49 protein-coding genes and 2 riboswitches (2 of these 51 cut by a window edge) are annotated in these 56,815 nt (G+C 67.3%); of the genes, 33 read left to right on the top strand and 16 right to left on the bottom strand.

The window, feature by feature from the left end; genetic code table 11:
- Positions 1–972, top strand: the 3' portion of a protein-coding gene (locus BM252_RS03535; RefSeq protein WP_093383736.1) for a peptide chain release factor 3. 696 nt of this gene lie to the left of the window's left edge; 972 of the gene's 1,668 nt are visible here — the last part of the coding sequence; its start codon lies beyond the left edge, outside the window; it ends in the stop codon at positions 970–972.
- 195 nt (positions 973–1,167) lie between these two features.
- On the opposite strand, the gene BM252_RS03530 is transcribed toward BM252_RS03535, so the two are convergent.
- Together BM252_RS03530 and BM252_RS03525 are read right to left on the bottom strand one after the other, a co-directional pair.
- Complete coding sequence (locus BM252_RS03530) at positions 1,168–1,581, bottom strand: cupin domain-containing protein (RefSeq protein WP_093383734.1); 414 nt, start codon at positions 1,579–1,581, stop codon at positions 1,168–1,170.
- A 46-nt stretch (positions 1,582–1,627) separates the two neighbouring features.
- On the bottom strand, positions 1,628–1,963 hold the full coding sequence (locus BM252_RS03525; protein ID WP_093383731.1) for a DUF6677 family protein: 336 nt from the start codon (positions 1,961–1,963) through the stop codon (positions 1,628–1,630).
- Between the two features lie 224 nt (positions 1,964–2,187).
- On the opposite strand from BM252_RS03525, the gene BM252_RS03520 reads away from it, so the two are divergent.
- Positions 2,188–2,664 carry a cache domain-containing protein gene (locus tag BM252_RS03520; RefSeq protein ID WP_342742456.1) on the top strand — a complete coding sequence of 159 codons (477 nt, stop codon included), beginning with the start codon at positions 2,188–2,190 and terminating at the stop codon, positions 2,662–2,664.
- A gap of 92 nt (positions 2,665–2,756) precedes the next feature.
- Entirely contained in the window at positions 2,757–4,424 is a 1,668-nt protein-coding gene (locus tag BM252_RS03515) for a methyl-accepting chemotaxis protein (RefSeq protein ID WP_093384215.1), read from the top strand.
- 96 nt (positions 4,425–4,520) lie between these two features.
- Here BM252_RS03515 and gcvP read toward each other — a convergent pair whose 3' ends face one another.
- The 3 genes from gcvP to gcvT form a co-directional block, all read right to left on the bottom strand.
- Positions 4,521–7,412, bottom strand: coding sequence for an aminomethyl-transferring glycine dehydrogenase (gene gcvP, locus BM252_RS03510; protein WP_093383729.1), 2,892 nt, complete (start codon positions 7,410–7,412; stop codon positions 4,521–4,523).
- Positions 7,413–7,519: 107 nt separating this feature from the next.
- Positions 7,520–7,900, bottom strand: a complete 381-nt coding sequence (gene gcvH / locus BM252_RS03505; protein WP_093383726.1) for a glycine cleavage system protein GcvH — start codon at positions 7,898–7,900, stop codon at positions 7,520–7,522.
- 111 nt (positions 7,901–8,011) lie between these two features.
- Complete coding sequence (gene gcvT, locus BM252_RS03500; protein ID WP_093383724.1) at positions 8,012–9,139, bottom strand: glycine cleavage system aminomethyltransferase GcvT; 1,128 nt, start codon at positions 9,137–9,139, stop codon at positions 8,012–8,014.
- Positions 9,140–9,215: 76 nt separating this feature from the next.
- Positions 9,216–9,320, bottom strand: a riboswitch (glycine riboswitch).
- Positions 9,321–9,348: 28 nt separating this feature from the next.
- Positions 9,349–9,435, bottom strand: a riboswitch (glycine riboswitch).
- A 130-nt stretch (positions 9,436–9,565) separates the two neighbouring features.
- Between gcvT and BM252_RS03495 the strand changes: the two genes are divergently transcribed.
- Positions 9,566–10,126 (top strand): ClpP family protease, encoded by a 561-nt coding sequence (locus BM252_RS03495; protein ID WP_093383721.1) that lies wholly within the window; start codon positions 9,566–9,568, stop codon positions 10,124–10,126.
- 343 nt (positions 10,127–10,469) lie between these two features.
- Here the strand turns inward: BM252_RS03495 and BM252_RS03490 are convergent, their stop codons facing one another.
- Together BM252_RS03490 and BM252_RS03485 are read right to left on the bottom strand one after the other, a co-directional pair.
- Positions 10,470–10,688, bottom strand: coding sequence for a hypothetical protein (locus BM252_RS03490; RefSeq protein WP_093383719.1), 219 nt, complete (start codon positions 10,686–10,688; stop codon positions 10,470–10,472).
- An 80-nt stretch (positions 10,689–10,768) separates the two neighbouring features.
- Positions 10,769–12,454 carry a methyl-accepting chemotaxis protein gene (locus tag BM252_RS03485; protein WP_093383716.1) on the bottom strand — a complete coding sequence of 562 codons (1,686 nt, stop codon included), beginning with the start codon at positions 12,452–12,454 and terminating at the stop codon, positions 10,769–10,771.
- 292 nt (positions 12,455–12,746) lie between these two features.
- On the opposite strand from BM252_RS03485, the gene BM252_RS03480 reads away from it, so the two are divergent.
- The 8 genes from BM252_RS03480 (at position 12,747) to BM252_RS03445 (ending at position 25,537) form a co-directional block, all read left to right on the top strand.
- Positions 12,747–15,152 (top strand): DUF1631 family protein, encoded by a 2,406-nt coding sequence (locus BM252_RS03480; RefSeq protein ID WP_093383714.1) that lies wholly within the window; start codon positions 12,747–12,749, stop codon positions 15,150–15,152.
- 180 nt (positions 15,153–15,332) lie between these two features.
- Positions 15,333–15,941: a phosphatase PAP2 family protein gene (locus BM252_RS03475; protein WP_245774068.1), complete on the top strand. Its 609-nt coding sequence runs from the start codon at positions 15,333–15,335 to the stop codon at positions 15,939–15,941.
- 118 nt (positions 15,942–16,059) lie between these two features.
- Entirely contained in the window at positions 16,060–19,587 is a 3,528-nt protein-coding gene (gene smc / locus BM252_RS03470) for a chromosome segregation protein SMC (RefSeq protein ID WP_093383708.1), read from the top strand.
- Positions 19,584–20,705 (top strand): cell division protein ZipA C-terminal FtsZ-binding domain-containing protein, encoded by a 1,122-nt coding sequence (locus BM252_RS03465; RefSeq protein ID WP_093383706.1) that lies wholly within the window; start codon positions 19,584–19,586, stop codon positions 20,703–20,705. The genes smc and BM252_RS03465 overlap by 4 nt, the downstream gene beginning before the upstream one ends.
- Positions 20,706–20,740: 35 nt before the next feature.
- Positions 20,741–23,104: an NAD-dependent DNA ligase LigA gene (gene ligA, locus BM252_RS03460; RefSeq protein ID WP_093383703.1), complete on the top strand. Its 2,364-nt coding sequence runs from the start codon at positions 20,741–20,743 to the stop codon at positions 23,102–23,104.
- 29 nt (positions 23,105–23,133) lie between these two features.
- Positions 23,134–24,030 (top strand): UTP--glucose-1-phosphate uridylyltransferase GalU, encoded by an 897-nt coding sequence (gene galU, locus BM252_RS03455; RefSeq protein ID WP_093383701.1) that lies wholly within the window; start codon positions 23,134–23,136, stop codon positions 24,028–24,030.
- On the top strand, positions 24,027–24,563 hold the full coding sequence (gene def / locus BM252_RS03450; protein WP_093383698.1) for a peptide deformylase: 537 nt from the start codon (positions 24,027–24,029) through the stop codon (positions 24,561–24,563). The genes galU and def overlap by 4 nt, the downstream gene beginning before the upstream one ends.
- A gap of 17 nt (positions 24,564–24,580) precedes the next feature.
- Positions 24,581–25,537 carry an ion channel gene (locus BM252_RS03445; protein WP_093383696.1) on the top strand — a complete coding sequence of 319 codons (957 nt, stop codon included), beginning with the start codon at positions 24,581–24,583 and terminating at the stop codon, positions 25,535–25,537.
- 14 nt (positions 25,538–25,551) lie between these two features.
- Here BM252_RS03445 and BM252_RS03440 read toward each other — a convergent pair whose 3' ends face one another.
- On the bottom strand, positions 25,552–25,974 hold the full coding sequence (locus BM252_RS03440; protein ID WP_093383693.1) for a hypothetical protein: 423 nt from the start codon (positions 25,972–25,974) through the stop codon (positions 25,552–25,554).
- Positions 25,975–26,265: 291 nt separating this feature from the next.
- Between BM252_RS03440 and BM252_RS03435 the strand changes: the two genes are divergently transcribed.
- Together BM252_RS03435 and BM252_RS03430 are read left to right on the top strand one after the other, a co-directional pair.
- Positions 26,266–28,548, top strand: coding sequence for a putative bifunctional diguanylate cyclase/phosphodiesterase (locus tag BM252_RS03435; RefSeq protein ID WP_093383691.1), 2,283 nt, complete (start codon positions 26,266–26,268; stop codon positions 28,546–28,548).
- 17 nt (positions 28,549–28,565) lie between these two features.
- Positions 28,566–29,054 (top strand): cache domain-containing protein, encoded by a 489-nt coding sequence (locus tag BM252_RS03430; protein ID WP_093383688.1) that lies wholly within the window; start codon positions 28,566–28,568, stop codon positions 29,052–29,054.
- A gap of 61 nt (positions 29,055–29,115) precedes the next feature.
- On the opposite strand, the gene BM252_RS03425 is transcribed toward BM252_RS03430, so the two are convergent.
- Both BM252_RS03425 and BM252_RS03420 read right to left on the bottom strand, forming a co-directional pair.
- Positions 29,116–29,658: an FxDxF family PEP-CTERM protein gene (locus tag BM252_RS03425; protein ID WP_093383686.1), complete on the bottom strand. Its 543-nt coding sequence runs from the start codon at positions 29,656–29,658 to the stop codon at positions 29,116–29,118.
- A 53-nt stretch (positions 29,659–29,711) separates the two neighbouring features.
- Positions 29,712–30,272, bottom strand: a complete 561-nt coding sequence (locus BM252_RS03420; protein WP_093383683.1) for an FxDxF family PEP-CTERM protein — start codon at positions 30,270–30,272, stop codon at positions 29,712–29,714.
- 327 nt (positions 30,273–30,599) lie between these two features.
- Between BM252_RS03420 and BM252_RS03415 the strand changes: the two genes are divergently transcribed.
- Positions 30,600–31,028, top strand: a complete 429-nt coding sequence (locus BM252_RS03415; protein WP_093383681.1) for a GFA family protein — start codon at positions 30,600–30,602, stop codon at positions 31,026–31,028.
- Between the two features lie 22 nt (positions 31,029–31,050).
- Here BM252_RS03415 and BM252_RS03410 read toward each other — a convergent pair whose 3' ends face one another.
- From BM252_RS03410 to BM252_RS03390, 5 genes are all read right to left on the bottom strand, one after another.
- Positions 31,051–31,824, bottom strand: coding sequence for a flagellar brake protein (locus BM252_RS03410; RefSeq protein ID WP_342742455.1), 774 nt, complete (start codon positions 31,822–31,824; stop codon positions 31,051–31,053).
- Positions 31,825–31,989: 165 nt separating this feature from the next.
- Positions 31,990–32,739: a pseudouridine synthase gene (locus BM252_RS03405; protein ID WP_093383678.1), complete on the bottom strand. Its 750-nt coding sequence runs from the start codon at positions 32,737–32,739 to the stop codon at positions 31,990–31,992.
- A 59-nt stretch (positions 32,740–32,798) separates the two neighbouring features.
- Entirely contained in the window at positions 32,799–35,366 is a 2,568-nt protein-coding gene (locus tag BM252_RS03400) for a [protein-PII] uridylyltransferase (RefSeq protein WP_093383675.1), read from the bottom strand.
- A 21-nt stretch (positions 35,367–35,387) separates the two neighbouring features.
- Entirely contained in the window at positions 35,388–36,215 is an 828-nt protein-coding gene (gene map, locus BM252_RS03395; RefSeq protein WP_425442253.1) for a type I methionyl aminopeptidase, read from the bottom strand.
- A gap of 183 nt (positions 36,216–36,398) precedes the next feature.
- Entirely contained in the window at positions 36,399–37,178 is a 780-nt protein-coding gene (locus BM252_RS03390) for an MHFG family PEP-CTERM protein (protein ID WP_093383673.1), read from the bottom strand.
- Positions 37,179–37,671: 493 nt separating this feature from the next.
- Here BM252_RS03390 and rpsB point away from each other — a divergent pair, with 493 nt between their 5' ends.
- From rpsB to BM252_RS03305, 17 genes are all read left to right on the top strand, one after another.
- Entirely contained in the window at positions 37,672–38,424 is a 753-nt protein-coding gene (gene rpsB / locus BM252_RS03385; RefSeq protein ID WP_093383670.1) for a 30S ribosomal protein S2, read from the top strand.
- Positions 38,425–38,572: 148 nt separating this feature from the next.
- Positions 38,573–39,484 carry a translation elongation factor Ts gene (gene tsf / locus BM252_RS03380; RefSeq protein ID WP_093383668.1) on the top strand — a complete coding sequence of 304 codons (912 nt, stop codon included), beginning with the start codon at positions 38,573–38,575 and terminating at the stop codon, positions 39,482–39,484.
- Between the two features lie 166 nt (positions 39,485–39,650).
- Positions 39,651–40,367, top strand: coding sequence for a UMP kinase (gene pyrH / locus BM252_RS03375; protein WP_093383665.1), 717 nt, complete (start codon positions 39,651–39,653; stop codon positions 40,365–40,367).
- 45 nt (positions 40,368–40,412) lie between these two features.
- Positions 40,413–40,973: a ribosome recycling factor gene (frr, locus tag BM252_RS03370; RefSeq protein WP_093383663.1), complete on the top strand. Its 561-nt coding sequence runs from the start codon at positions 40,413–40,415 to the stop codon at positions 40,971–40,973.
- 159 nt (positions 40,974–41,132) lie between these two features.
- A complete protein-coding gene (gene uppS, locus BM252_RS03365) occupies positions 41,133–41,885 on the top strand; it encodes a polyprenyl diphosphate synthase (protein ID WP_093383660.1) in 753 nt (250 codons plus the stop codon).
- 12 nt (positions 41,886–41,897) lie between these two features.
- Positions 41,898–42,728 carry a phosphatidate cytidylyltransferase gene (locus BM252_RS03360; RefSeq protein WP_093383658.1) on the top strand — a complete coding sequence of 277 codons (831 nt, stop codon included), beginning with the start codon at positions 41,898–41,900 and terminating at the stop codon, positions 42,726–42,728.
- An 11-nt stretch (positions 42,729–42,739) separates the two neighbouring features.
- Positions 42,740–43,921: a 1-deoxy-D-xylulose-5-phosphate reductoisomerase gene (ispC, locus tag BM252_RS03355; protein ID WP_093383655.1), complete on the top strand. Its 1,182-nt coding sequence runs from the start codon at positions 42,740–42,742 to the stop codon at positions 43,919–43,921.
- On the top strand, positions 43,918–45,273 hold the full coding sequence (gene rseP, locus BM252_RS03350) for an RIP metalloprotease RseP (protein ID WP_093383653.1): 1,356 nt from the start codon (positions 43,918–43,920) through the stop codon (positions 45,271–45,273). Before ispC ends, rseP begins: the two co-directional genes overlap by 4 nt.
- Before the next feature lie 82 nt (positions 45,274–45,355).
- Positions 45,356–47,692 (top strand): outer membrane protein assembly factor BamA, encoded by a 2,337-nt coding sequence (bamA, locus tag BM252_RS03345; RefSeq protein WP_093383650.1) that lies wholly within the window; start codon positions 45,356–45,358, stop codon positions 47,690–47,692.
- Between the two features lie 100 nt (positions 47,693–47,792).
- Positions 47,793–48,251 (top strand): OmpH/Skp family outer membrane protein, encoded by a 459-nt coding sequence (locus BM252_RS03340; RefSeq protein WP_174900415.1) that lies wholly within the window; start codon positions 47,793–47,795, stop codon positions 48,249–48,251.
- Positions 48,252–48,309: 58 nt separating this feature from the next.
- Positions 48,310–49,365 carry a UDP-3-O-(3-hydroxymyristoyl)glucosamine N-acyltransferase gene (gene lpxD / locus BM252_RS03335; protein WP_093383645.1) on the top strand — a complete coding sequence of 352 codons (1,056 nt, stop codon included), beginning with the start codon at positions 48,310–48,312 and terminating at the stop codon, positions 49,363–49,365.
- A complete protein-coding gene (gene fabZ / locus BM252_RS03330; RefSeq protein ID WP_245774066.1) occupies positions 49,362–49,874 on the top strand; it encodes a 3-hydroxyacyl-ACP dehydratase FabZ in 513 nt (170 codons plus the stop codon). The genes lpxD and fabZ overlap by 4 nt, the downstream gene beginning before the upstream one ends.
- A gap of 4 nt (positions 49,875–49,878) precedes the next feature.
- Positions 49,879–50,667, top strand: a complete 789-nt coding sequence (gene lpxA / locus BM252_RS03325; RefSeq protein WP_093383642.1) for an acyl-ACP--UDP-N-acetylglucosamine O-acyltransferase — start codon at positions 49,879–49,881, stop codon at positions 50,665–50,667.
- Entirely contained in the window at positions 50,651–51,817 is a 1,167-nt protein-coding gene (gene lpxB / locus BM252_RS03320) for a lipid-A-disaccharide synthase (RefSeq protein WP_093383640.1), read from the top strand. Before lpxA ends, lpxB begins: the two co-directional genes overlap by 17 nt.
- An 86-nt stretch (positions 51,818–51,903) precedes the next feature.
- Positions 51,904–52,539, top strand: coding sequence for a ribonuclease HII (gene rnhB, locus BM252_RS03315; protein ID WP_093383637.1), 636 nt, complete (start codon positions 51,904–51,906; stop codon positions 52,537–52,539).
- Positions 52,536–53,321, top strand: a complete 786-nt coding sequence (locus tag BM252_RS03310) for a TrmH family RNA methyltransferase (protein WP_093383635.1) — start codon at positions 52,536–52,538, stop codon at positions 53,319–53,321. Before rnhB ends, BM252_RS03310 begins: the two co-directional genes overlap by 4 nt.
- Before the next feature lie 55 nt (positions 53,322–53,376).
- Entirely contained in the window at positions 53,377–54,576 is a 1,200-nt protein-coding gene (locus BM252_RS03305; protein WP_093383632.1) for an EAL domain-containing response regulator, read from the top strand.
- Positions 54,577–54,790: 214 nt separating this feature from the next.
- Here BM252_RS03305 and ppsR read toward each other — a convergent pair whose 3' ends face one another.
- Positions 54,791–55,639 carry a posphoenolpyruvate synthetase regulatory kinase/phosphorylase PpsR gene (gene ppsR / locus BM252_RS03300; RefSeq protein ID WP_093383630.1) on the bottom strand — a complete coding sequence of 283 codons (849 nt, stop codon included), beginning with the start codon at positions 55,637–55,639 and terminating at the stop codon, positions 54,791–54,793.
- Between the two features lie 166 nt (positions 55,640–55,805).
- On the opposite strand from ppsR, the gene ppsA reads away from it, so the two are divergent.
- Positions 55,806–56,815 carry the beginning of a phosphoenolpyruvate synthase gene (gene ppsA / locus BM252_RS03295; RefSeq protein ID WP_093383627.1) on the top strand. The gene runs 1,441 nt beyond the window's last position, so only the first 1,010 of its 2,451 coding nucleotides appear in the window; the start codon lies at positions 55,806–55,808; the stop codon falls past the right edge of the window.

Genomic DNA, 56,815 nt, shown 5'->3' with positions numbered 1-56,815 from the left:
GACAATCCGCGCCTGCAGGAGATGTTCCCGCTGGAGATGGACCAGTTGAAGATGGAGGTGGAGCTGGTGCACGGCGCCTCCCACCCGTTCAATCTGGACGAGTTCCTGTCGGGCGTGCAGACGCCGGTGTTCTTCGGCTCGGCCATCAACAACTTCGGCGTGCGCGAGATCCTTTCGGCGCTGGTCGACTGGGCGCCGGCGCCGCGTCCGCGCGACGCCACGGTGCGTGTGGTCGATCCGGCCGAGCAGCCGTTCACCGGCTTCGTGTTCAAGATCCAGGCCAATATGGACCCGGCCCACCGCGACCGCATCGCCTTCCTGCGCGTGTGCTCGGGACGCTTCGAGCGCGGCATGAAGGTCAAGCACCTGCGTCTGGGCCGCGAGATCAAGGTATCGTCGGTGGTGACCTTCATGGCATCGTCGCGCGAGCAGGTGGAAGAGGCCTACGCCGGCGACATCATCGGCCTGCCGAACCACGGCAACATGCAGATCGGCGACAGCTTCTCCGAGGGCGAGCTGCTCACCTTCACCGGCATCCCGTACTTCGCGCCGGACTTCTTCCGCTCGGTGCGCATCCGCAATCCGCTGAAGATCAAGCAGCTGCATAAGGGCTTGCAGCAGCTCGGCGAGGAGGGCGCGGTGCAGGTCTTCAAGCCGGTGCAGGGCGGCGAGCTGGTGTTGGGCGCGGTCGGCGTGCTGCAGTTCGAGGTGGTGGCCAGCCGGTTGCTCAACGAGTACGGCGTCGACGCCGTCTTCGAGGGCACCAGCATCAGCAGCGCGCGCTGGATCTCCAGCGACGACAAGAAGGCCCTGGCCGACTTCGAGAACGCGCTGGGCCACAACGTCGCCTACGACGCCGCCGGCAACATGGCCTACCTGGCCACCTCCGGCGTCAACCTGCGCCTGACCGAGGAACGCTGGCCCAAGCTGAAGTTCCACGCCACGCGCGAGCACTCGGCCAAGCTGGCCTAAGGGTTCGTCCAGCGCGACACGTCGGCCGCCACGGCCGACAAAAGACCGCCCGGCGCGCAAAGCCCGGGCGTTTTTTTGGGATGGGCCTCAAGGTGCCGGCGGCTTCAAAACCACCCAAAGGCGGAGAGCCAGGGTCAGACCCTAGGGTCTGACCCTTGGTTGTGTCGTTGGGTTTTGCCGGCGTGAAGACGTCGCCTACTTGGCCGGCGTCGCCAGCGGCTTGCCCTTTTCCACCACGTAGACGCCGACCAGGCGCATCACGGCGCTGCCGGTGTTGCGCGCGTCGTGTACCTTGCCGGCCGGGATGACGAAGGCCTCGCCGGCCTTCAAATGGCGCGGCGGCTCGCCGTCGACCAGCAGCTCGCCTTCGCCCTCCAGCACGTAGCTGATCTCGTCGCCGGGATGGGAATGGCGGCCGGCCTGCACGCCGGGGTCGATCTCGACCCGCGCCACCACCGCCTCGCGGCCCTCCACCGACACATCGTTCTTCTGCACCACGCTGCGGCGCAGGCCGGCGTTTTGCGCCAGCGCGGTGCTGGCGCTGGCCAGCAGCAGGATGGCGATCAGGCTACGCTTCAGGGGGCTTGCGGTCACGGCATGTGCGGTCATGGCATTTCCTTTACGTGGGTGGGTGGAAGGGCGTGCGGCCCCGGTGTCAGTGGTGGTGTTGCCGGCCCAGCCATAGCGCGTCGAGCACGCTGCCGAGCCAGCAGACCAGCAGCACCAGCGCGGCCAGGTTGCCGGCCGGGCCGGCGAGGCCGGCGGCCTCGACCCGTTGCGCGATCAGCTCCGGGTCGAACGGCAGGGCGCCGCTGGCGACCTGCTCGGCCAGCGGCATGATCAACTGGGCCATCCGGCGCAACAGGTAGCCGCCCGCCAGCAGCGTCGGCAGTAGGAACAGGCAGCCGCGCCCGGCGCGCCGCAGCAACAGGTGGCCGAGGCCGGGGAACAGCAAGCCGTTGACGAGTGCGGCCTTGAGCGATGGTGTCATGGTGTTCCTGGTGGTCTTGGTGGGCGTTGCGCCGGGCCCTGCGCCGGCCGGCGGTTTGCGCCAGCGCAAGGCCGGCGCGGGGCAAGCGTCGTACAGTACGACATGCGCCTAGGCAAGATTGCGCCTAGGCATATCGTGCCCGCGCGGCGGGTCCGCCGTGCCACCCATCATACCTGCTCAAGCCGGACCATGGCGCGACGGGCCGTCATCGTCAAGGAGAAAACATGAACACTCGGATCGTGCTGTCGTTGCTGCTGGCGCTGGGCGCCTGCGGCCAACTGGTGCTGGCCGCCACGCCGGCGGCGGCCACGCCGGCCATGGCCAACGAAAAGGATGCCATCGCGCTGGCCGAGAAGGGCGCCCAGTTCGTCCGCCAGCACGGCAAGGCCGAAATGGTCAAGCGCATCAACAGCAAGGACCCGGAATTCAACCTGGGCAGCCTGTACCTGGCGATGCGCGATCTGGACGGCATCACCGTGGCCCATCCGACCACCGCGCTGATCGGCAAAAACCTGCTCGACGTGCCCGACGCCGACGGCAAGCCCTTCCGCCAGGAGCTGGTGGCGATGGCCAAGGGCAAGGGCAAGGGCTGGGTCGACTACAAGTTCCGCAACCCGACCACCGGCAAGGTCGAGGCCAAGTCGACCTATGTGCTGCGGGTCGACGACATCGCCCTCGAGGCGGGCATCTACAAGCACTAGCACTGGCGTTAGTCGCGCCGGCCGTCGCGCCGGCGCGGGCGGCATGCGGCGCGCCGCCCATGCGGCCGGCCGCGCACACCTGGTGGGACGATATGCTGAGCAAACTGAGGTTGGGTCCGAAACTGCTGCTGGCGCCCGGCGTGGTGCTGCTGCTGTTGATCGTGCTGTCGGCCGGCGCCTATCTCGGCCTGGTGCGGCAGAACCACTGGCTCGACAACATGGTGCAGCAGCGCGCCGCCCGCATGAAGGCGGCCGACGAGCTGGTGGCCGGCGCCAACCGCGCCCACACCCAAAGCTACCAGCTGCTCACCTGGATCAACGCCAGCTTCTCGCCGTCGCGGGTGGACGCGCTGATCCGCGAGCTGCACGCCCGCCACGCCGTGCTGGACCGCCAGTTCGCCCAGCTCGAGATGGCCATCGAGAGCGACGGCGCCGAGCGCCGCTTCGTCGCCCAGTCGCAGGCGGCCCATGCTCAGTATGTCAAGGCGGTGGCCGACGTGGTCGAGCTGAGCATGGTCGACCCGTCGATGGCGGCCAACGCCATGTCCAAGGCCGAACGCGCCTTCGAGGTGGTGGCGCTGCGCCTGCAGGAGCTGTCCACGCTGGAGCAGCAGCTCAGCGAAACGGCCTACCACCGCGCCGAGGCCGAATTCAAGACCATCTCGATCCTGATGCCGCTGGTGGTGGCCTTGTCGATCGCCCTGTCGCTGCTGGTGACGGTGGCGGTGCGCAAGGCCATGTTGAAGGAGGTCGGCGAGATCGGCGCGGCGGCGCGCGACCTGGCCGAGGGCAATCTGACTGTGCGCGAGCGGGTCTACGGCAGCGACGAGATCGCCGAGACCTCGCGCGCGCTCGACACCAGCATCCGCAACCTGAACACCACGCTGAAGGGCATCCTCGGCTCGGCCCAGGCGATCGACGACGCCTCGCGCGAGATCGCCGAGGGCAACGCCGACCTGTCGAGCCGCACCGGCCAGGCGGCCAGCACGCTGGAGCAAACCAGCAGCTCGATGCAGGACCTCAGCAGCACCGTCAAGCAGACCGCCAGCAAGGCCCGCACGGCGCGCCAGCTGGCCCACTGCGCCAGCGACTTCGCCCAGCGCGGCGGCAACGTGGTGCAGCGCCTGGTGGTGACCATGGCCTCGATCCGCGGCAGCTCGCGCCAGGTCGGCGAGATCGTCGGGGTGATCGACGGCCTGGCCATGCAGAGCAATCTGCTGGCCTTGAACGCGGCGGTGGAGGCGGCGCGCGCCGGGCCGTACGGGCTCGGCTTCGCCGTGGTGGCGGGCGAGGTGCGCGAACTGGCGCAGCGCTCGGCGCTGGCGGCGCGCGAGATCAAGCAGCTGGTCGCCGCCTCGGTGGCGGAGATCGAGCAGGGCAGCCGCGCGGTGGAGGAGGCCGGCAGCAGCATGGCCGACATCGTCAGCTCGGTGCAGCAGGTGGGCGAGTTGATCGGCCAGATCAGCCAGGCCAGCGTGCTGCAGGCGGCCGGCCTGCAAGGCGTGCACGAGGCGATCGTGCAGATGGACCAGGTGACCCAGCAGAACGTGGTGCTGGTGGAGCAGGCCGCCTCGGCGGCGCAGGGCTTGCAGGAGCAGGCCTTGAACCTGTCGCAGGCGGTAGAGCGCTTCAAGCTCGACGATGGCGACGGCCCGGGGGCCGGTCCCGGCGCTGGTGGTCCGGCGCTGGGCGGCGGCGGGACGAAAAAAAACGCAGTCGGCCAGGCGGCGCGGCTGCGTCTTGCTTCCAACCGGAGCTGAGAAGCGGGCAAAACCCAAGGGCGCAAATCCAGGGTCAGACCCTAGGGTCTGACCCTCAAGGGCACCTCCTGCGGTCCGCCTTTGAGTCCTGCCCGCTTACTCGTAGTCGCTCATCGGCGCGCAACCGCACATCAGGTTGCGGTCGCCGTAGACGTTGTCGGCGCGGCCGACCGACGGCCAGTACTTCTGCTTGCGCAGCGACGGCAGCGGGAAGGCCGCCACTTCGCGGCTGTACTTGCGTTCCCACTTGTCGGCGGTGAGCACCTCGGCGGTGTGCGGCGCGTGCTTGAGCGGATTGTCCTCGCGGTCGAATTCACCGTTCTCGACCTTGGCGATCTCCATGCGGATGGCGACCATGGCGTCGATGAAGCGGTCGATCTCGGCCTTCGATTCGCTCTCGGTCGGCTCGATCATCAGCGTGCCCGGCACCGGGAAGCTCATGGTCGGGGCGTGGAAGCCGAAGTCCATCAGGCGCTTGGCGACGTCCTCGTTGCTGATGCCGGTGGCATCGGTCAGCGGACGCAGATCGAGGATGCACTCGTGGGCGACCAGGCCGTCGTGGCCCGAGTACAGCACCGGATAGTGCGGCGACAGGCGGCGGGCGATGTAGTTGGCCGCCAGGATGGCCGTTTCGGTGGCGGCGGTCAAGCCCTCCGCGCCCATCATCGCGATGTACATCCACGAGATCGGCAGGATGCTGGCCGAGCCGTATGGCGCGGCGCTGACCGCGCCGATGCCGGCGACGTCGCGCTGGTAGCCGCTGGAGCGCTGGTTGGGCAGGAACTTGGCCAGGTGGGCGCCAACGCCGATCGGGCCGACGCCGGGGCCGCCGCCGCCGTGCGGGATGCAGAAGGTCTTGTGCAGGTTCAGGTGCGAGACGTCGCCGCCGAAGCTGCCCGGCGCCGCCACGCCGACCAGCGCGTTCATGTTGGCGCCGTCGATGTAGACCTGGCCGCCGTGGCCGTGGATGATCGCGCACAGCTCCTGGATGCCTTCCTCGAACACGCCGTGGGTCGACGGGTAGGTGACCATCACGCAGGCCAGGTTCTTCGAATGCAGCTCGGCCTTGGCCTTCAGATCGGCCAGGTCGACGTTGCCGCGCGCGTCGCAGGCGGTGACCACCACCTGCATGCCGACCATGTTGGCCGAGGCCGGGTTGGTGCCGTGCGCCGACGAGGGGATCAGGCAGATGTTGCGGTGGCCTTCGCCGCGCGACTCGTGGTAGGCCTTGATCACCAGCAGGCCGGCGTACTCGCCCTGCGAACCGGCGTTGGGCTGCAGCGAGACGGCGGCGTAGCCGGTCAGCGCGCACAGCATGTCTTCCAGCTGGACGATCATCTCGCGGTAGCCGACGGTTTGCGCATCGGGCGCGAACGGGTGGATGTTGGAGAACTCGGGCCAGGTGACCGGGATCATCTCGCTGGTGGCGTTCAGCTTCATGGTGCAGGAGCCGAGCGGGATCATGGTGCGGTCCAGCGCCAGGTCCTTGTCGGCCAGGCTGCGCAGGTAGCGCAGCATTTCGGTTTCGGAGTGGTAGCGGTTGAACACCGGGTGGCTCAGGTAGGCGCTGCTGCGCTCCAGCGCGGCCGGGAAGGCCAGCTGGACGCCCGCCTCGACCAGGTCGAAGTCGGCCTTGGCGGCGCCCTTGACGCCGTGGGCGAAGATGGTCCACAGCAGTTCCAGGTCGTCGCGGCTGGTGGTCTCGTCGAGCGAGACGCCGACGTGGTGGGCGTCGACCTTGCGCAGGTTGACGCCGTGGGCGACGGCGGTGGCCAGCAGCGCCTCGGCGTTGTCGGTCTTGACGGTCAGCGTGTCGAAGTAGCTGGCGTTGCTGATCTCGTAGCCGAGCGCGGCCAGGTTGGCGGCCAGGATGCCGGTGTAGCGGTGCACGCGCTGGGCGATCTGTTTCAGGCCGGCCGGGCCGTGGTAGACGGCGTACATCGAGGCGATCACCGCCAGCAGCACCTGCGCGGTGCAGATGTTGGAGGTGGCTTTTTCGCGGCGGATGTGCTGCTCGCGGGTTTGCAGCGCCAGGCGGTAGGCCTTGTTGCCCTGGGCGTCGATGGTGACGCCGACCAGGCGGCCGGACATGCTGCGCTTGAATTCGTCGCGGGTCGACAGGTAGCCGGCGTGCGGGCCGCCGAAACCGAGCGGCACGCCGAAGCGCTGGCTGTTGCCGACGACGACGTCGGCGCCCCATTCGCCCGGCGGGGTCAGCATGGTCAGCGCCAGCAGGTCGGCGGCGACGACCACCATGGCGCCCTTGGCCTTGACGGCGGCGACGCCGCCCTTGTAGTCGCGCACCACGCCGTTTACGCCGGGGTACTGCAGCAGCACGCCGAAGCAGTCGTGCAGCTCGGCCAGTTCGGCCGGGGCGAAGGTGCGCACCTCGATGCCGAGCGGCTCGGCGCGGGTCTGCACCACTTCACGGGTTTGCGGCAGCACGTCGTCGGCGACGTAGAACACCTGCGACTTCGACTTGCCGACGCGCTGGATCAGCGTCATCGCCTCGGCGGCGGCGGTGCCCTCGTCGAGCATGGAGGCGTTGGAGATGCCCATGCCGGTCAGGTCGGTGATGACCTGTTGGAAGTTCAAGATGGCTTCCAGGCGGCCCTGCGAGATCTCCGGCTGGTACGGCGTGTAGGCGGTGTACCAGGCCGGGTTTTCGAAGATGTTGCGCAGGATGACGCCGGGCGTGTGGGTATTGTAGTAGCCCTGGCCGATCAGCGACTTGAGCACCTTGTTCTGCGACGCGATGGCCTTCAGCTTGGCCAGCGCCTCCTGCTCCGGCATCGGCTGCGAGTACTGGCCCAGCGGCAGCGCGCCCTGGTTGCGGATGTTGGCGGGGACGAGGGCGTCGATCAGCGCGGCGCGCGAGGCGTAGCCGAGGGTCGACAGCATCGCCGCTTGTTCTGCTGCGTCGGGGCCGATGTGGCGGGCGATGAAGGCATCGCGGGCTTCAAGTTGGGTCAGGCTGGTGCGGGTCATGATTTGTCAGGGCCAAAAAAGTGCTGCGCCGGCGCGCGCGGGGCGCGCTCGGCAGGGAGGGGGCGTACAGCAAAAAGGCCAGCGCGAAGGCTGGCCTGGTGCGTGGTTTACGCTGCGGTGGTCTTGCCGTAGGCGGCCGCGTCGAGCAGGCCGTCGATGGCGCCGGCGTCGCTCGGCTTGATCTTGAACAGCCAGGCGGCGTAGGCGTCGGCGTTGATCGACTCGGGGGCGCTGACCACGTCCTCGTTGACGGCGATGACTTCGCCGGCGACCGGGGCGTAGATGTCGCTGGCGGCCTTGACCGATTCGACCACGGCGGCGTCGGCGCCGGCGTCGTAGCTGTTGCCGACCTTCGGCAGTTCGACGAAGACGATGTCGCCCAGCGCGTCCTGGGCGAACTCGGTGATGCCGACGGTGACGCTGCCGTCAGCTTCCAGGCGCACCCATTCGTGGGATTCGGTGTACTTCAGGTCTGCAGGGATGTTCATGTGGGGCTCCAGAGGGTAAATGTTGTTGAATACTAATTATTAATTCTATTTATACTTCTACGGCATGACTATGCAGTGTATTTATGCGGCCGCGCGTGGCGGCCGCCTTCCTTAGACGGCGAGGATTTTACCGTTGCGCACGAACGGCAGCTTGACCACCGAGGCGGCCAGCTTCTTGTCGCGGATCTCGACCTGGACGGTGTCGCCGACGGCGACGCCCATCGGCACGCGGGCCAGCGCGATGGCCTGCTGCATGGTCGGGCTGAAGGTGCCGCTGGTGATCTCGCCGACCTGCTCGGAAGCGGCGACGATGACTTTTTGGTGGGCGCGCAGCACGCCGCCTTTTTCACGCAGGATCAGGCCGACGAACTGGGCGTTCTGGCCCTTGGCGACCAAGGCGGCCTTGCCGATGAAGTCGCGCGGCGCCACCAGGTCGATGGTCCAGGCCAGGCCGGCGTCGAGCGGGTTGACGGTTTCGTCCATGTCCTGGCCGTACAGGTTCATGCCGGCTTCCAGGCGCAGCGTGTCGCGCGCGCCCAGGCCGGCCGGCTTGACGCCGACGGCCAGCAGGGCGTTCCACAGCGCCTCGGCCTGGGCCGCCGGGAAGGCCAGCTCGAAGCCGTCCTCGCCGGTGTAGCCGGTGCGCGCCACCATCACTTCGCCGAAGGCGGTGTCTTTGACGATGACGGCGTTGAAGGGTTTGATCTCGGCCGATGCGGCCTGGGTCTCGGGCAGCACCTGCCACACCTTGGCGCGCGCGTTCGGGCCCTGCACGGCGATCAGCGCCATGGTCTCGCCCAGGGCGCCGTCGCGGCGCTGGGTGATGGTCAGGCCGCTGTTGGTGGCGGCGTTTTGCGCGTTGATCCAGGCGAGGTCTTTTTCGGCGGTGCCGGCGTTGACCACCAGGCGGAACCAGCTCTCGTTGATGAAGTAGACGATCAGGTCGTCGATCACGCTGCCCTGTTCGTTCAACATGCAGGAGTACAGCGCCTTGCCGCTGGCTTGCAGCTTGTCGACGTTGTTGGCCAGCAGGCCGCGCAGGAAGGGGCGGACGTTGTCGCCGACCAGGTCGACCACGCACATGTGGGAGACGTCGAACATGCCGACGTCGCCGCGCACGGCGTGGTGTTCCTCGATCTGCGAGCCGTAGTTGACCGGCATGTCCCAGCCGCCGAAGTCGACCATGCGGGCGCCGGCGGCGCGGTGGGCGTTGTTGAGTGGGGTGGCTTTGAGCGTCATAATTCCTCGGTCCAAACGTAGAAGGGGTTAACAGAACATGCAAGGAAGAGCTGAAGCAGCCTTTTCCACAATGATCGCAGACCCCTCTGTCCTTGGTACCTGAGAGATTACGGGACGAATCCCGTGCGCCCCTTCGGTGGGCCGCCGGCGTGTGCCGCGGCCGCTCTCCAGAGTTGAGCCGGATGGCGCATCGCGAACGATGCGCGCCGGTCCCTTGATCGGTCCTTTTGCCTGAGAGTTTTTGGGTAGTGCCCCTTCGGCGGCAACGCGAGTTTGCCCTCTCCCGATCAAGACTCGGGAATATATGTCAGAAGGGGCTTCCTGTCAATCTTGAGGCGGCGCGCTAGCGCACTGTACGGGTACAACGGGGCGGCTTGCGGCGGTGTTCTTTGCTAGAATGATTTACTCAATTTTGCAGGTGGCACCATGGGCGAAGAGAACGCGAAGTATGCGGGGCAGGGCTGGTTCACCCTGTCGGGCGACGTCAACAGCGACATGGTGCGGCGCGTCTTCGACGCCGTCGCCGACATGAGCGAGGACCGGGTCGAGACGGCGCACATCCTGATCCAGTCGAACGGCGGCTATGTCAGCGACGGCATCTGCCTATACAACTACCTGAGCCGGCTGCCGCTGAAGGTGGTCACCTACAACGCCGGCGCGGTGGCCTCGATCGCGGTGATCCTCTACCTTGCCGGCAAGCAACGATACGCCAGCGAAACGGCCCGCTTCATGGTGCACAAGTCGCACGCCAGCGCGCCGCACGGGGCGCGGCCGGACGCGCTGCGCATCATCGTCGAGGGCCTGCAGGCGGACGACGCGCGCACCGAGCAAATTTTGCGCGAGCATGTGCACCTGAGCGAAGAGCACTGGCGCGTGCACGCCTATTCCGACCTGCACCTGACGGCCGCCGAGGCGCTGGAGGTGGGCTTGATCGACGCGGTGAAGGACTTCGCGCCGCCCAAGGGCATGCGCGTCACCAATATCTGACGGCAATCCGGGCCGCACGGGGAGGAACGGATGCGACAGGACCAGGGGGGCAGCACCGCAGGGTCAGCACCGCAGCCCGGGGTCAGTGCCGACATTCGGACACAGGCTCGGCTGTGAAGAGCCTCCATGGTATGGGCAATGCTTGAGGTCGTGTCCGAATGTCGGCACTGACCCCGGCGGCTGACCCCGGCGGCTGCTGACCCCGGCGGCTGCAGACTCAGCAGTGAAGAGCCTCTGTGGCAGAGACAATGGTTGAGGTCGTGTCTGAATGTCGGCACTGACCCCGGCGGCTGACCCCGGCGGTAGGGCGGCATGCCTGCCGCCCATGGCGCCGGGGACGGGACTAGCGGTTCTTGTTGCCGCCGGGGGACTTGGCGCCGGAGCCGGGCGAGCCGGACTGTTTGTTGCCGTCGTTCTTGTGGCTTTGTTGGCCGGCCGCCACATGTTGCTCGTGGCTGCCGCCCTGGGTGCCGGCGCCCGACCCTGGCGAGCCGGACTGCTTGCTGGCGCCGCCCGGACCCTGCTTGCCGCTAGCGCCTTTGTCTTTCTGATTCGCACTCATGGTTGTTCCTTTGTGAAAAGTTGAAGTAGCCATCGCCGAAGCCCGCCGCGCCTTGCGGCGGGGTGTTTCCGGTGATGCAATCATGCGATTCTGCTCAGGCTTTCGCTATCGGAATTCCACTCGGCCGCTTGTAGGAGGCGGCCTTGCGCCGCCCGCCCGGCCGCCCCCGGCCCCGGCGCCGCAGGGCGGGCCGGCGCGGCACGGCGCGCCGCGGCGGCGGCGTCGGCCACGGTGAACACGGCCATCAGCTCGCCGAGGTGTTCGGTCTGTTCGCGCATGGCGGCGGCGGCGGCGGCCTGGCGCACCAGGGCGGCGTTATGTTGGGTGGCCTGGTCCATGGACGCGATCGCCTGGTGCACCTGGGCCAGGCCCTCGGTCTGTTCGGCGCTGGCCAGGGCGATCTCGCCGACGATGGCGCTGACCCGCTGCACGCCACCGACCACCTGCTCCATGGTGGCGCGCGCCTTGTCGGCCAGCTCGGTGCCCAACACCACCTGGCCGACCGAGTCGTCGATCAACACCTTGATCTCCTGCGCCGCCGCCGCGCTGCGCTGGGCCAGGCCGCGCACCTCGGCGGCGACGACGGCGAAGCCACGGCCCTGCTCGCCGGCGCGGGCCGCCTCGACCGCCGCGTTCAGGGCCAATATGTTCGTCTGGAAGGCGATGCCGTCAATCACGCCGATGATTTCGACGATCTTCTTCGAGGCGGTGTTGATCGAGGCCATGGTGCCGACCACCTGCTGCACGTCGGCGCCGCCGCGTTGGGCCACCGTCGAGGCCGAGTCGGCCAGGGCGCTGGCCTGGCCGGCGTGCTCGGCGTTCTGCCGCACGGTGGCGGTCAGCTGCTCCATCGAGGCGGCGGTCTGCTCCAGCGCGGCGGCCTGCTGCTCGGTGCGGTTGGACAGGTCCTGGTTGCCGCTGGCGATCTCGTCGGCGGCGCCGCCGATCACGGCGGTGCCCCGGCCGACCTGGCCGATCAGCTCCAGCAGGCTGTCGTTCATCTCCTGCATGGCCTGCAGCACTTGGCCGGTCTCGTTGGCCGGTTGCGGCCCGATGCGCGCGCCCAGGTCGCCGCCGGCGATGCGCCGCGCCATCGCCACCGCCTCGCGCATCGGGCCGACGATGGAACGCGCCAGCCACAGCGCCAGCGTGGCGCCCAGCACGGTGCTGGCCACCAGCAGGGCGGTGGTGACCAGGCGCGCCTGGTCGTACAGCCGGTCGGCGGCTTGCGCCGCGCGGCGGCCGCCGGCCAGGTCGTGGGCCACCAGCAGGTCGATCTGCGCGACCATGGCGAGGAAGTGCTCGCGCATCGTGGTGTTGTACAAGACCAGGGCCAGCGCCTTCTGGTCGTTGCCGGACAGGTTCAGCAGGCTGACTTGCTCACCGGCGAAATCGGCCCGCAGCGCGTCCAGTTGGCGGGCGTAGCCGCGGGTCTGCTCCTCGCCCTGGCGCTCGATCAGGCGGCGGCAGTCGTCGCGCAGGACCAGCATGGCGGCGGCCACCTTGTCGCGGTACTTCGCCATGCCCTCGCGGTCGCTGGCCAGGATGTGCTGGGTCTGCCATTTGCGGATTTCCTGCAGGTCGTTCTTGAGCGAGAGCACGGCCATGATCTCGGGCAGCCAGCGCTGCGAGATCACGGCGGAGGCGTCGTCGATGTCGCTCATGTGCTCGAGCGAGCCGACGCCCTGCAGCACCATCAGGCCGAGAACAAAGGCGAACGCCGCGAGCAGCTTGTGGGCGGTCTTCAAATTGTGCAGAAAGGACATGGCAACCTCGGCGAAGGACGGGAAGGGGACAGCCAGCTTGTCATGTTAGGCAATGCGCAAGCTTGATTCTTGTGCAGCGTCAAGTGTGGTTCGGCGTTGGCGCAATGTGTTTCAAAACAGAAAAAATGCCCGATTCTCGCCAATTGGTTCACTTTGCCCATTGCCTTGTGGCAACGCTGTGTGAAAATGGAGGTGGGCGTTCAATGTTTAGTTGGCTGTTCCGTTAACACCTTGCATCTTGTCTTTTGTCCAAGCAGCACAACGCGGCGCTTGCCCCGCCGCCAGGCCGACCATGATTTCTTCCTCGCCGAGCAGCGCGCCGCCGCCACCGCCCAAGCCGGTGTCGCCGCGCCATGCCCTGCTGGAGGAGTTGATCGGCATCGCCTGCGGCCACCTCGACGCCCAGCTGCCCGAGCTGGCGACGCGGCTGGCCGGCGCCCTGATCGACGCCCGCGACGGCGACCCCGCCACGCTGCAGCAGCGCATCCGCGCCGGCAATCTGCTGCGCAACCGCAACTACGCCTTCCTCCACCTGGCCAAGCTCGCGCTCGAGCGCGCGCTGCGCCAGGAAATGGCCCAGCTGGCGCCGGCGCCGGCGGCGCGCGCGCGGCCGGCCGCCGAGCCGCTCGGCCTGGTGCCCTACGAGGAGATGGATAGCCGGGTGGCGCTGGGGGCCTTGTGCAAGCCCTTCGAGCTGTTGCACGCCGACGTACTGCAGACGCTGAGCGTTCGGCTGGCCTTCCTGTTCGAGCGCGACATCCTGCGCCCCGGGCAGAACCCGTTCCGCCCGGAGGTGTGGCTGCAGGCCCTGCAAGCCGGCTGGGCCGAATTCGCGCCCGACGCCGATCTGCGCCAGCTGCTCGCGCCGCTGTGCAAGCCCGGCCTGTTCTTCGAGCTCGGGCCGATGCTCGAGGCCCTCAACCTGGCCCTGCAGCGCAAGGGCGTGCTGCCCGGTGCGGCGGCCGGCCGGCCGGTGCGCAAGGCCGACGCGCCGGCCCGTCCGGCGGCGCGCCGGCGCGCCGATCCCGCCGCGTTGGCGCAGCAGTTGCGCCAGTTCTTCGCCGCCGGCGGCGAGGACGCCGCGCCGGCCGAGGCCTTCGACCTGAGCATTCCCGACCTGCCCAACCTGCCGCCGGGCGGCGCCCGGCCGTGGCGCCAGGGCGCGGCCGAGGGCTTCCACGCCGGTCAGGACAACCGCATCGCGCAGCGGCAGACGCTGGTCGGCGCCAAGCGGCCCTTGCTGAGCTTGTTGGCCCAGCTGCAGCAGGCCCTGCCGGCGCCGGCGGCCGGTGGATTCGTCGATGGCCCGGGTGGCGGCGCTGTCGGCCACGGCGCAGCGAGCGGCGACGGCGCCACGACCGGCGGCGCCAACCCCGGCGGCGGCCATGGCGCCGGCGGCGGGCGCCGCGACGCCGCCTCGGCCAAGGTGTTCTACCTGCCCGGCATCAAGGACAGCCTGCCGCGCGGCAGCCTGTCGCGCGCCGACGAGAGCACCATCGACCTGTTGGCGGCGATCTTCGAGACGGTGTTCGGCGACCAGAACATCGCCCAGGAGATCCGCGACCTGATCCATCTGCTGCAGATCCCCGTGTTGAAGGCGGCGCTGGTCGACCGCGATTTCTTTTTCCAGGAGGAGCACCCGGCGCGGCGCCTGATCGACCTGCTGTCGCGGCTCGGCTGGGAGCCGCGCCGTGGCCCGGACGACCCCTTGTTCCAGGCGATGCGGCGCAGCGTGGAGCGGGTCGGCCGCGACGACGCCGACGAACGCGCCGTGTTCGCCGCCGCCGTCGACGAGCTCGAGGCCTCGGCGCGGGCGGCGGCGCAGGCCGAGGAGAGCGCCGCCGCCAGCGCGTTGGCCGCGCCGGTGGCCGTCGCGCTCAAGCAGGAGAAGCTGGCGCAGGCCGGCCAGCAGGCCAAGAGCGCGGTGGCGCTGCGCCTGGGCAGCGGCGAGGTGGTGGCGGTGCTCGAGGCCTTCCTGGAAAACAAATGGGTCGACGTGCTGACCATCGCCTACAGCGTCGAGGACGACAAGCCCGGCGCGGTGGGCAACGCCACCCGGGCGATGGACGAACTGATCTGGAGCGCCAAGCCGAAGCTGCGCGCCGACGAGCGCAAGCGCTTGATCGCCATGCTGCCGGGGCTGCTGGCCACGCTCAACAAATGGCTCGACATCGTGCAGTGGCGCGACGCCGATCGTCTGCAGTTCTTCGCCGAGCTGGCCGAGTGCCACGCCTCGATCGTCCGCGCCCCGCTCGACATCACCGCCGAGCGCCAGCTCGAGCTGGCCATGGAGGCGGCGCGCCAGTCGGCCGAGCGGCGCGCCGAGCGGCAGGCGGCGCAGTTGGCGGCGGCGGACGCGGCGGCGCCGGCCGAGGCCGGGGCGGCCGAGGCCGGCGTCGAGGTGGCGGCGCTGGCGCGCGGCATGTGGCTGGCCTTCGAGGAGCCGGACGGCACGCGGCGCAAGGTCAAGCTGGCCTGGATCAGCCCGCTGCGCACGCTGTACATATTCGCCACCGGCGCGCGGCAGGAGGCGTTTTCGATGTCCGGCGCTGCGCTGCTGGAGCGCTTCCGCGCCGGCGGGGTGCAGGTCCAGCTGAGCGAAGGCGTGGTCGGCCAGGCCTTGAGCCGGGTGCTGGCCGGCGCCGCCCCCGGGGAAGACCCGGACGCGGCGGCGGCCGCCACGCGCCGCTCGGCCTGAGCGGCGATAAAAAATGATATTTCCCACGCGCAATATTCGGTAGAATGCGGGCAAATGTGGTTCAATGATGCACCGCCGCAAAAGTATCACGCCGCTTTCCGGCCGGGCGGCGTCGTCAAACCATTGTTCGCAGGGCAAACTTTTTTACTGGATTTTATGATTTGGTGGCATTTTTTAAGTGTGTTGGGCGGCCTCTCGGTCACCGGTCCCCTGGGCATCGCCATCGCCGGCTGGCTGCTGGCGGGTAAATCCTGGCGCCTGACGCTGTCCTGGTGCTGGCTGTTCGGCATCGGCATGGCCCTGGTGGTGGCCACCAAGGTCGCCTTCATCGGCTGGGGCGTCGGCTCGGCCACGCTCGAGTTCGGCGGCATCAGCGGCCACGCCATGCGCGCCGGCGCGGTGTATCCGGTGGCCGGCTACCTGGCCTTCCGCCACGCCGGCGTGTCGCTGCAACGCCTGGCCGTGCTGGCCGGCGTGCTGCTGGCGCTGTTGATCGGCGTCTCCCGCCTGGAGGTGAAAGCGCATTCGATGTCCGAGGTGGTGGCCGGCTGCCTGCTCGGCCTGAGCGTGGCGGCGGCCTTCATCCGCCTGGCCGGCGCGGCGCCGTCGATGGCGCCGAGCCGGGTGTTGGTGGCGCTGTGCCTGCCCATCCTGCTGATCACGCCAAAGCTGGAGCCGGTGCCGACCGAGGAGTGGATGACCGGCCTGGCGCTGTATTTGTCCGGCCACGAGCAGCCCTTCACGCGCCACATGTGGCGGCAGATGCGCCTGCCGCCCGTGCTAGGCTGAGCGCGGCGCCGGCCGGGCGCCCCGTTTGCCTGTTTTTGGCCTGATTTGCCCCGTAAAATGGTATGATTAACCACTTATCCTTCACCTAAGGCCAGTCCTGGCATAGAACCTAAACAACGTGCGACTCTCTTCCATCAAATTGTCGGGATTCAAGTCATTCGTCGATCCCACCAATTTCCAGGTGCCGGGTCAGCTGGTTGGCGTGGTCGGTCCCAATGGCTGCGGCAAGTCGAACATCATCGACGCCGTGCGCTGGGTGCTGGGCGAGTCGAAAGCCTCCGAGCTGCGCGGCGAGTCGATGCAGGACGTCATCTTCAACGGCTCGACCCACCGCAAGCCGGCCGGCCGCGCCTCGGTCGAGCTGGTGTTCGACAACAACGACGGCAAGGCCGCCGGCCAGTGGGGCCAGTACGCCGAGATCGCCGTCAAGCGCACCCTGACGCGCGACGGCACCTCGACCTACTACATCAACGGCCAGCCGGTGCGCCGGCGCGACATCCAGGACATCTTCCTCGGCACCGGCCTCGGCCCGCGCGCCTACGCCATCATCGGCCAGGGCATGATCTCACGCATCATCGAGTCGCGCCCGGAGGAGCTGCGCGTCTTCCTCGAGGAGGCGGCCGGCGTGTCGAAGTACAAGGAGCGCCGCCGCGAGACGGAGAACCGGCTCAACGACACGCGCGAGAACCTGTTGCGGGTCGACGACATCCTGCGCGAGCTGAACGCCAACCTGGAGAAGCTCGAGGCGCAGGCCGTCGTCGCCAACAAGTTCCACAGCATGCAGGCCGACCAGGACGAGAAGCAGAAGCTGCTCTGGCTGCTGCGCAAGAACGAGGCCGAGGGCGAGCAGAAGCGCTGCTTCCGCGACATGGAGCAGGCCCAGACCGACCTGGAGGAACAGACCGCCAAACTGCGCCACGTCGAGCTGTCGCTCGAGCAGATGCGCCAGGCCCACTTTGCCGTCGGCGACCGCCTGCACCAGGCGCAGGGTCATCTGTACCAGACCAACGCCGAGATCGGCAGCCTGGAGGCGCAGATCAAGTTCGTGCTGGAGTCGCGCAGCCGGCTGCAAAACCAGCTGGCCACCCTGGCCGCCCAGCGCGACCAGTGGCAGAACCAGGCGCAGGAATACGCCGAGCAGATCGAGGAGGCCGAATTCAACCTGGAGGAACTGGCGGCCAAGGTCGAGCAGTCGCAGATGATGGCCGAGCAAAAGGCCGAGTCGCTGCCGGAGTTGGACGCCGCCTGGCGCGCCGCGCAGGAGCGCAGCACCGAGTCGCGCGGCCGCATCATGCAGGCGCAGCAGCAACTCGAGCTGGAGTCGGCGCAGCAGCGCAACGCCTCGAACATCCTGTCCGGCCTGGCGACGCGGCGCGAGCGCCTGCAACAGGAAAAGAACGGCCTGAACCTGCCCGACAGCAGCCACCTGGCCAACCTCAAGCTGCAGCTGGAGGAGAAGCAGCAGGCGCTCGAGGAGCAGGGCTACCACCTGGAGGAGGCGCTGGAGCAGCAGCCCTTGCTGGAGCAGGAGCGCCAGGCGGCGCAGGCCCAGGTCAACGCCGAGACGGCCGCCAACGCCCAGCTGGAGGCGCGCTTGAACGCGCTGCGCCAAATGCAGGAGCGGGTGCAGAGCCAGGGCAAGGTGCAGCCGTGGCTGCAAAAACACGAGTTGGACGGCCTGCCGCGCCTGTGGCAGAAGCTGCAGATCGAGGCCGGCTGGGAAACCGCGCTGGAGGCGGTGCTGCGCGAGCGCACCTCGGCGCTGCAAATGTCGAACATCGACTGGGCCAAGGCATTTTTCAACGACGCGCCGCCGGCCAAGCTGGCGCTGTACGCGCCGTCGACCACGGCGCCGACCGCCGCCGCCGAGCTGCCCGGCCTCAAGCCCTTCCTGTCGCTGCTGAAACTGAACGACCCCGGCCTGCGCGGCCTGCTGCAGGACTGGCTGCACAACGTCTACCTGGCCGAGGACGCCGCCGCCGCCTTCGCCGAGCGCGGCCTGCTGCCGGCCGGCGCCAGCTTCGTCACCCGCCAGGGCCACGTGGTGAGCCAGTCCAGCGTGCGCTTCTACGCCGCCGACTCGGAGCAGGACGGCATGCTGGGCCGCCAGCAGGACATCGACAACCTGAGCAAGCAGCTGCGCGCCCAGCAGATGCTGGCCGACGAGGCGCGCGCCCGCTCGGCGCGGGCCGAGGCGGCGCTGTCGCACAACACGCGCCAGCTGGCCGAGCTGCGCGCCAAGAGCCAGAGCCTGACCCAGGCCGTACACACCCTGCAGCTCGACGTGGTCAAGCTGTCCGAGGTCGAGGCGCGCTTCAACCAGCGCAGCGGGCAGATCGCCGCCGACCTGGCCGAGATCGCCGCCCAGGAGGCCGAGCAGATGCAGGCCAAGATGGAGTCGGAGGAAAAGTTCGAACAGCTCGACATGGCGCTCGGCGACCTGCAGGGCGCCCACGAGGACGGCCAGACCCTGTTCCTGCAAATGGAGCAGCGCCTGAGCGACGCGCGCGAGGCGCTGCGCGACCTGGAGCGCAAGGCGCAGGAGGCGCAGTTCGCCGAGAAGAGCGGGCGCAGCAAGATCGACGAGCTGCGCCGCAGCATCGCCACCGCCAGCACCCAGGCGGCGCAGGTGGCCGCCAGCCTGCTGGCCGGCCAGCAGGAGCTGGAGAACCTGGAGTCCGGCGCCGCCGCCGACGGCCTGCAGGACCTGCTGCAGCGCCGCACCGAGCAGGAGAAGGCGCTGTCGGACGCGCGCCACGAGCTCGACCAGATCACCCAGCAGCTGCGCGGCGCCGAGGAGGCGCGCATGCAGTCCGAGCGCAGCCTGCAGCCGCAGCGCGACAAGATCATGGAGATGCAGCTCAAGGAGCAGGCGGCGCGCCTGAACCAGGAGCAGTTCGCCGCCCAGTTGCTGGAGGTGCAGGCCGACGAGGCGGCGCTGGCCGGCAAGCTGCACCCGGATTTGAAACCGTCCTATTTGCAGGGCGAGGTGACCCGGCTGGGCAACGCCATCGCCGGCCTGGGCGCGGTCAACCTGGCCGCGCTCGACGAGCTGTCGCAGGCGTCCGAGCGGAAGAACTTCCTCGACGCCCAGAACGCCGACCTGAACGAGGCGATCAACACCTTGCAGGACGCGATCCACAAGATCGACAAGGAGACCCGCGAGCTGTTGCAGGACACCTTCGAGCGCGTCAACGGCCACTTCTCCGAGCTGTTCCCGATTTTGTTCGGCGGCGGCCAGGCGCGCCTGATCATGACCGGCGACGAGATCCTCGACTCCGGCGTGCAGGTCATGGCGCAACCGCCGGGCAAGAAGAACGCCACCATCCATTTGCTGTCCGGCGGCGAGAAGGCGCTGACGGCGACGGCGCTGGTGTTCTCCATGTTCCGCCTGAACCCGGCGCCGTTCTGCCTGCTCGACGAGGTCGACGCACCGCTGGACGACGCCAACACAGAACGTTTTTGCCGGATGGTCAAACGGATGTCCGGGCATACCCAATTCCTCTTCATCTCGCACAACAAGATTGCGATGGAGATGGCCAATCAACTGATCGGTGTGACGATGCAGGAGCAGGGCGTATCGCGCATCGTGGCGGTGGACATGGAGTCCGCCGCCCATTTCGCTTCCGAGGCACAAGCAGCATGACAGATCTCCAATTGAGTTTAATGGCGGCCGGCGGCGTATTCATCGTCGGCGTTTTTTCCTACAACAAGTGGCAGGAGCACAAGGCCAAGAAGAGTGTCGAACGCGCCTTCTCGTCCGACCACGACGACGTGCTGATGCGCGCCGGCGAGGCGCCGCTGGTGCGCCAGGAGCCGAGCTTTTCGAGCGACGAGGCCGCCACGCCGGCGCACGCGCCTAGCGCCGCGCCCGAGCACGCCGCCGGCGCGGCCGGCGCCGGCGCCGACGCCGCCACCGACACGCCCGCCGCGGCGGCGCCCGGCCAGGCCAGTCCGGAAGCCGACAAGGCCACCAGCCTGGTCGACCCGTTGATCGACTGCCTGCTGCCGCTGGCGCTGGAGGGCGCGGCGCGCGGCGAGAAGATCCTGCCGGCGCTGCAAACGCTGCGCATGGTCGGCAACAAGCCGGTGCACTACATCGGCCTGGCCGTCAGCGGCGAATGGGAACCCATCGTCCACGGCGGCGTCTACACCAAACTGCAGGGCGGCGTGCAGCTGGCCAGCCGCAGCACCGCCTTGAACGAGCTGGAGTACTCCGAGCTGGTGACGCGCCTGCGCGCCATGGCCGACGAGATCGGCGCCGAGCCGGAGATTCCGGACATGATCGAGGTGATGGCCGAGGCGCGCAATCTGCACCGCTTCGTCGCCGGCCACGACGCCCAGCTGGGCGTCAACCTGGCCAGCAACGGCGCGCCGTGGTCGATCGTGACCCTGCTCGGCGCCTTGGAGAAGCAGGGCTTCGACCTGCGTCCCGACGGCCGCTATGTGATGCCGGACGGCGAGGGCGGCCACTTGTTCACCCTGTCGACCAACGTCACCCTGGCCGAGGAGACCACCGCCCGCCTGACCCTGCTGCTCGACGTGCCCTGCGTGGCGCCGGCGCGCGACGGTTTCGGCGCCATGGTGGCCTGCGCCAAGTCGCTGGTCGGCCGGCTCGACGCCACCATCGTCGACGACTACAACCAGCCGCTGAGCGACGCGGCGCTGGCCGAGATCGCCGGCCAGGTGCAGGACTTCTACACCGAGATGAACGACGCCGACATCCCGGCCGGCTCGACCCGCGCGCTGCGCCTTTTTAGCTGAACAATAAAACCAAACACCAAAGCTGAACACCGCACATGAACGATACTAGCCACCAGGACGGCGCCGCGCGCGCCGCCTGGCTCACCGCCGAATTGAACCGGCACCTGCACGCCTACCACGTGCTCGACGCCCCCACCATCCCCGACGCCGAATACGACCGCCTGTTCGCCGAACTGCAGGCGCTGGAGGCGGCCCAGCCCGAATTGCAGGCGACCGATTCGCCGACCCTGCGGGTGGGCGCGCCGCCGCTGCCGCAGTTCGAGCAGATCACCCACACGGTGCCGATGCTGTCGCTCAACAACGGCTTCTCCGACGAGGACATCGAGAACTTCGACCGCCGCGTGCGCGACGGCCTGGGCGACGGCGAGGTCGAATACGCCGCCGAGGTCAAGTACGACGGCCTGGCCATCAACCTGCGCTACGTCGACGGCGTGCTGAGCCAGGCCGCCACCCGTGGCGACGGCTACACCGGCGAGGACGTCACGGCCAACATCCGCACGGTGCGTTCGATCCCGCTGCGCCTGAACAGCGCCACGCCGCCGGCCGTGCTCGACGTGCGCGGCGAGGTCTTGATGTTCAAGAGCGACTTTGCCGCCATGAACGCGCGCCAGCGCGCCGCCGGCAACAAGGAGTTCGTCAATCCGCGCAACGCCGCCGCCGGCAGCCTGCGCCAGCTCGACTCGCGCGTCACCGCCGAGCGCAAGCTGAGCTTCTTCGCCTACGGCGTCGGCGCGCTGGAGGGCGCCGAGCTGCCCGATTCGCACTCGGCGCTGCTGGCCTGGTTCCAGCAACTGGGCCTGCCGGTGGCGCGCGAGGCCGACGTGGTGCAGGGCCTGGACGGCCTGCTCGGCTACTACCGCCGCATCGGCGCCGAGCGCTCGGCCATGCCCTACGAGATCGACGGCGTGGTCTACAAGGCCAACCGCCTGCGCGACCAGCGCGCGCTCGGCTTCGTCTCGCGCGCGCCGCGCTTCGCGTTGGCGCACAAGTTCCCCGCCGAGGAGGCGCTGACCACCGTGCTGGCGATCGAGGTGCAGGTCGGCCGCACCGGCGCCATCACGCCGGTGGCACGGCTGGCGCCGGTGTTCGTCGGCGGCGTCACCGTCACCAATGCCACCCTGCACAACGAGGACGAGGTGCTGCGCAAGGATGTGCGCGTCGGCGACACCGTCATCGTGCGGCGCGCCGGCGACGTCATCCCCGAGGTGCTGGCGGTGGTGTTGGAAAAGCGCGCGCAGCCCGGACCGCCACGCTACGAGCTGCCCAAGCGCTGCCCGGTGTGCGACTCGCACGTGGTGCGCGAGGTCGACGAGGCCATCGCGCGCTGCTCCGGCGGCCTGTTTTGCTCGGCCCAGCGCAAGGAGGCGATCCGCCACTTCGCCGGGCGCCGCATGATGGACATCGAGGGCCTGGGCGACCGCTACATCGACAACCTGGTCGAGTACGGCAAGGTGCACCGCGTCGCCGACCTGTACCTGTTGACCATGGACGAACTGCTCGACATGAAGCGGCTGGCCGACGAGCGCGACGGCAGCACGCCCGAGACCGTCGTCCAAGGCAAGGTGGCCACCAAGTGGGCCGACAACCTGCTCGAGGCCATCGCCGCCAGCAAAAAACCGCCGCTCGAGCGCCTGCTGTTCGCGCTGGGCATCCGCCACGTCGGCGAGTCCACCGCCAAGACGCTGGCCGAGTGGCTGGGCCGCTTCGAGCTGGTGCGGCGCGCCCCGGTGGCGCTGCTGCGCGTGCTGCCCGACATCGGCGGCACGGTGGCCGTCTCGATCGCCGAGTTCTTCGCCGAGCCGCGCAACCAGGAGGCGATCGACGCCTTGCTGGCGCAGGGCGTGGCGCCGCAGGGCGAGCACGCCCCCAGCGCCCACCTGCGCGAGCAGCTCGACCCGGTCAAGCTGTTGGCCGCGCTGGCCATTCCCAAGTTGACCGAGCCGCGCAGCCGCCAGTTGATCGAGCAGGGCGTCACGCTCGACAAGCTGGCCGGCCTGACCATCTTCAATGTATGGGGCCTGCCGCCGGCCGTAGCGCAGGCGCTGGAGGAGTGGATGGCGCTGCCCGGCAGCCGCGAGCAGGTGCGCGCGCTGGCCGCGCTGCGCGAGGAGCTGCTGGCGCAACTGCCGGCGGCGGCGCAGCAGGGGCCGATGACGGGCAAGACCTTCGTCCTCACCGGCACCTTGCCCAACATGAGCCGCGACGAGGCGGCCGAGCTGGTCGAGGCGGCCGGCGGCAAGGTGGCCGGCTCGGTGTCGAAGAAGACCAGTTACGTGGTGGCCGGCGCCGAAGCCGGCAGCAAATTGAGCAAGGCGCAGGAGCTGGGCGTGGCCATCCTCGACGAGGCCGGCCTGCTGGCCCTGTTGAACGTGGGCGCGCCGCCGGCGGCCGCAGAATAAACCGCAACCGATAGCAAGGACGACAGACCATGACCAGAATTACCAAAGCAGTCTTCCCGGTGGCCGGCCTCGGCAGCCGCTTCCTGCCCGCCACCAAGGCGCAGCCGAAGGAGATGCTGCCCATCGTCGACAAGCCGCTGATCCAGTACGCCGTCGAGGAGGCGGTCGCCGCCGGCATCACCGACATGATCTTCATCACCGGCCGCAACAAGCGCGCCATCGAGGACCACTTCGACAAGGCCTACGAGCTGGAGGCCGAGCTGGAGGCGGCCAACAAGCAGTACCTGCTCGAGCTGGTGCGCAACGTCATCCCCAAGCACATCAACTGCATCTACATCCGCCAGTCGGCGCCGCTGGGCCTGGGCCACGCCGTGCTGTGCGCCCGTCCGGTGGTGGGCAACGAGCCCTTCGCCGTGATGTTGGCCGACGACTTCATGGACACCGCCGACGGCGTCAAGCCGGTGCTGGCGCAAATGACCGAGGTCTACGCCTACGAGCGCTGCAGCCTGCTGGCGGTCCAGGACGTGCCGCGCGCGCAGACGCGCCAGTACGGCATCGTCAGCGCCTCGCGCTACCAGGAGAAGCTCGAGCTGGTCTCGGGCATCGTCGAGAAGCCGGCGCCCGAGCTGGCGCCGTCGACCCTGGCGGTGGTCGGCCGCTACGTGCTGTCGGGCCGCATCTTCGACTACCTGGAGCACCTGGGCACCGGCACCGGCGGCGAGATCCAGCTGACCGACGGCATCGCCGCGCTGATGCGCGACGAGCGCGTGCTGGCCTACCGCTACGACGGCCAGCGCTACGACTGCGGCTCCAAGCTGGGCTATCTGAAGGCGATGACGGCGATGGGCCTGAAGCACGCCGAGACGGGCGCCGAGTTCCGCGACTTCCTCGCCGAGCTGCACGTCGAGCGGGAAAACACCAAATGACGGTGCGCGAGATCCTCAAAATGGGCGACCCGCGCCTGCTGCGCGTGGCCGAGCCGGTGCGCGAGTTCGCCACGGCGGAGTTGGACGCGCTGATCGCCGACATGTTCGACACCATGCACGCGGCCAACGGCGCCGGCCTGGCGGCGCCGCAGATCGGCGTCAACCTGCAACTGGTGATCTTCGGCTTCCGGCAGAACCAGCGCTACCCGGAGGCGCCGCAGGTGCCCGAGACGGTGTTGATCAACCCGCTGTTGACGCCGCTCTCCGACGAGCAGGAGGAGGGCTACGAGGGCTGCCTGTCGGTGCCCGGCCTGCGCGGCAGCGTGCCGCGCTGGACCAGCCTGCGCTACGAGGGCGTCGACCAGTCCGGCCAGCCGATCCGGCGCGAGGTCGACGGCTTCCACGCCCGCGTGGTGCAGCACGAGGTCGACCACCTGCACGGCATCCTCTACCCGATGCGCATCAAGGACTTCTCCCGTTTCGGCTACACCGCCGTGATGTTCCCCGAGCTCGACCCCGACCAAGACGACTAAGCCATGAAGAATAAGCCATGAAGCCGACCGCCCATCCGCTGCGTCCCAAGGTCGGCACCGTGCGCGGCGCCTTCAGGCTGGGCAACTCGCAGATCAAGCGGGTCGGCGTGAGCCGCTGGAACTGGAGCGACTCCTACCACTGGATCCTCACGCTGAGCTGGCCGATGTTCTTCGCCTGGGTGCTGCTGGCCTACCTGCTGACCAACCTGTTCTTCGCCACCGCCTTCTACCTGGTGCCCGGCTCGGTCGCCAACGCCCGGCCCGGCTCCTACCTGGACATGGTGTTCTTCTCGATCGAGACGCTGGCCACCGTCGGCTATGGCTACATGAACCCGGCCACCACCTACGGCCACCTGGTGGCGTCCACCGAGATCCTGCTCGGCATGGCCGAGGTGGCCACCGTCACCGGCCTGTTGTTCGCCCGCTTCTCGCGGCCGTCGTCGCGCATCCTGTTCTCCGAGGCGGCGGTGGTGACCAACTTCAACGGCGTGCCGACCCTGATGATCCGCGCCGGCAACGAGCGCAGCAACCTGATCCTCGAGGCCTCGGTGCGCGCCTCGTTGGTGCGCCGCGAGCACACCTTGGAGGGCCAGTTGTTCACCCGCTTCTACGACCTCAAGCTGGAGCGCGAGCAGAGCGGCGTGTTCGCGCTGAGCTGGACCATCATGCATAGCATCGGCATCGACAGCCCGCTGTACGGCAAGACGCAGAAGGACCTGCACGACGAGGGCACCACCTTGACCGTGGCCATCTCCGGCACCGACGACACCTTGAACGACTTCGTCCACGCGCGCCAGAGCTACGCCGCCGAGCACATCTTCTTCGGCCACCATTTCGCCGACATCCTGTCCGACAAGCTGCCCGGTCCGGGCGGCGACGTGCGTATCCTCGACTTCGGCAAGTTCCACGACATCATCGCCGACGGCAGCGACGACGGCGCCGCCTCGGGCGGCGCCATGGCCCACCCGGGCTAGCGCCGCGCCGCCCCTCAGTCGCCCAGCAGGTCGCGCGCGTTGAGTAGCGCGTAGACGATCTCCGGCTGCTGGTCGAGGCGGCGGCGCAGCGCCGCCGGCACCGCCTCGCGCGTCTTGCGGCACAGGCCGGGGCGCTCCAGCAATTCGATCGCCAGGCCGCGCACCGTGCGCACGCCGCGCGCGCTGGGCGTGATGCGCAGCTCGACGCCGAGTTGGGCGCGCAGGCGCTGCTCCAGCGTGAGCAGCTCGGCGTAGCTGGCCAGCGCGCCGATGTGATCCAACAGCTTGCGCTCCTCCTCGCGGGTCAGGCGCAGCACGCGCAGGTCGGCCGGCGCCGCCTCGGCGCCCGCGACCGGCGCCAGCAGCGCCTCGCGGCCGCAGACGCAGGCGCCGGGCGGACATTCTTTGCGGATGGGGAAGGGCGGCGCGACGGACATGGCGGCGGACGGGCGTGGGTGGCGTGGGCGGGCGGCGGAGCCGGGCCGCCAATTCTACCGCGTTCGCGCGGCGCCGTGCGGCCCGCCGCCGGCCGCCGTGAAATGTATGTTTTTATACAATTCGAAAGCGGAATCGCGGCCGCGAGTGTTGTTGCTTCTGTGGCGCTGGGTTGACATAGATCATGGAATTCACCTGATCCGTTTGCGATATCGCAACTATCACGTTGTTTTTCGTCGAGGAATGCTACTCTTGAGCAATCCTTTTCCACTCCGCCAAGACAGGACTCTTGTATGCCCAAGAGGAATCATTTCATCGCCCTGGTCACCGCCAGCTATGTCGCCCTGGCGCTGCTGTGGATACTGCTGTCGGACCGGCTGTTGCTGGCCTTCGGCGACCTCGCCTCGATGTATTGGCTGTCGCAGGCCAAGGGCATCGCCTTCGTCGCCGCCAGCGCCACCGGCTACTTCTTCGCGCTGCGCGCCGTCGCCATGCGCACGCCGGACGGGCAGCAGTCGACGCTGGACCTGCTGGCCGGCGGCCTGGCGCCGAGCAGCCGGCCGCAGTGGAGCAACTACCTGCTGGCGCTGGTATTGACCGCCGCCATGCTGTTCCTGCGCGCCCAGCTCGGCCTGGGCAACGGCACGCGGCCGCTGATGATCCTGTTCATGTTCCCGATCATCCTCAGCGCCCTGCTGGGCGGCGCCGGGCCGGGCCTGCTGGCGACGGCGGTGGCGGCCGTTTGGGCCAAGATGTACGTCGTCGCCCCGCTGCACAGCCTGGCCTTCGACGACGACCACGACCTGCTGCAATGGGTCGTGCTGCTGGTCAACGGCGCCATGATCAGCGTGCTCAGCGAACTGTTGCGCGGCGCCCTGGTCAAGGGGCAGATCGACCGCGGCCTGATTAACAGCGTTGTTTCCGGCACGCCCGACGCGATCTTCGTCAAGGACCTGCAGGGCCGCTACCTGATGGCCAACGACGCCACCACGCAGTTCGTCGGCCGCACCCGCGAGCAGATGCTGGGCCGCGACGACCACGCCATCTTTCCCACCCACCAGGCCGCCGCGCTGATCGAAAGCGACCGGGCCATCATGGCCGCCGGCCTCACCGCCACGCACGAGGAGCTGCTCAGCTGCGCCGACGGCCGCGAGGTGCTGTTCCACACCACCAAGGGGCCGGTGTTCGACAAGAACGGCCGCGTGGTCGGCCTGTTCGGCATCTCGCGCGACGTCACCGAGCGCCGCCGCGCCGAGGAGAAGATCGAATACCTGGCCCACTTCGACGCGCTGACCGGCCTGCCCAACCGGGTCCAGCTGGCCGAACGGGCCGGCTACGCCATCAGCCTGGCGCAACGCAACAACGAGCACCTGGCGCTGATGTTCCTCGACCTCGACCACTTCAAGGACGTCAACGACACGCTCGGCCACAGCGTCGGCGACGCCGTGCTGGTCGGCCTGGCCAAGCGCCTGCTGGCCGAGCTGCGCGTCGAGGACACCGTCTCGCGGCTGGGCGGCGACGAGTTCATCCTGCTGGTCCACGCCGGCGACGCGCGCGGCCTGTCGCAGGTGGTCGAGAAGGTGCTGGCGTTGGTGGCGCGGCCGCACCAGGTCGAGCAGCACCAGTTGACGTTGACCGGCTCGATCGGCATCGCGCTGTATCCGGCCGACGGCAAGGACCTCGAGGAGCTGGTCAAGTGCGCCGACGCGGCGATGTACCGGGCCAAGAAGAACGGCCGCAACGGCTACTGCTTCTTCACCGCCGAGATGCAGGCGCGCACGGCGCGCCACATGCGGATCGTCGGCGCGCTGCGCCAGGCGCTGCGGCTGGCGCAGCTGGCGGTGCACTACCAGCCGCAGTTCGCCGCGCGCGACGGCCGCATCGTCGGTGCCGAGGCGCTGCTGCGCTGGCAGCACCCCGAACTGGGCACGGTGTCGCCGGCCGAGTTCATTCCGGCGGCCGAGGAGAGCGGTTTGATCCTCGAGCTGGGCGAATGGGTGCTGCGCACGGCGGTGCGCCAGGCCAAGGACTGGATGGACGCCGGCATGGCGCCGCTGGTGATGGCGGTGAACCTGTCGGCGGTGCAGTTCCGCCACCCCAACCTGCCCGACCTGGTCCGCGCCATCCTGCGCGAGGTCGGCCTGGCGCCGGAATACCTCGAGCTCGAGCTGACCGAGAGCGGTGCCATGCAAGACCCGCCGAGCGCCATCGCGGTGATGAACAAGTTGCGCGAGCAGGGCGTGCGCATGTCGATCGACGACTTCGGCACCGGCTATTCCTCGCTCAGCTATTTGAAGAAGTTCAAGGTCTACAAGCTGAAGATCGACCAGTCCTTCGTGCGCGATATCAGCACCGATCCGGAGGACAAGGCGATCGTCGTGGCCATCATCAACATGGCCAAGGGCCTCGGCCTGCAGACCATCGCCGAGGGCGTCGAGACGCCGGCCCAACTCGAGTTCCTGCGCCAGCAGGGCTGCGACGAGATGCAGGGCTACCACTACAGCCGGCCGTTGCCGGCGGCCCAGTTCGAGGCCTTCGCGCGCGCGCGCTGCGGCAAGATTTTTTCACTCGCATGAGCAGACAAGGAGAGCATATGGGCACAGCAGGATTTTTTGGCCGCCGTCGTGGCGCGACATGGGGGCTGGCGTTGCTGCTGGCCGCAGGCGGCGCCGGCGCCGCCGAGCACGGCAGCGAGCGCGAGGCGCAGGAGATGGTCAAGAAGGCCGTCGCGCTGGTGCACGCGGCCGGCACGGAGGCGGCCTACCGCAGTTTCAACGAGCATCCGGACGGCGCCTTCAAGGACCGCGACCTGTACGTGTTCGTGTACGACTTCGGCGGCACCTGTCTGGCGCAGGGGGCCAATGCGCGCATGGTCGGCAAGAACCTGCTGGCCATCCGCGACGTCGACGGCAAGCCCTTCATCCAAGGCATGATCGACATGGTCAAGGCCTCGTCCAAGGGCTGGTACGGCCCCTACAAGTTCACCAATCCGAACAGCCAGGGCTACGAGTTGAAGAAGTCGTACTGCGAACGCGGCGCCGGCGACACCATGGTGTGCGTCGGCACCTATCTGGCCAAGTAGGGCGGCGCGCCGGGCAAAAAAAATGCGCACCGAGGCGCGCATTTTGCCGTGCGGCGGATGCCTAGGCGGCTTTGCGGCGGCGCGCCAGGAAGGCCATGATGCCCAGGCCGCCGAGCAGCATGGCGTAGGTTTCCGGTTCCGGCACCGCCGTGATGAAGACGGTGCCGCCGTAGGCGGTGCCGCTGGTCGACAGCACGCTGCCGTTGACCGCCACATAGTAGTCGGTGTTGGCGGCGATGTTGACGCCGGAGAAGCGCCAGTAGCCGCTGCCGGCCTGCGCCACCGAAGAATCGGTTTCACTGACCTCGATCGCGCTGCTGCCGACCAGCGAGTTGTTCGAGGCCAGGTACAGGCCGAACGAGCTGATGGTCACTTCCGTTTTCACCGTGTGCAGCAGGGCGTCGGTGATGTAGGCGCTGGCGTCGGTGGTGAAGGTGAAGTGGTCGCTGAAGTCGCCGGCGCCGGCGAAGGAGTTGCCCAGGTTGTCGCTGTTGAAGTCGATCAGGTTGACCAGCGCATGGTCGACCGGGGTCGCGGCCTGCGCCTGCGGGGCAAACATGCTTGCGGTCAGGGCGATGGCGGCCAGCGCCGCTTTTGTCGTCATATTCATTTTGTGGGCCTTTCAGTCGGTGTGGGGCGGATGCGGGGCGGGGCGGCTCAGGCGGCCTGGCCGCGGCGGCGCTGGCGGCGGGCCATCAGGCCGACCATGCCGAGGCCGAGGCCGAGCATGCCGTAGGTGGCCGGCTCCGGCACGGCGGAGACCAGTTTGCCCGACAAGGCGTACGAGCCGCCCGGCTTCGACACGGTGATGCCGCTGACGCTGATCGTGTAGTCGCCGTTGACCAGGTCGAGCGTCGGCAGCTTCCACAACTCGGACACGCCGGTCTGGATCTGGCTGCCGCCGAAGCTGACCGGGCCGTTCAAGGTGAAATTGCTCAGGTCCATGCCGAGCAGCGCCGACTGGGCGTCCGACGAGACCTGGAAGTTGCTGAAGGTCGCATGGCCCGTCGCCGACGCCACGCTGAAGGTGAACACGTCGGTGAAGGTGCTGCCGGCCAGGATGGTCTTGCCGAAGCCGGCGCCGTCGTTGGTGTTGCCGCCGACGAAGACCAGCGCCTTGCTGGCGTGGCTGACGTCGGCCGCCTGCGCCGCCGACATGCCCAGGCCGGCGGCGGCGACGGCCGCCGCGAAGATAGTTCTTTTGACGAATTGTTTCATGTGGCACCACTCCCGCTAGGATTGATCGATGAAAATATTTCGTCCGGCGGGGCGGCGGCCGGAAAGGGTTTGGAGCAATCAAGCTCTACTGTGATTCAGGATAGCATAACTTTTGGAAATTAATTGTTAATTATAGATGTTTAATTACCATTAGGAAATATTATCGACATTTCCGCGACATATGATTTCCACAAGGAATTTTATGGCCGGAGAATGTTTCAACCCGGGCAAGTGAAGGCCGTCCCGGGCGCTTGCCGTGCCTGCGCCGGGTGGAAATTGTTTTCTTGAAATGTTTGTTAGAATGGCTATTTTAAGCAAGGAGACCGCATGTCGATTCCCGCCACCGTCGCCTGCCTGTGCGGCAAGGTCGAACTGGCGCTCGGCGCCGCGCCGCAGGCCCGCGCCAACTGCCATTGCGCCAGCTGCCGCGACTTCTACGCCACGCCCATGTTGGCGGCGAGCGCCTGGGCCGCCGCGGACGTCCGCGTGGTGAAGGGGGAGTTGCGCCGCTATGCCCATCCGGATAAACAGATGAGCCGGGCGTTCTGCGCCGATTGCGGCGAATTGATGTTCGGCATCAACCGGCTGGGCATGACGGTGCTGCCCAACGGCCTGGCGGCGCGCGCCGCCGGTGGCGCCCTGCCGCCGGCGCTGGCGCCGCAGATGCATTTGTTCTACGCCGAGCGGGTGCTCGAGGTGGCCGACGCCCTGCCCAAATACCTGCAGGGCTGGGACGGCCCGCTGCTGGCCGACTAGCCCCCAAGAACGCAACACTACACTAGTGGCCGCCGGCCTTGCGGCTGGCGCCGAGGTGGTCGAGCTGGCGCGCCAGCTCCTCCTGCATCAGCGGCGACAGGTTGGCGAACTGGCAGCCGATCTGCACCTGCTCGCCGAGCAGGAAGGAGCGGAAGGTGCGCGACAGGCGGATGTCGAGGTCGGCGATCATCACCGCCTCCGGCCCCAGCTCCAGGCGCACCCGCTGCAGGCGGCGGCCGACGTGCAGGCCGACCGCGTCGCGCGGCGCGGCGCGCATGCCGACGCCGCCGGCCGAGAAGTCGTACAACTGCAGCTCGTAGGGCTTGCCGTTGAGCACGAACGAGGCCAGGTAGTAGATCCCCAGCGGCGTCTCGAGGCGCTGGGCGGCGCGCCGGTTGAGGATCTGGCACTTCTCCGGGAAGGCGGCCGGCACCAGGGTCGGCTGGTTGGCCAGCGGCGACCAGTCCGGCGAACTCAGCTTGAACTGCATCTTGGCGCTGCGCAGCCAGGCCACCAGCACGCACTCGCCCGGCGGGATGTATTCGCCCTCGTTGAGTTCGAGCACGAAGTAGGGGTGGTCCGGGTCGACCGAGCGGATCCGCCCCATCACCACGTTGGTGCTGCTGGCCGGGTAGATCGACACCGGGTCGCCGGTCTCGGCCAGCAGGGCCAGCGAATTGCCGATCTCGTCCGGATCGGTCATGTCGTGCGGCTTGGAGCCGAAGGGGATCGGCTCGACCGCGTCGGACAGGCGCGGCGGGCCCCGGCGGAATTCGTTAGGTAGTGGATCGTTCACGACGGCATATCTCTTTGATAGTTTCCAATGGGAAGCAAATTCCGGTTCGAATAGTTTACATTTTATTCGCCGCTTTGGCTTGCTAAATGGCAAGAATTTCGCGCCGCCGGCGACAGGCGCCGACCCGTTTGGCGCGGCGACAACGTTTTGTCCCCGACAATCTTATCAGAATTGCTCGTCCGGGCGCAGATAGCGCCATTGGCCGACCGGCAGGTCGCCCAGCTTGACCTTGCCGATGCGCACCCGCTTGAGGCCGACCACGCGCAGCCCGACCATCTCGCACATGCGGCGGATCTGCCGCTTCTTGCCCTCGCGCAGGGTGAAGCTGAGCTGGTCCTCGTTCTGCCAGCGCACCTTGGCCGGCAGCAGCGCCTTGCCGTCCATCCACAGGCCGTGGTTGAGCTTTTTCAGCGCCGCCTCGGGCAGCGTGCCCTCGCCGGTGTATTGCACGCGCACCAGGTATTCCTTGTCGACGTCGGTGTCGTGGCCGATCAGGTGCTTGGCGACGCGGCCGTCCTGGGTCAGCACCAGCAGGCCGACCGAGTCGATGTCGAGGCGGCCGGCCGGCACCAGGCTGCGCAGCTGGGTCGGGTGGAACTGCTCGTCGGCGCCGCACTCGGCCCAGCGGTTCTCCGCCTTGATCAAGGCCACGGCCGGCTGGTAGCCGTCCTCGGCCTGGCCGCTGACATAGCCCATCGGCTTGTTGATCAGCACGGTGACGCGCTTCGACTGCTCGGCGGCGGCCTGCCGCTCGACCGTCACGCGTTGGCTCGGGTAGACCTTGCTGCCCAGTTCGGACACCACCTGGCCGTCGACCCGCACCCAGCCGCGGGCGATCCATTCGTCGGCCTCGCGGCGCGAGCACAGGCCCAGTTCGGACATGCGTTTGGACAAGCGTAAGAGTTCTTCGGTCATGGTTCTGTTTCTGCTTCTATATCGTTGGATTGCGGTTGTTCGGGGTGGCGCGGCGCGGCTCAGACCTTGAGCGCCTCGAGCAGTTCGGTCTCGAGCTGCAGCTGCAGGCGCGTGTTGTTGAGGGCGGCGCCGTCGACCAGGAAGACGTCCTCGACCCGCTCGCCCAGGGTCATCACCTTGGCCGTGTGCAGGTTGATCTTGTACTTGGTGAGCACGTTGGCGATGGCGTACAGCAGGCCGGTGCGGTCGTTGGCCGCCACCGACAGCAGGTAGTACTGGCCGCGCTCGTCGGGCCGCAGGTCGACCGTCGGCTGGATCGGGAAGGAGCGCGACAGCCGCGACAGGCGGCCCCGGCCGGGCGCCGGCAGCGCCGCCTGGCTGACCAGCAGCTCGGCCAGCTCGTGCTCGATCAGGTTGATGATGTCGCGGTAGCTGTTGGCGAAGCTCTGTTCGGTGACCAGGAAGGTGTCGAGCGCGTAGCCGTGCCGGGTGGTGTGGATCTTGGCGTCGAGGATGCTGAAGTTCTTGCGGTCGAAGTAGCCGCAGATGCGGGCGAACAGGTCGGCCTGGTCCTTGACGTAGACGGCCACCTGCAGGCCCTCGCCGATCGGCGCCAGGCGGCACTTGACCACCGGCGTGGCGCTGCCCAGGCGGTCGTACAGGGCGCGCGTCTGCCAGGCGATGTCGGAGGCGTCGTGGCGCAGGAAGTAGGCGACGTCGAGCTGCTTCCACAGCGCCTCGTGGGCGTCGGGCGGCAGGCCGTACAGGCGCAGCGTGGCCAGCGCCTCCTGCTGGCGGTTCTTCAGCTCGCGGTCGGCCGAGGGCGGCTCGCCGCCCAGCACGCGCAGGGTGATGCGGTACAGGTCCTCGAGCAGCTTGCCCTTCCAGGCGTTCCACACCTTCGGGCTGGTGCCGCGGATGTCGGCCACCGTCAGCAGGTACAGCGCGGTGAGGTGGCGCTCGTCCTTGGCCAGCTTGGCGAAGGCGGCCACCACGTCGGGGTCGGACAGGTCCTGCTTCTGCGCCACCTGCGACATGGTCAGGTGGTTCTCCACCAGGAACACCACCAGCTCGCTGTCCTCGGCGCTCAGGCCGTGGTCGTGGCAGAACTGCGCCGCGTCCACCGTGCCCAGCTTGGAGTGGTCGCCGCCGCGGCCCTTGGCGATGTCGTGGAACAGCGCGCCCAGGTAGAGCAGCCAGGGCTGCGGGAAGTTGGCCATCAGCTGGCTGCAGAACGGGTACTCGTGGGCGTGCTCGGGCATGGTGAAGCGGCGCATGTTGCGCACCACCATCAGGATGTGCTGGTCCACCGTGTAGACGTGGAACAGGTCGTGCTGCATCTGGCCGACGATCTTGCGGAAGTTGGGCAGGTAGCGGCCCAGCACCGACAGGTCGTTCATGCGCCGCAGCGCGTGGATGATGCCGACCGGGGCCTGCAGGATGCGCAGGAACAGGGCGCGGTTGCGCGGGTCCTGGCGGAACGCCGTGTCGATCTTGAAGCGCTCGTGCCACAGCGCGCGGGTGGCGCGCGCCGTCATGCCCTTCAAGGCCGGCCGCTCGGTCATCAGGACGAAGATCTCCAGCATGGCCGAGGGCGTGCGCGCGAAGGTGTCGTCGTCGGCGATGTCGATGAAGCCGTTCAGCTCGTTGAAGCGCTCGTTGATCGGCAGCGCCACGCCGGACGGCGGGAACAGGCGCTCCTCGATGTTCTGCAGCAGGATGGTGTTGAGCTGGGTCACCGTCTTGGCCGCCCAGTAGTAGCGCTGCATCAGGTATTCGCTGGCGCGGCGCATGTTGGCGCCGCTGCCGGTGGCCTGCAGGCCCAGCGTCTCGGCCAGCGCGGTCTGGATGTCGAACACCAGGCGGTCCTCGCGGCGGCCGGCGTGCAGGTGCAGGCGCACGCGGATGTCCTTGAAGGCGCGCTCCTTCTCCATCAGCTGCTTGGCCTCGGTCTGGGTGATCAGGCCGCCGGTGGCCAGCGTGCGCCAGGAGCTGGCCAGGCCGGCCGCCTTGGCCAGCCACAGGATCACCTGCAGGTCGCGCAGGCCGCCCGGGCTCTCCTTGCAGTTCGGCTCCAGGCTGAAGGCGGTGTCCTCGTACTTGGCGTGGCGCTGGCGCATCTCCAGCACCTTGGCCTGGAAGAAGGCCTGCGGGTCCATCGCCGCGTCGTAGCGGCGCTGCAGCTCGGCGAACAGGGCGGCGTCGCCGCACACCAGGCGCGCCTCGAGCAGGCTGGTTTGCACCGTGATGTCGGCCTGCGACTCGCTCAGGCACTCGTCGACGGTGCGGATGCTGTGGCCGATCTCCAGCCCCAGGTCCCACAGCAGCTGCACCAGTTCTTCCAGCCGGGCGCGGGTGTCGTGGTCGGGCGCGCGGCCGAGCAGGATCAGCAGGTCGACGTCGGAGTGCGGGTACAGCTCGCCGCGGCCGTAGCCGCCGACGCCGACCAGCGCCGTGTCGGCCGGCAGCGCGGCGGCCTGCCAGGCCGTCGCCAGCACCGCGTCAACGCTCTGGCGCAGGCTGCGCAGCAGCTTCTCCGGCATGCCGTCGGCCTGGAAGGCGGCGACGACGATCTGCCGGTCGGCCTTCAGTTGGCGTTTGAGTTGCTCACGCAGTTGCTGCTTCATCGCGGCGGCCGGCACGGTGGCTCAGACGGCGGTGGCGGCGGCGCCGGCGGCCAGCACGATGGCCGGCGGCGGTGGTGTGCCGGCCGAGTTGGTCAGCACCTCGTAGCCGGTCTCGGTGACCAGAATGGTGTGTTCCCACTGCGCCGACAGGCTGCGGTCCTTGGTTTTGATGGTCCAGCCGTCGCCCATCTCGCGGATCTCGCGCTTGCCGGCGTTGATCATCGGCTCGATGGTGAAGATCATGCCGGCCTTGAGTTCATCGAGCGTGCCGGCACGGCCGTAGTGCAGCACCTGCGGCTCCTCGTGGAAGATCTTGCCGATGCCGTGGCCGCAGAACTCGCGCACCACGCTGTAGCCGGCCTTTTCGGCGTGCTGCTGGATGACGTGGCCGATATCGCCCAGGTGGGCGCCCGGCTTGACCTTGGCGATGCCCAGCCACATGCACTCGTAGGTGATGTCGGACAGGCGCTTGGCCAGGATCGACGGTTCGCCGATGAAGAACATGCGGCTGTTGTCGCCGTGGTAGCCGTCCTTGATGACGGTGATGTCGAGGTTGACCACGTCGCCGTTCTTGAGCACCTTGTCGCCCGGGATGCCGTGGCAGATGACGTCGTTGACCGAGGTGCAGATGGCCTTCGGATACGGCGTGTAGCCGGGCGGGCAGTAGTTCAGCGGCGCCGGGATGGTGCCCTGGACGTCGACCATGTATTCGTGGCACAGGCGGTCGAGCTCGCCGGTGGTGACGCCGGCCTTGACGAAGGGGGTGATGTAGTCCAGCACCTCGGCGCCGAGGCGGCCGGCCACGCGCATGCCTGCGATGTCTTCGGCGGATTTGATGGAAATGGACATAATGGGTCGCAATCTGCTAGGTAAACGGGGAGACAGGCATCGCGGCCGGGCCCGCCGCGGCGCGGGGGCGCGCTGCGGCCGGCTCGGCGGGATGCGGATAGAATGAAATTATAAACGACGACGGGAGTGCGCGGGCGGGCCGCCAGGGGAGGGCGTGGCGGCGGCCGGCGCCACAGCGGCGGCTCAGGCGCGCTTGGCGGCGCGGCGCTTGGCCCAGCCGAGCAGGCCCAGGCCGGCCAGCAGCATGGCCCAGGTTTGCGCCTCGGGCACGGCGGACGGGATGAACTCGTGGTCGCCCACCGGATCGAAGGGGTTGCGGCCGCGGTTGATCCAGCGCAGGCCCTCCTCGTCGGCGCCCAGCGCGACCAGCTCGGGATCGGTGTCGAGCGGGCCGCCCGCGCCCAGGCGCGGCGCGCGCTCGCGCAGCTGCTGCAGCTCCTCCTCGGTCAGTTCCTCCTGCGGCTCGGCGTCGGCCAAGCCCAGGTCCTTGGCCTTGACGCCGTCGCCCAGTTCGCGCGCGACCGGCGCCGGCGGGATCACCACGGTGGCCGCCAGCGGCGCGGCGCGCCGCGTCACCCGGCTGAAGTTGCCGCAGATCTTGGGCACCAGGATGCAGTGTTGCTTGGCGCAATAGACCACGCCCGGCTCGTCGCGCTCGGCGCTCCATTTGGCCCGCGTGACGCTGCGGCACACCGAGGCGCGGCCGAAGTGCATGTCGCGGATGGCCGGCTCGTAGGCGTACTTGCCGCCGATGCTGTCGCGCTTGATGCTGACCTTGTCGTCCGCTTGGCCCTGCTCGATACGCCGCTTGAGTTCGGCGCGGATCTCGGCCGGGATGTCGCTGTAGCGCTCCAGCGCGGCGGCGGCGCTGCCGGTGTAGGGGTTCACGCCCGGCCGGTCCCACGAGCAGTGGGGTTGCACGGTTGAAATGGCAGCAAGCGTCAAGGCGAAGGCGACGGACATGGTGGGGTTCCTCTATGTAGTTCAGATTTGCTTCGTGTCGCTGTCGGGATAGTTGGCAACGCGGAACTAAACTTTTCCCTATGATAATATAAAACGGTCGTGCGTGCTTATCGGGACATTGTTTTTTGTAAAAGTAATTGCCATCCGGTGGCCGCCGCCCTTGCCGGCGCCGCACTATTGTCGATAGTTTAACCATGGAAACGCTTGTTGTGTTGTCCAGGTTGACAAAACATGACGAGGATCACCCGTCGCCACCACGGCCCGCCCGCCCGGGGTGCCCGGGCGCACGCCGCGCTTGCCAAATCGGCTGGTTTCAGGGTACAATTTTGGGTTGCTTGAATTCGGTTTTGAGCAATGTTGTGAAGCAGCGGGGCGGGTGGCGTGTTGTTTGCCCCTCGTTCCGCCTCGAAAATCGTTAATAAACGCGAATCCGGTCGACAAGGGTGCCTCTATGGTGACTGATCGGATTCCAGACCCAACCCTGGAGTTAATTATGTCCGTAACAATGCGCGAAATGCTGGAAGCCGGTGTCCACTTCGGTCACCAAACCCGTTTCTGGAACCCAAAGATGGCTCCTTTCATCTTCGGTCACCGCAACAAGATCCACATCATCAACTTGGAAAAGACGATGGCGATGTATCAAGAAGCGATGAAACACGTGAAACAGGTTGCTTCGAACCGCGGCACCATCCTGATGGTCGGCACCAAGCGTCAAGCTCGCGAAATCATCGCGGCTGAAGCGGCACGCGCCGGCGTTCCTTTCGTCGACCAACGTTGGTTGGGCGGCATGCTGACCAACTTCAAAACGATCAAGACCTCGATCAAGCGCCTGAAAGACATGGAAGCGACGATCGAAGACGGTTCCGTTGAGAAGCTGTCGAAAAAAGAAGCGCTGATGTTTGAACGCGAAATGATCAAGCTGCAGAAATCGATCGGCGGCATCAAAGACATGGGCGGCGTTCCTGACGCTATCTTCGTCGTTGACGTCGGCTACCACAAAGGTGCGATCACCGAAGCAGCAAAACTGGGCATCCCGGTCATCGGCGTGGTCGATACCAACCACTCGCCAGAAGGCGTGCAGTACGTGATCCCAGGTAACGATGACTCCTCGAAAGCCATCATGTTGTACGCCCGCGGTGTTGCAGACGCAATCATCGAAGGCCGCGCAGCTGCCGGTAACGAAGTCGTTGAAATGATCAAAGCCGCTGCCGGCGACGAATTCGTCGAAGTTAGCGAACAGGCTTAATTGCTGCGCTATCGCGAGATAGCTTCGCAGTAATGGAAAAGGGGTGGCAGCAGCTCCCCCTTTTTTTTAATGAAAATGGTTTGGGCGCTGCGCGCTCCGCTTCATCCGAGCCGCCCCGGACCACCCCCACCGAATACAGGAGAAACACATGGCAGCGATTACAGCAGCGATGGTAGGCGAACTGCGCGGCAAGACCGACGCACCGATGATGGAATGCAAGAAGGCACTGACCGAAGCCGACGGCGACATGGCCCGTGCCGAAGAGATCCTGCGCGTCAAACTGGGCGGCAAGGCATCGAAGGCCTCCTCGCGCATCACCGCCGAAGGCGTGGTAGCGACCTTCATCGCCAACGGCGTCGGCGCCCTGGTCGAAGTGAACTCCGAGACCGACTTCGTGGCCAAGAACGACGACTTCCTGGCCCTGGCCAACAACGCCGCCCGCCTGGTCGCCGAACACAACCCGGCCGACGTCGCCGCCCTGCTGGCCCTGCCGCTCGACGGCAAGACCCTGGACGAAGTGCGCGCCGCCCTGATCGGCAAAATCGGCGAGAACATGTCGATCCGCCGCTTCCAGCGTTTCGAAACCACCGGCAAGCTGGCCTCCTACCTGCACGGCGCCCGCATCGGCGTGATCGTCGACTTCGACGGTGCCGACGAGCAAGTTGGTAAAGACGTCGCCATGCACATCGCCGCGATGAAGCCGGTGTCGCTGTCGTCCGAGCAAGTGCCGGCCGAACTGATCGAAAAAGAGCGTTCGGTTGCAAAACTGAAAGCCGAAGAAGACGCAGCCAAAGCGGCCGCCGAAGGCAAAGCCGCCCAGTCGCCGGAAATCCTGGCCAAGCGCCTGGAAGGTTCGGTCCAGAAGTTCCTGAAGGAAGTGTCCCTGCTGAACCAGGCCTTCGTCAAGAACGACAAGCAGTCGATCGAACAGATGCTGAAAGAAAAAGCGACCACCGTCAAAGCCTTCACCATGTACGTGGTGGGCGAGGGGATCGAGAAGAAGCAAGACGACTTCGCCGCAGAGGTAGCCGCGCAAATGGCTGCTTCCAAAGGAGCGTAATGTGAAAACGGGCCGCGAGGCCCGTTTTTTTAGCCTGACCCGCCAGCCGGCCCCGCGCCGGCCGGCGGCGAGCATTTTCCGGCGGCGCGTGTGCCAGGCAGTTTTTGGTATCATGCAGGGCCGCCGGCAGTCCCACCGAATCAACCCATTTTAGGAGCCCCAGCTCATGTCAAAACCAGCCTACAAGCGTGTCCTCCTCAAATTGTCCGGCGAAGCCCTGATGGGGGATGATCCCTACGGCATCAACCGCAGCACGATCGAGCGCATGGTGGCCGACGTGGCCGAGGTGGCACAACTGGGCGTGGAGCTGGCGATCGTCATCGGCGGCGGCAACATCTTCCGTGGCGTCGCGCCCGGCGCCCAGGGCATGGACCGCGCCACCGCCGACTACATGGGCATGCTGGCCACGGTGATGAACGCGCTGGCCCTGGCCGACGCCATGCGCCATGTCGGCATCACCGCCCGCGTCATGTCGGCCATCGGCATCGAGCAGGTGGTCGAGCCCTACGTGCGCCCGAAGGCGCTGCAATACCTGGAGGAGGGCAAGGTCGTCGTCTTCGCCGCCGGCACCGGCAACCCCTTCTTCACCACCGACACCGCCGCCGCCCTGCGCGGCTCGGAGATCAGCGCCGAGATCGTGCTCAAGGCGACCAAGGTCGACGGCGTCTACACGGCCGATCCGAAGAAGGACCCGAACGCCACCCTGTTCCACACCATCACCTTCGACGAAGCCATCGCCAAGCACCTGCAGGTGATGGACGCCACCGCGTTCGCCCTGTGCCGCGACCAGAAGCTGCCGATCAAGGTGTTCTCCATCACCAAGCCGGGCGCGCTGATGCGCGTCATCATGGGCGAGGATGAGGGTACACTGGTCCACGTTTAAGTTCCCACCCATTAAGATCCACCCCCAAGATACAGGAGAGCAGCAATGTCCTTAGCTGACGTTAAAAAGAACGCCCAAGACCGCATGGTCAAATCGCTCGAAACCCTGCGCGCCGACCTGGCCAAGGTCCGCACCGGCCGCGCCCACACCGGCATCCTCGACCACGTGATGGTCGAGTACTACGGCTCGCCGACGGCGCTGTCGCAGGTGGCCAGCATCAACCTGATCGACGCCCGCACCATCGGCGTGCAGCCGTTCGAGAAGAAGATGGCCGCCACCATCGAAAAAGCCATCCGCGACGCCGACCTGGGCCTGAACCCGTCGAGCCAGGGCGACGTGATCCGCGTGCCGACCCCGGCGCTGACCGAGGAACGCCGCAAGGAGATGGTCAAGCTGGTCAAGGGCGAGGGCGAGGACGCCAAGATCGCCGTGCGCAACATCCGCCGCGACGCCAACGAAACGGTCAAGAAGCTGGTCAAGGAAAAGGCCTGCTCCGAGGACGACGAGCGCCGCTCGTCCGACGAGGTGCAGAAACTGACCGACAAGTTCATCGCCGACATCGACAAGATGGTGGTCGACAAAGAGAAGGAAGTGCTGACGGTCTAGTCGGCACACTCCCGGCGCGCGCCTTGCGCGCGGCGCCGGGAAGCCGGGGTCAGAGCCTTCGCGGGGTCTGGCCCCTTGCTTGTTTTGGGGGCCGGCCAGCGCAGCGGCGGGCCCTGGGTTTGCAGCACCTGGCACCACTTAATCTGGCAAAACGTTTTCATGAAATATACCAGCTCGACCACCGCTGTTCCGGACACCCCGAACGTGCCACGCCACGTCGCCATCATCATGGACGGCAACGGCCGCTGGGCCACCAAGCGCTTCCTGCCGCGCGTCGCCGGCCACGTCAAGGGTGTCGAGGCGGTGCGCGCCGTGGTCGAGGCCTGCGCCCGCCGCGGCGTCGAATACCTGACCCTGTTCGCCTTCAGCTCGGAGAACTGGCGCCGGCCGGAGGAGGAGGTGTCGCTGTTGATGCGCCTGTTCGTCACCGCGCTCGACCGCGAGGTCTCCAAGCTGCACGCCAACAACATCCGCCTGAAGGTGGTCGGCGACCTGAGCCGCTTCGACGCCAAGCTGCAGACCATGATCGCCTCGGCCGAGCGGCGCACCGCCGCCAACACGCGCATGACGGTGACGGTCTGCGCCAACTACGGCGGCCGCTGGGACATCATGCAGGCGGTCGGCAAGATGGTCGCCGGCCACCCCGGCGCGGCCGCCTTCAGCGAGGAGCAGCTGGCGCCCCACCTGGCCATGGCCTACGCGCCCGAGCCCGACCTGTTCATCCGCACCGGTGGCGAGCAGCGCATCTCCAACTTCCTGATGTGGCAGCTCGCTTACACCGAACTGTACTTCACCGACACCTATTGGCCCGACTTCTCCGCCGCCAGCCTGGACGAGGCGATCGCCTCCTACCAGCACCGCGAGCGCCGCTTCGGCCGCACCGGCGCCCAATTGGCCAACAAGACCACCTAAGAAGACCGCCCCATGCTCAAAACTCGGATACTGACCGCCCTGGTCCTGCTGGCGGTGCTGCTGCCGGTGCTGTTCTTCGCCTATTTCCCGGCCTTCGCCGTGCTGGCCACGCTGTTCCTCGGCGCCGCCGTGTGGGAGGCCGGCCGCCTGTTCGGCCTGCGCGCCGCGCCGGCCTGGGCGCTGGGCGTGGCCACGCTGTTCGTCTATGTGCTGCTGCGTCCCGCCAGCGGCGGCAACAACATGCTGTTCGCCGTCTGCGCCGCGCTGTGGCTGATGCGCTTCACGCCCTCGCTGGCGATCGGCCTGCCGCCGCTCAAGGGCTCGGCCAACTACATGGTCGCCTTCAGCTTCTGCTTCGCCCTGTTCGGCTGCTTCGTCGCCATCGTCGCGCTGTTCCAGCACTCGCCGGCCTTCCTGCTGTCGGCCATGGCGCTGGTGTGGGTGGCCGACATCGGCGCCTACTTCTCGGGCAAGGCCTTCGGCAAGCGCAAGCTGGCGCCGACCATCTCGCCGGGTAAATCCTGGGAGGGCGCCATCGGCGGCGCCATCGCCGTGCTGGCCCTGTCGGCCGCGAGCATTCTGGCCGCGCCGGCCGCGCCCTGGCTGGCCGACACCTTCGCCGTGCTGCTGCAGGCGCGCATGGGCTGGTTCGGCGCGCTGGCCATCCTTATCGTGATCGTCGCCGCCAGCGTGGTCGGCGACCTGTTCGAATCCCAGCTCAAACGGCGCGCCGCCATGAAGGACAGCAGCAATCTGCTGCCCGGCCACGGCGGTGTGCTCGACCGTATTGACGCCTTGATCCCGGTGCTGCCGCTGGCCGCGCTGATCGGTTCCTGGCTGTGAAGGAAGTCACCATGCAACAAGTCACCATCCTCGGCGCCACCGGCTCGATCGGCGTCTCCACCCTCGACGTGCTGGCGCGCCACCCCGAGCGCTATAGCGTCTACGCCCTGTCGGCGCACAGCCGGGTGGCCGAGCTGGCCGCCCAGTGCGCGCAGTTCCGCCCGGCCCGCGCCGTGGTCGGCACGGCCGCCGCCGCCGCCGAACTGAGCGCGCTGCTCAAGGCGAAGGGCCTGACAACTCAGGTCGAGCACGGCGAGGCGGCACTGTGCGCCATCGCCAGCGCCGCCGAGGTGGACACCGTGATGGCCGCCATCGTCGGCGCCGCCGGCCTGGCGCCGACCCTGGCCGCCGCCCGCGCCGGCAAAAAGGTCCTGCTGGCCAACAAGGAGGCGCTGGTGATGTCGGGCCAGTTGTTCATCGACGCGGCGCAGCAGGCCGGCGCCGTGCTGCTGCCGATCGACAGCGAGCACAACGCCATCTTCCAGTGCCTGCCGGCCGACTACGGCCGCGCGCCGCAGGGCAGCGGCGTGGCCAAGATCTTGCTCACCGCCTCAGGCGGCCCGTTCCTGACGCGCGCCGTCGACACGCTCGACGCCGTCACGCCGGAGCAGGCCTGCAAGCATCCCAACTGGGCCATGGGTCGCAAGATCTCGGTCGACTCGGCCACCATGATGAACAAGGGCCTCGAGGTGATCGAGGCGCACTGGCTGTTTGGCGCGCCGGCCGAGCAGATCGAGGTGGTGATCCACCCGCAGAGCGTGATCCACTCGATGGTCTCCTACGTCGACGGCTCGGTGCTGGCGCAACTGGGCAACCCCGACATGCGCACGCCGATCGCCCACGCCTTGGCCTACCCGGAGCGCATCGCCTCCGGCGTCGCCCAGCTCGACCTGACGCAGATCGCCACACTGCAGTTCGAGCGTCCCGACTACGCCCGCTTCCCCTGCCTGGCGCTGGCCTTCGCCGCGCTGCGCGCCGGCGGCACCGCGCCGGCCCTGCTGAACGCCGCCAACGAGGTGGCGGTGCAGGCCTTCCTCGACCTGCGCATCGGCTTCCGCCAGATCGACCGCGTCATCGCCCAGGTGGTCGAGGCGCTGCCGCACGGCGCCGCCGACAGCATCGAGGCGGTGATGGCGCAGGACGCGCTGGCGCGCGCCGCCGCCGAACGCCTTATCGCCGGGTTGACGCGATGAGCTTCCTGCACACCTTGCTGGCCTTCGTCGTCGCGCTCGGCTCCTTGATCGTCATCCACGAGCTGGGCCACTACTGGGTGGCCCGCCTGTTCGGCGTCAAGGTGCTGCGCTTTTCGATCGGCATGGGCAAGGTGGTGTGGTCGCGCCGCTGCGGCCCCGACCAGACCGAATGGGCCGTCTCGGCGCTACCGCTGGGCGGCTACGTCAAGATGCTCGACGGCCGCGAGCAGGACCTCGGCGGCCTGGCGCCGGCCGAGCTGAAACGCGAATTCACCCGCCAGTCGGTGTGGGTGCGCATCGCCATCGTCGCCGCCGGCCCGCTGGCCAACTTCCTCGTCGCCATCCTGCTGTTCACCGGCCTGTACATGGTCGGCATCGCCGAGCCGTCCAGCAAGGTCGGCGCCAGCGCCGCCGGCAGCCCGGCCGCCGTCGCCGGCCTGCACGGCGGCGACCGCGTGGTCGCCGTCAACGGCCAGGCCGTCGCCGTCTGGTCCGAGCTGCGCTGGCAGCTGATCCAGGCCGCCGTCGACAAGAACGAGGCCCGCCTCGAGGTCGAGCGCCCCGGCGCCGGCCGTTACAGTCTGCTGCTGCCGGCCGCCGCCCTGACCGCGCTGGACCTGGAGGGCGACGTGCTGGGCAAGCTGGGCATCAACCTCGGCCGCCCGCCGCCGCTGGTCGAGGAGGTCGTCGCCGGCGGCGCCGGCGCCCGCGCCGGCCTGCGCAAGGGCGACTTGATCGTCGCCGTCGACGGCCAGCCGGTGGTCGACGGCCCGGCCTTCATCAGCATCGTGCGCGGCGCCGCCGGCCGCACGCTGAACCTGGCGCTGCGCCGCGCCGGCCAGGAGCTGCAGTTGGCGCTGACGCCGGACGCCCAGCTGGACAAGGGGCCTACACCTGTAACAGTCGGTAAGATCAACGTCTACGTGGCGCAGATGCCGGATATGATCACCGTGCCCTCATCGGCGCCGGCGGCGCTGCACAAGGCCGTCGCCAAGGTGTGGGACACCAGCGCGATGACGCTGAAGATGATCGGCAAGATGATCGTCGGCGAGGTCTCGTGGAAGAATGTGACCGGGCCGATCACCATCGCCGACTACGCCGGGCAGACCGCGCGCATCGGCGTGGCCAGCTATCTGAGCTTCATCGCCTTCATCAGTATCAGTCTGGGCGTGATGAATTTGCTACCCATTCCGGTTCTAGATGGCGGCCATTTGCTGTATTATTCGCTGGAAGTTTTGACTGGGCGCCCGGTGCCGGAGCGCGTTGGCGAGATTGCGCAGCGCATCGGCGTCGGCCTGCTGGTCACCTTGATGGTGCTGGCGGTGTTCAACGACTTCGCCAGGCTGCTGTAAATCGCGTCGGCCACCGCGTCCGGCGGCATGAGTTTCGCATCGTTGCGTTTGTGTATTCCAATGAGAGCCATTGATTTAGCCAATGAAATTATATTCTGACCGTTTTGCCTCGCCTTCGTTTCGCCGCAGCCTGATCGGCGCCGCCGTGCTGGCCATGTGTGCCGGCCAAGCGCTGGCCATCGAACCCTTCACCGTCAAGGACATCCGCGTCGAAGGCATCCAGCGCACGGAGGCCGGCACGGTCTTCAACTACCTGCCGGTGCGCGTCGGCGAAACCTTCAACGACGACAAGAGCGTGGCCGCGATCAAGGCGCTGTACGCCACCGGCATCTTCAAGGACGTGCGCCTCGAGCAGGACGGCAATGTGCTGGTGGTGCTGGTCGAGGAACGCCCGGCCATCGCCAAGGTGGAGTTCACCGGCACCAAGGAGTTCGAAAAGGACACCCTGGTCAAGGCGCTGAAGGACATCGGCGTCGGCGAGACCAAGGTCTTCGACAAGGCCTCGGTCGACCGCGCCGAGCAGGAGCTCAAGCGCCAATACCTGTCGCACGGCCTGTACGGCGTCAAGATCACCACCACCGTCACGCCGATCGAGCGCAACCGCGTCAACATCGTCTTCGCGGTGGACGAGGGCGAGATCGCCAAGATCAAACAGATCAACATCGTCGGCAACAAGGTCTTCAACGACAAGGAGCTGCGCGAGCAGCTGGCCCTCAACACCGGCGGCTGGTTCAGCTGGTACACCAAGGCCGACCAGTACTCCAAGACCAAGCTGACCGGCGACATCGAGTCGCTCAAGTCCTTCTACCTGAACCGTGGCTACATCGAGATGCAGGTCGAATCGACCCAGGTCTCGATCACGCCCGACAAGAAGGACATCTACATCACCATCAACATCACCGAGGGTGAGAAGTACACCGTCTCGAACATCAAGTTCGAGGGCGAGATGTTCGGCCGCGAGGAGGAGCTGCGTTCGCTGGTGCTGCTGCGCCGCGGCGAGGTGTATTCCGGCGAGCGCCTGACCGCCACCAACAAGCTGATCTCCGACCGCCTGGGCACCTTCGGCTACGCCTTCGCCAACGTCAACGCCAATCCGGAGATCAACCGCGACAAGCGCGAGGTCGGCTTCACCTTCTTCATCGATCCGGGCAAGCGCGCCTACGTGCGCCACATGAACATCGCCGGCAACACCACCACGCGCGACGAGGTGATCCGCCGCGAGTTCCGCCAGTTCGAGTCGTCCTGGTACGACGCCAACAAGATCAAGCTGTCGCGCGACCGCGTCGACCGCCTCGGCTACTTCAAGGACGTCACCATCGACACGCCGGAAGCCCAGGGCACCAACGACCAGGTCGACGTCAACCTCACCGTGGTCGAGAAGCCGACGGGTAACTTCCAGATCGGCGGCGCCTTCTCGCAGTCGGAGAAGTTCACCTTCCAGGCGGCGATCCAGCAGGCCAACTTCGCCGGCAGCGGCACCACCGTCGGCATCGAGCTCAACACCAGCAAGTACAGCCGCACCATCTCGTTCTCGCAGACCAACCCGTACTACACGGACGAGGGCGTCTCGCGCGCCTTCGAGGTCTACCTGCGCACCACGCAGCCGCCGGCGCTCAACATCGGCACCTACAGCATCAAGCAGGAGGGCGGCCGCATCAGCTACGGCGTGCCGTTCTCGGAAAACGACACGGTGTTCTTCGGTATCGGCCTGGAGCGCTCGCGCATCTCGACCGACGGCTCGAGCCCGCAGCGCTTCCTCAACTACATCCGCGACAACGGCGGCCCGTCCAACGGCATCGGCACCGTCAGCTCGAACGCCGTGCCCTTGACGGCGGCCTGGGCGCGCGACAGCCGCGACAGCGCGATCACCCCGACCATCGGCCGCTACCAGCGCGCCAACCTGGAAATCGACGTGATCGGCAACATCAAGTACTACCGCGCCGTCTACGAGCAGCAGTGGTACAAGCCGTTGCATCCGAAGGTCACGCTGGCCTTGAAGGGCGAGATCGACTTCGGCCACGGCATCGGCAGCAAGCCCTATCCGGTGTTCAAGAACTTCTACGGCGGCGGCATCGGCTCGGTGCGCGGCTACCTCAGCTCCTCGCTGGGCGCGGTCGACCCGGTCAACTACGACGCCCTGGGCGGCGCCTCGCGCCTGATCGGCAATGCCGAACTGCAGATGCCTTTCCCCGGCTCCGGCCAGGACCGCAGCCTGCGCTGGTTCGGCTTCCTCGACGGCGGCCAGGTCTACCAGGAAGGCCAGAAGATGCGCCTGTCCGAGCTGCGCTACTCGGCCGGTCTGGGCATCAGCTGGATTTCCCCGGTCGGTCCGCTCAAGTTGAGTTATGCTAAGCCCCTGAACGCCAAGCCGGGCGACCGCCTGGAGCGCTTCCAGTTCCAGATGGGCACCGGTTTCTAATGCCAGTGAGCATTGTTAATTTTTTCGGAGAAATAAGTTGAAGACTGTATCCGCCACCATGAGCAAATATCTTGCCGCGCTTGCACTGGGCTGGTGTGCAATGGCGTCGGTGCAGGCGCAGACCGCTTCGCGCATCGCCTGGCTCAGCCCAGAGCGCATCTACAACGAGTCCAAGCTGGCCAAGCTGGCCGGCGAGAAGCTGGCCGAGGAGTTCAAGTCGCGCGAAAAGGCCGTGCAGGAGATGGCGGCGCGCTTGAAGGTCTCGTCCGAAAAACTGGAGAAGGAACTGCCGTCGCTGGGCGAGGCCGAGCGGGCCAAGCGCCAGCGCGAGTACTTCGAGCTGGACAAGGAGTTCCAACGCCGCCAGCGCGAGTTCCGCGAGGATTTGAACCAGCGCACCAACGAGGAGCGCGCCACGATCTCGGAGAAGGCCACCAAGATCATCAAGCAGCTGGCCCAGGTCGAGGGCTTCGATATCGTGCTGCAGGACGCCGTTTGGGCCAGCCCGCGCATCGACATCACCGACAAGGTGCTGGCCGCGCTCGACAAAGACAAGTAACACGCAGGGCCGGTGTAAGGCCGGCCTGAGACTCACAACCACAGATTGGAACTCCCCGATGGGCACTCGACTAGGAGAATTGGTCGAACGCTTGGGCGGGCAGTTGGTGGGCGACCCGAACCTGGAAGTGATCGGGATCGCGCCACTGACGGACGCCGGCGTTTCGCACATCAGCTTTCTCAGCAATAGCAAACTGCGCGCGCAGGCGCTGCACAGCCAGGCGGCGGCGCTGATCGTCGCGGCCGCCGACGACGAGTTCATCGCCGCCGGTTATGCCGGCGCGCGCATCGTCACCCCCAACCCCTATGTGTACTTCGCCCGCGCCGCCCAGTTCTTCGCGGCGCAGCATGCCCACGTCGCGCCGGCCGGCATCCATCCGGCCGCCAGCGTCGACGCCATGGCCACGGTGGACGCCAGCGCCAGTGTCGGCGCGCGCGCCGTCGTCGAGGCCGGCGCGGTGGTCGGCCCGGGCGCGGTGATCGGCGCCGGCTGCTACGTCGGGCGCGACGCCGTGATCGGCGAGGGCACCGAGCTGTTCGCCAACGTCACCTTCCACGCCCGCTGCCAGATCGGCGCGCGCGGCATCATCCACTCGGGCGCCGTGATCGGCACCGACGGCTTCGGTTTCGCCAACGAGGGCGGGGTCTACATCAAGATCCCGCAGACCGGCCGCGTGATGATCGGCGACGACGTCGACATCGGCGCCAACACCACCATCGACCGTGGCGCGCTGGCCGACACGGTGATCGAGGACGGCGTCAAGCTCGACAACCAGATCCAGATCGGCCACAACTGCCACATCGGCGCGCACACGGCCATGGCCGGCTGCGTCGGCGTGGCCGGCAGCGCCAAGATCGGCAAATACTGCACATTCGGCGGCGCCGCCATGGTGCTGGGCCACCTGACCATCGCCGACCGCGTGCACATCTCGTCGGGCAGCATGGTCTCGCGCTCGATCCTCGAACCGGGCCAGTACACCGGCTTCTACCCGCTGGCCAAGAACGCCGAGTGGGAAAAGTCGGCCGCCATCGTGCGCAATCTGGCGAGCATGCGCGAGAAGCTGCGCGCGCTCGAAAAGACAATTAAAACACTGACCATACAAGACACAAAATGACCACTATCGACACCAGCACGACCATCGAGACTCCAGCCAAGAAGAGCATGGACATCCACCAGATCAAGCAGTATCTGCCGCACCGCTATCCGATGCTGCTGGTCGACCGCGTGCTCGACTGGGAAGCCAACAAATCGATCACTGCGATCAAGAACGTCACCGTCAACGAGGAGTTCTTCAACGGCCACTTCCCGCACAAGCCGGTGATGCCGGGCGTGCTGATGATCGAGGCGATGGCGCAGACCGCCGCCATCCTGTCCTTCCTGACCATGGACATCAAGCCGGACGAGAACTCGGTGGTCTACTTCGTCGGCATCGACAACGCCCGCTTCAAGCGTCCGGTCGAGCCGGGCGACCAGTTGGTGATGAACGTCGAGATCCTGCGCGTCTCGCGCGGCATCTGGAAGTACAAGGCGGTCGGCAGCGTCGACGGCAAGGTCGCCGTCGAGGCCGAATTGATGTGCACCATCCGCAGCGCGGACGACGCTAGTCAGCCCGCCGGGAAGTAAGGCCATGGTCAAGATCCATTCGACCGCGGTCATCGATCCGAAGGCGCAGCTCGACAGCAGCGTCGAGGTGGGGCCGTACACCATCATCGGGCCGCACGTCAGCATCGGCGCCGGCACGGTGGTCGGCCCGCACGTGGTCATCGAGGGCCACACCACGATCGGCCGCGACAACAAGCTGTTCCAGTTCTCGTCGATCGGCGCCGCGCCGCAGGACAAGAAGTGGGCCGGCGAGCCGACCCGTTTGACCATCGGCGATCGCAACACCATCCGCGAGTTCTGCACCTTCAACACCGGCACGGTGCAGGACCGGGGCGTGACCAGCCTGGGCGACGACAACTGGATTTCCGCCTACGTCCACCTGGCGCACGACTGCCAGGTCGGCAGCAACACGATCTTCTCGAACAACGCGCAGATCGCCGGCCACGTCGAGATCGGCGACTGGGTGATCATGAGTGGCTTCGCCAACGTCCACCAGTTCTGCAAGATCGGCGCCCACGCCTTCGTCGGCATGAGTACCAGCCTGACCCAGGACGTGCCGCCGTATGTGCTGTTGAACGGCAATCCGGCGCAGGCCCACGGCGTCAATATCGAGGGTCTGAAGCGGCGCGGTTTCACCCGCGAGCAGATCAACGGCGTGCGCGCCGCCTATAAGATCATCTACCGCTCCGGCTTGACGCTGGAGGAGGCCAAGGCGGCCCTGCTGGCCGAGGAGTTGGCCATGCCGGCGGCGGCCGAGCAGATCCGCGCCATGCGCGAATTCCTCGATACGGCGTCCCGTGGCATCGTCCGCTAAGCCGGCCGCGCGCTCGGTCGCGTTGGTCGCCGGCGAACCGTCCGGCGACGTGCTGGCGGCGCGCCTGCTGTCCGGCCTGCGGCCCTTGCTGCCGGAGGCCCGCTTCCACGGCATCGGCGGCGAGCACATGATGGCGCAGGGCTTCGAGTCGCACTGGCCGATGGAACGGTTGACGGTGCGCGGCCTGCTGGCGGTGATTCCGCGCTACCGCGACATCAAGGGCATCCAGAACGCGCTGCGCGACCAGCTGCTGGCCGAGCGTCCGTCCGTGTTCATTGGCGCCGACTACCCGGGTTTCAACCTCGGCCTGGAGATGCAGCTGAAGGACGCCGGCATCCCCACCGTGCACTACATCGGGCCGCAGATCTGGGCCTGGCGCGGCGGCCGCATCAAGAAGATCATCAAGGCCGTCTCGCACATGCTGGTGGTGTTCCCCTTCGAGGAGGAGATCTATCGCAAGGCCGGCGTGCCGGTCAGCTATGTCGGCCATCCGCTGGCCGAGCTGGTGCCGCTGGTGCCGGACGAGGCGGGCGCGCGCGTCCAACTCGGCCTGCCGCAGGACGCCAACGTGGTCACCATCATGCCGGGCAGCCGCATGTCGGAGCTGAAGTACAACACCGCCGCCTTCGTCGGCGCCGCCAAGCTGCTGCTGGCGCGCGACCGCTCGCTGCGCTTCGTCGCGCCGATGGCCGGCGAGAAGCAGCGCCAGTACTTCCTCGAACTGGTGGCCCAGGCCGGCCTGCAGGACGTCGAGATCCAACTGCTCGACGGCCAGTCGCACACCGCCATCGCCGCCGCCGACGCGGTGCTGGTGGCCTCCGGCACGGCCTCGCTGGAGGTGGCGCTGTTCAAGAAGCCGATGGTCATCGCCTACAAGATGATGGCGGCCGAATGGCAGATCCTGCGCCACTTCGGCTACCAGCCATGGATCGGCCTGCCCAACATATTGGCGCGCGAATTCGTCGTGCCCGAGCTGCTGCAGGACGCCGCCAACCCGGCCGCGCTGGCCGAGGCCATGTGGCGCCAGCTGAGCGACGTGCCGCACCGCCTGCAACTGGCGCAGCGCTTCACCGAGATGCACCACAGCCTGCTGCGCAACAGCGCGCAGGAGAGCGCGCAGGCGGTCATGCGCGTCATCGAGGGGCGCTAGGCGCGCCAGCTCGCGCCCGGCATCCGCAGTATCCGCTTCAATCAAAACAGTAAAAACAGTAAAGTAGCCACCCAGTGAAGCAACCAGTGAAAAACATCTATCCCGGCCTGTTCGACGACCTGCCGTTCTCCCTCGACGAAATCGTCTGCGGCGTCGACGAGGCGGGCCGTGGCCCGCTGGCCGGCCCGGTGTTTGCCGCCGCCGTGATCCTGCACGCCGACCGGCCCATCGCCGGCCTGCGCGACTCGAAGAAGCTGAGCGAGGCCAAGCGCGACCTGCTGGCGCCCGTCATCAAGGCCAACGCCCTGGCGTGGGCGGTGGCCGAGGCCTCCGAGGCGGAGATCGACGAACTGAACATCCTGCAGGCCTCGCTGCTGGCGATGCGCCGCGCCGTCGAGGCGCTGGCCACCGTGCCGACCCTGGCCCTGATCGACGGCAACCGCTGCCCGGTGATGAAGATCCAGACCATGGCCATCGTCGGCGGCGACGACAAGGTCGACTCCATTTCGGCCGCGTCGATCCTGGCCAAGACGGCGCGCGACGCCGCTCTGGTGACGCTGCACGCCGCCTATCCGCAATACAGCTTCGACCAGCACAAGGGTTATCCGACCGCGCTGCACCTGGCGCGCCTGCGCGAGCACGGCGCCTCGCCGGTGCACCGCCGCTCGTTCGGCCCGGTGCGCAAAGTGCTTGAATCGACCGGCCTTGGAGAGGGCAAATGAAAACCATCACCTCGCGCGACAACGCGCAGTACAAGGATCTGAAACACCTGGCCGGCAGCTCGCAGGCGCGTAAGAAGGTCGGCCAGACGCTGCTCGACGGCGTCCACCTGTGCCAGGCCTACCTGCAGCTGCGCGGCCTGCCACAGCAGTGTGTGGTGAGCGAGACGGCGCTGCACAACCCCGAGGTGGGCGACATTGTCGGCCAGCTGGAGGCGCGCCACGGCCACGTGCTGGCCCTGCCGGACGCGCTGTACAAGGCGGTCAGCCAGGTCGAGCACGGCGTCGGCGTGATGTTCCTGATCGATACGCCGGAACGCGCCGCGCCGGCCGCGCTGAGCGTCTCGGCGGTGTTGTTGGACAACGTGCAGGACCCCGGCAACGTCGGCTCCATCCTGCGCAGCGCCGCCGCCGCCGGCATCACCCAGGTCTACTGCAGCGCCGGCACGGCCTTTTGCTGGTCGCCCAAGGTGTTGCGCGCGGCGATGGGCGCCCACTTCGTGCTGGAGATCTTCGAGAACGTCGATCTGGCGCCGTTGGTGCAGGGCTCGCCCATCGCCACGCTGGCCACCAGCGGCTACGCCACCCAGCGCCTGTACGACGTCGACCTGCGCCAGCCGGTGGCCTGGCTGTTCGGCCACGAGGGGCAGGGCGTGGCCGACGATTTGCTGTCGGCGGCGCGCCACCAGGTGGTGATTCCGCACCTGGGCCAGGTCGAGTCACTCAACGTCGCCGCCTGCGCGGCGGTATGCTTTTTCGAACAAGTCAGGCAGAATCAAGGGTAGGATGAAGGCATGATAGCCGCCGGTTAGTGTCGGCCGCACACCTCGGGAGCAGTCCATGGACAACGCGCAGTTGCACTTTCTGGTCGCCGAGGGCGATGCCGGACAGCGGCAGGCGCTGCTTGCCATGCTGCGCGAGCTGGGTGCCGTCAACGTCGGCGAGGCGGCAGACGGCCACAGCGCCTTCAGCATGTTCGACGCCGACATCGCGCCAGCGCCGCAGATCGCCATCATCGACCTGGCGCTGGCGGGCATGGACGGGCTGGAGCTGATCCGCCGGCTGGGCGAGGGGCGGGCGCAGGCCGGCGTCATCGTCACCGGCGAGCAGAGCGCCGAACTGTTGTTTTCGGTCGAGACCATGGCCATGGCCTATGGCGTCAATCTGCTCGGCAGCATCGCCAAGCCGGTGACGGCGGCGCGGCTGGAGGCGCTGCTGGCCAACTATGTGCCGCCGGAGCGGCGCAACGAGCTGCGCCGCTCGGCGCTGAGCTTCTCCTTCGCCGAGGTCGGGCGCGGCCTGCAGGCGCGCGAATTCGAACCCCACTTCCAACCGATGATCGAGCTGGCCAGCGGCCAGGTCAAGGGACTGGAGATGTTCGCCCGCTGGCACCATCCGCAGCACGGCGTGCTCGGCCCGGCCGCCTTCTTCGGCGCGCTGGAGGCCAACGGCCGCATCGACTTCCTCGACTGGAGCATGATCGAAAAATCGGTGGCGGCCTGCCGCGGCCTGCACCGGCAGGGCATCCCGATTTCGATGTCGATCAACGTCGACCAGGGCACGCTGGCGCATCCGCAGTTCATCGAGCAGATCGGCGCCTGCCTGCAGCGCCACGATCTGCTGGCCGACTACATCACCTTCGAGATGACCGAGTCGGCCGTGCTGATCACCGAGCCGCACTTCCTCGAACGCCTGCTGCGCCTGCGCATGCTGGGCTTCGGCCTGGCCATCGACGACTACGGCACCGGCCGTTCCAACCTGCAGCTGCTGGCGCGCATCCCGTTCACCGAATTGAAGATCGACCGCAGCTTCGTCGACGGCGCCGCCAAGCGCCTGCCGATCGGCACGGTGCTGCGTTCCTGCCTGGGGCTGGCGCGCAGCCTGGAGCGGCGCTCGGTGGCGGTGGGGGTGGAGACCAAGCAGGACTGGGACTTCCTGCAGGGCCTGGGCTGTACCTATGCGCAGGGCTACTACATCGCCAAGCCGATGCCGGTGGAGGAGTTCCCCGGCTGGCTGGCCGATTGGCGGCAGTTCTTCTGATTGTGCAGACAGGGCTGAAATTCGCAATTTGCGATCTTGGTGCTATGCTGGAGATGCAGCCCTAGGAGGCGTCCTCTCCCGGCTACCATTCCGGTGAAGACACTAGGTTAGTTTTGGTCCCGTTCTGCGGGGCCGCCCCGATTTAAGACAAACCCGCCTGTTGGCGGGTTTGTCGTTTCTGAACCGGGTTGTCGGCGCGCTGGGGCGCTCAGCCCTAGTAATCCCGCCGGTTCGGCTTGATCTCCTGCAGGATCGTGGTGGAGATCTCCTCGATCGACTTGGCGGTCGACGATAGCCAGCGGATGCCTTCGCGCTTCATCATCATTTCGGCCTCGTTGACCTCGTAGCGGCAGTTCTCGATGGAGGCGTACTTGCTGCCGGCGCGGCGCTCGTTGCGGATCTCGGCGAGGCGCTCGGCGGTGATGGTCAGGCCGAAGATCTTGCTCTTGAACTCGTACAGCGAGGAGGGCAGGCGGCCGCGCTCGAAGTCGTCCGGGATCAGCGGGTAGTTGGCCGCCTTGATGCCGTATTGCATGGCCAGGTACAAGCTGGTCGGCGTCTTGCCCGAGCGCGACACGCCGACCAAAATCACGTCGGCCGACGACAAATTCTTGTGCGACTGGCCGTCGTCGTGCGCCAGCGAGAAGTTGATCGCCTCGATGCGGTTCTTGTACTCCTCGCTGTCGACGATGTTGTGCGAGCGGCCGATGGTGTGGGTCGACTTGACGCCCAGCTCTTGTTCGAGCGGCGCGACGAAGGTCTGGATCAAGTCCATGTGCAGACCCTTGCAGTTGCGGATCACCGCCGACAAGTCGCTCTTGACCAGGGTCGAGAAGATGATCGGGCGCTGGCCGTCGGCGGCGAAGGCCTCGTTGATCTTGCGCGCCGCGTCGTGCGCCTTGTCGAGGGTGTCGATGAAGGGCAGGCGGATCTGGCGGAAGCGCAACTCGAACTGCGTCAGCACGGAGTGGCCGAAGGTCTCTGCCGTGATACCGGTGCCATCCGATACGAAAAATACCGTGCGGGCGGCGTTGGGCAGGGGCGGGCGTTGTTCTTGGGTCATTTGGGTGCCAGGTTAATCGTCAATTAAGTATTGTGAATCGTCAATTTGCGCTGCAGGCTGTAAAATGTCTGCCAACGGTAAGATTGTGCTGCACGACGCTAAGAATAACAAGATTGAATGTCGGCGCCTCGCGGGAAGATTTCTATCATCAAGTAAGGGTGTCATTATGACCAGCATTTCCAACGCAGCATTGAAGGAGCAGCAGGAGCAAACGGGCGAGGCGGTGTACGTTGCCTCGTTCGAAACATTGCGCATGACGGATGTCGAATCCGTCGGCGGCAAGAACGCCTCCCTGGGCGAAATGATCAGCCAGCTGGCCACGGCCGGCGTGCGCGTGCCGGGCGGTTTCGCCACCACGGCGCAGGCCTTCCGCGACTTCCTGTCGTACAGCGCCAACGGCGGCAAGCCGCTGGCCGAGCGCATCGCCGACCGTCTGGCCGGCCTGAACATTGACGACGTGCGTTCGTTGGCCCTGGCCGGCGCCGAGATCCGTCAATGGATCGTCGAGACCCCGTTCCAGCCGCGCCTGGCGACGGAAATCCAATCCTTCTACGAAAAACTGGTGGCCGATTCGAGCACCGAGATGTCGTTCGCCGTGCGTTCTTCGGCCACCGCCGAAGACTTGCCGGACGCGTCCTTCGCCGGTCAGCAGGAGACCTTCCTCAACGTGGTCGGCATCGACAACGTGCTCGACGCGATGAAGCAGGTGTTCGCCTCGCTGTACAACGACCGCGCCATCTCCTACCGCGTGCACAAGGGCTTCACCCACGCCGAGGTGGCCCTGTCGGCCGGCGTGCAGCGCATGGTCCGCTCGGACCTGGGCGCGGCCGGCGTGATGTTCACCATCGACACCGAGTCCGGCTTCAAGGACGTGGTCTTCGTCACCTCCAGCTACGGCCTGGGCGAGACGGTGGTGCAGGGCGCGGTCAATCCCGACGAGTTCTACGTCCACAAGCCAATGCTGGAACTGGGCAAGTCGCCTGTGATCCGCCGCAACATCGGCTCGAAGCTGCTGAAGATGGAATTCACCAACGAAGCCAAGGCCGGCCGCTCGGTGAAAACCGTCGACGTGCCGGTCGAGATGCGCAACCGCTACTCGCTGGACGACAACGAAGTGGTCGAGCTGGCCAAGTACGCCGTCATCATCGAGAACCACTACGGCCGTCCGATGGACAT

Source organism: Rugamonas rubra, from assembly GCF_900114705.1.
GTDB classification, from domain to species: domain Bacteria; phylum Pseudomonadota; class Gammaproteobacteria; order Burkholderiales; family Burkholderiaceae_D; genus Rugamonas; species Rugamonas rubra.
This window is presented reverse-complemented; position numbering and strand designations above follow the sequence as displayed.

Excerpts from the sequence above, each read along its gene's own strand:
- BM252_RS03530 (WP_093383734.1), bottom strand. The coding sequence starts at position 1,581 with ATGACCGCACATGCCGTGACCGCAAGCCCCCTGAAGCGTAGCCTGATC.
- BM252_RS03525 (WP_093383731.1), bottom strand. The coding sequence starts at position 1,963 with ATGACACCATCGCTCAAGGCCGCACTCGTCAACGGCTTGCTGTTCCCC.
- BM252_RS03520 (WP_342742456.1), top strand. The coding sequence starts at position 2,188 with ATGAACACTCGGATCGTGCTGTCGTTGCTGCTGGCGCTGGGCGCCTGC.
- BM252_RS03515 (WP_093384215.1), top strand. The coding sequence starts at position 2,757 with ATGCTGAGCAAACTGAGGTTGGGTCCGAAACTGCTGCTGGCGCCCGGC.
- gcvP (WP_093383729.1), bottom strand. The coding sequence starts at position 7,412 with ATGACCCGCACCAGCCTGACCCAACTTGAAGCCCGCGATGCCTTCATC.
- gcvH (WP_093383726.1), bottom strand. The coding sequence starts at position 7,900 with ATGAACATCCCTGCAGACCTGAAGTACACCGAATCCCACGAATGGGTG.
- gcvT (WP_093383724.1), bottom strand. The coding sequence starts at position 9,139 with ATGACGCTCAAAGCCACCCCACTCAACAACGCCCACCGCGCCGCCGGC.
- BM252_RS03495 (WP_093383721.1), top strand. The coding sequence starts at position 9,566 with ATGGGCGAAGAGAACGCGAAGTATGCGGGGCAGGGCTGGTTCACCCTG.
- BM252_RS03490 (WP_093383719.1), bottom strand. The coding sequence starts at position 10,688 with ATGAGTGCGAATCAGAAAGACAAAGGCGCTAGCGGCAAGCAGGGTCCG.
- BM252_RS03485 (WP_093383716.1), bottom strand. The coding sequence starts at position 12,454 with ATGTCCTTTCTGCACAATTTGAAGACCGCCCACAAGCTGCTCGCGGCG.
- BM252_RS03480 (WP_093383714.1), top strand. The coding sequence starts at position 12,747 with ATGATTTCTTCCTCGCCGAGCAGCGCGCCGCCGCCACCGCCCAAGCCG.
- BM252_RS03465 (WP_093383706.1), top strand. The coding sequence starts at position 19,584 with ATGACAGATCTCCAATTGAGTTTAATGGCGGCCGGCGGCGTATTCATC.
- ligA (WP_093383703.1), top strand. The coding sequence starts at position 20,741 with ATGAACGATACTAGCCACCAGGACGGCGCCGCGCGCGCCGCCTGGCTC.
- galU (WP_093383701.1), top strand. The coding sequence starts at position 23,134 with ATGACCAGAATTACCAAAGCAGTCTTCCCGGTGGCCGGCCTCGGCAGC.
- def (WP_093383698.1), top strand. The coding sequence starts at position 24,027 with ATGACGGTGCGCGAGATCCTCAAAATGGGCGACCCGCGCCTGCTGCGC.
- BM252_RS03445 (WP_093383696.1), top strand. The coding sequence starts at position 24,581 with ATGAAGCCGACCGCCCATCCGCTGCGTCCCAAGGTCGGCACCGTGCGC.
- BM252_RS03440 (WP_093383693.1), bottom strand. The coding sequence starts at position 25,974 with ATGTCCGTCGCGCCGCCCTTCCCCATCCGCAAAGAATGTCCGCCCGGC.
- BM252_RS03435 (WP_093383691.1), top strand. The coding sequence starts at position 26,266 with ATGCCCAAGAGGAATCATTTCATCGCCCTGGTCACCGCCAGCTATGTC.
- BM252_RS03430 (WP_093383688.1), top strand. The coding sequence starts at position 28,566 with ATGGGCACAGCAGGATTTTTTGGCCGCCGTCGTGGCGCGACATGGGGG.
- BM252_RS03425 (WP_093383686.1), bottom strand. The coding sequence starts at position 29,658 with ATGACGACAAAAGCGGCGCTGGCCGCCATCGCCCTGACCGCAAGCATG.
- BM252_RS03420 (WP_093383683.1), bottom strand. The coding sequence starts at position 30,272 with ATGAAACAATTCGTCAAAAGAACTATCTTCGCGGCGGCCGTCGCCGCC.
- BM252_RS03415 (WP_093383681.1), top strand. The coding sequence starts at position 30,600 with ATGTCGATTCCCGCCACCGTCGCCTGCCTGTGCGGCAAGGTCGAACTG.
- BM252_RS03405 (WP_093383678.1), bottom strand. The coding sequence starts at position 32,739 with ATGACCGAAGAACTCTTACGCTTGTCCAAACGCATGTCCGAACTGGGC.
- BM252_RS03400 (WP_093383675.1), bottom strand. The coding sequence starts at position 35,366 with ATGAAGCAGCAACTGCGTGAGCAACTCAAACGCCAACTGAAGGCCGAC.
- map (WP_425442253.1), bottom strand. The coding sequence starts at position 36,215 with ATGTCCATTTCCATCAAATCCGCCGAAGACATCGCAGGCATGCGCGTG.
- BM252_RS03390 (WP_093383673.1), bottom strand. The coding sequence starts at position 37,178 with ATGTCCGTCGCCTTCGCCTTGACGCTTGCTGCCATTTCAACCGTGCAA.
- rpsB (WP_093383670.1), top strand. The coding sequence starts at position 37,672 with ATGTCCGTAACAATGCGCGAAATGCTGGAAGCCGGTGTCCACTTCGGT.
- tsf (WP_093383668.1), top strand. The coding sequence starts at position 38,573 with ATGGCAGCGATTACAGCAGCGATGGTAGGCGAACTGCGCGGCAAGACC.
- pyrH (WP_093383665.1), top strand. The coding sequence starts at position 39,651 with ATGTCAAAACCAGCCTACAAGCGTGTCCTCCTCAAATTGTCCGGCGAA.
- frr (WP_093383663.1), top strand. The coding sequence starts at position 40,413 with ATGTCCTTAGCTGACGTTAAAAAGAACGCCCAAGACCGCATGGTCAAA.
- uppS (WP_093383660.1), top strand. The coding sequence starts at position 41,133 with ATGAAATATACCAGCTCGACCACCGCTGTTCCGGACACCCCGAACGTG.
- BM252_RS03360 (WP_093383658.1), top strand. The coding sequence starts at position 41,898 with ATGCTCAAAACTCGGATACTGACCGCCCTGGTCCTGCTGGCGGTGCTG.
- ispC (WP_093383655.1), top strand. The coding sequence starts at position 42,740 with ATGCAACAAGTCACCATCCTCGGCGCCACCGGCTCGATCGGCGTCTCC.
- rseP (WP_093383653.1), top strand. The coding sequence starts at position 43,918 with ATGAGCTTCCTGCACACCTTGCTGGCCTTCGTCGTCGCGCTCGGCTCC.
- bamA (WP_093383650.1), top strand. The coding sequence starts at position 45,356 with ATGAAATTATATTCTGACCGTTTTGCCTCGCCTTCGTTTCGCCGCAGC.
- BM252_RS03340 (WP_174900415.1), top strand. The coding sequence starts at position 47,793 with ATGGCGTCGGTGCAGGCGCAGACCGCTTCGCGCATCGCCTGGCTCAGC.
- lpxD (WP_093383645.1), top strand. The coding sequence starts at position 48,310 with ATGGGCACTCGACTAGGAGAATTGGTCGAACGCTTGGGCGGGCAGTTG.
- fabZ (WP_245774066.1), top strand. The coding sequence starts at position 49,362 with ATGACCACTATCGACACCAGCACGACCATCGAGACTCCAGCCAAGAAG.
- lpxA (WP_093383642.1), top strand. The coding sequence starts at position 49,879 with ATGGTCAAGATCCATTCGACCGCGGTCATCGATCCGAAGGCGCAGCTC.
- BM252_RS03310 (WP_093383635.1), top strand. The coding sequence starts at position 52,536 with ATGAAAACCATCACCTCGCGCGACAACGCGCAGTACAAGGATCTGAAA.
- BM252_RS03305 (WP_093383632.1), top strand. The coding sequence starts at position 53,377 with ATGGACAACGCGCAGTTGCACTTTCTGGTCGCCGAGGGCGATGCCGGA.
- ppsR (WP_093383630.1), bottom strand. The coding sequence starts at position 55,639 with ATGACCCAAGAACAACGCCCGCCCCTGCCCAACGCCGCCCGCACGGTA.